A 44,649-nucleotide genomic window follows, 5' to 3' on the forward strand; every position below is an offset into this window, starting at 1 on the left:
ATCACGCCCTTTGCCGTGCACGATCAGCAGATTGCGTAAACCGTGTTTATTCGCCTGCAGGATGAAGCTAAACAGCGCCTGACGGCAGGTTTCGACCGGTTGACGCAGCAAATTAAGGCTGGCTTCGGGGGGATATTTGCCTAAGCGAAGCTTGTCCAGCACCCCTTGCTGGACGCCATCCACCTTATACTCCAGCGGCGTGGTCAGCGGAATAATGTCCAGATAGCCACGCGTTAGAAAATTTTCCTGTTTATCACCTTCATGGGGTGCACGCGGAGCTTTCGGCGATGGCGCGCGTAACCATTGGGTGTTAGCGCAATTCTTGAGGGGTGTGACATCACCCATGGCGTCGCGGAAAAGGTCTTCATCATCAAGGTTCATGGTGTTTCCTCTCGCCTGGTGTTTACCTAAGCGTCCATTTCGACGCTAAAGCAAAAGAGTAGCAAAGGATGATTAGCAATACATCTGTCACTTTTTGCGCTCCAACAGGAACTGAATAGCTGTAAATATGGCAACTAAACGTTCCAGATCAAAAAAGCCATGTCGTTTAAAGCGGCGCAAACCCGGGAATACCCAGCATTGATGTGGTTTTAAGGGCATTTACTGCTCGGATGAGTTCCCTTCGCGAAGAAAAATGTTAAAATTGACCGCAGTCAATAATCATCGAGCGTAACTATATGATCCCGGAAAAACGCAGCATACGACGTATTCAGTCTGGCGGTTGTGCCATCCATTGCCAGGATTGCAGTATCAGCCAATTGTGTATTCCCTTCACGCTGAACGAGCACGAACTGGATCAGCTGGATAATATTATTGAGCGCAAAAAGCCGATTCAGAAAGGCCAGACGCTGTTCAAAGCCGGTGATGAATTGAAATCCCTTTACGCTATTCGTTCCGGTTCCATCAAAAGCTATACCATTACTGAACAAGGTGATGAGCAAATTACTGGCTTCCATCTGGCAGGCGATTTGGTGGGTTTTGACGCGATTGTTGGCGCCAAACATCCTAGCTTCGCACAAGCGCTGGAAACCTCGATGGTGTGTGAAATCCCCTTCGAAACCCTTGACGATCTCTCAGGTAAAATGCCCGCCCTGCGTCAGCAAATGATGCGTTTGATGAGCGGCGAGATTAAAGGCGATCAGGATATGATTTTGCTGCTGTCGAAGAAGAATGCCGAAGAGCGCCTGGCGGCTTTTGTCTGGAACCTGTCGCGCCGTTTCGGCCAGCGCGGTTTCTCGCAGCGCGAATTCCGTCTGACCATGACGCGTGGCGACATTGGTAACTACCTGGGACTAACCGTAGAAACCATTAGCCGTCTGCTCGGTCGCTTCCAGAAAAGTGGCATGCTTGCCGTTAAAGGCAAATATATCACCATTGAGAACCACGCTTTACTGGCAGAACTCGCTGGCCAGACTGAACAAGCCGCGTAGTTCTGTGCCGGGTCAGTAAAAGTTATTTTATTGATCCGGCAACAACTTTTCCGCTTCTGCCCTACGTAAACTTAGGCTATCTTTAATCCAACTTGCTTTGGTTTAGGAGATCGGCTTATGTCCCGGTACCAAAATATTCTGGTGGCGATTGACGCCCAACAGGATGACCAGCCCGCGCTGCGTCGTGCGGTTTATCTTAATCAGCGTATCGGCGGAAAAATCAAAGCTTTCCTGCCTATTTACGACTTCTCCTACGAAATGACTACGTTACTGTCACCCGATGAGCGATCCAACATGCGCAAAGGGGTAATTAGTCAACGTACCGAGTGGATTCGCCAACAGGCCCAGGCTTATCTGGAAGCTGGCGTTGAGATCGAAATCAAAGTGGTATGGCATAACCGCCCTTACGAAGCCATCATCCAGGAGATTCTGGCGCATCAGCATGATTTAGTGCTGAAAATGGCGCACCAACACGATCGTCTGGAGGCGGTGATATTCACCCCAACCGATTGGCATCTGTTGCGTAAATGCCCATGTCCGGTATGGATGGTGAAAGATCAGGCCTGGCCTGAAGGGGGCAAAGCGGTGGTGGCGGTTAACCTGGCCAGCGAAGAGCCGCATCATGATGAGCTGAATCAAAAGTTGATTCGTGAAACGACGCTGCTCGCTGAGATGGTAAATCACACTGAGGTACATTTAGTCGGCGCCTACCCTATTACGCCAATCAATATTGCTATTGAACTGCCTGACTTTGATCCTAGCGTTTATAACGATGCGATTCGTGGCCAGCATCTGGTGGCGATGAAAGCGCTGCGCCAGAAATTCTCGATCAGTGAAGAGTTTACGCATGTGGCAAAAGGTTTGCCCGAGGAAGTGATTCCAGATATCGCTTCGCATCTGGATGCCGGAATTGTGGTGCTGGGTACCATTGGCCGCACCGGATTGTCTGCGGCATTCCTGGGCAACACGGCGGAACAGGTGATCGATCATTTGCGCTGTGATTTGCTGGCAATCAAACCGGACGATTTTAAATCGCCGATTGATTACGATGACGAAGAAGATGAAGACGATTAAATAAAAAAGGACGGCACGCATTGGCCGTCCTTGCTCCTTGCATCCAGGGCGGTGAATCACTTCACCGCCCTGCTTGTTTATAGCGCGCGCAGAATACCTTCCACACTCGCTTTCGCATCGCCAAACAGCATCTGGGTATTGTCTTTGAAGAACAGCGGATTCTGTACGCCGGCGTATCCGGTGCTCATCGAACGTTTAAACACAATCACGTTCTGCGCTTTCCACACTTCGAGAACGGGCATACCGGCGATTGGACTCCGCGGATCTTCCAGCGCAGCCGGATTGACGGTGTCATTAGCACCGATAACCAACACGGTATCGGTATCGCTGAAGTCATCGTTAATTTCGTCCATCTCCAGCACCACATCGTAAGGCACCTTGGCTTCCGCCAGCAGCACGTTCATGTGACCCGGCAAACGACCGGCAACCGGGTGAATGCCAAAGCGAACCTTGATGCCGCGCGCGCGCAGTTTCTCGGTAATCTCAGCAACCGGATATTGTGCCTGCGCCACCGCCATGCCATAACCCGGCGTGATCACCACGGAAGACGAGGCTTTCAGCAGTTCGGCGGTCTCTTCAGCGGTGATCTCACGATGTTCACCCACCTCCTCGCTTTCACCACCCACGCTAACGTCGGTACCAAAGCCACCGGCGATAACGCTGATAAACGAGCGGTTCATTGCTTTACACATAATATAAGAGAGGATGGCACCGGAGGAACCTACTAAGGCACCGGTCACGATCAGCAAGTCATTGCTGAGCATGAAACCTGCCGCCGCAGCCGCCCAACCGGAATATGAGTTCAGCATCGAGACCACGACCGGCATATCGGCGCCGCCAATTGATGCCACCAGATGCCAGCCAAACACCAGTGCAATCATCGTCATCAGCAACAGCGCAAACACTTGTGCGCCAGTGCTATCGGTCTGCACGAACCACAGCATCAGCAGGAAAGAGACCACCAGCGCAGCAAGGTTCATTTTATGACGATGTGGCAACATCAGCGCAGAAGAGGAAATTTTTCCACGCAGCTTGCCAAATGCCACCAGCGAGCCGGTAAAGGTCACTGCACCAATGAAGATACCCAGGAACACTTCGGTCAGATGGATGTTTTCCATCACCGGTGCCAGGCCTGGAGCATGATCGATGTAGCTGTTAAAGCCCACCAACACCGCCGCCAAACCCACGAAGCTGTGCAAAATCGCCACCAGCTCAGGCATTTCAGTCATTTCGACTTTCTTCGCCAAACGCAGGCCAATCGCACCGCCAATCACCATTGCCAGTAAAATCCAGGCAACGTTACCGGTGTTTGGACCAAAAATGGTGGCGAGCAGCGCAATCGCCATCCCGCTCATACCGAAAATATTACCCTGCTTAGAGGTCTCGTGTTTCGAGAGACCCGCAAGGCTGCAAATAAACAGAATTGCGGCAACAATATATGCTGCAGTAACTAATCCGCCAGACATGTTGCTACCCCTTAATTCTTACGAAACATTTTCAGCATGCGCTGGGTGACGGTGAAACCACCGAAAATATTGATGCTGGCGATCAGCACGGCAATAAACGAGAGAATCGTTACCCAACCGCCATGGCCCATCTGCAATACCGCGCCCACCACAATAATGCCGGAAATGGCGTTAGTGACGGCCATCAACGGCGTATGCAAGGCATGACTCACGTTCCACACCACGTAGTAACCCACCACGCACGAGAGCGCGAAGACGGTAAAGTGTGATAAGAAGTCAGCCGGTGCAACATTCGCCAGGCAGGCAAACAGCACTAATGCCAGCGCCAGCAGCAGATATTTACGCCACGGCGAAACCGGTTTGGCTTCAGCCTTAGGCAAAGGTTGCGCTGCGGGTTGTGCTTTTGGCGCCGCCGAAACCTGAATCGGCGGTGCTGGCCAGGTCACTTCACCATCACGAATCACCGTGACACCGCGCACCACCACATCGTCGAAATCAACGGTGATTTCACCATTTTTATCTTTGCACAACAGTTTAACTAGGTTGACAAGGTTGGTGCCGTACAGCTGAGAAGATTGTGTTGGCAGGCGGCTTGGCAGATCGGTGTAACCGATAATTTTCACGCCATTGCTGGTCAGCGTAACCTGATCGGCAACCGTCAATTCACAGTTGCCGCCGGTTTGCGCCGCCAGATCAACGATGACACTGCCCGGCTTCATACTGGCAACCATTTCTGCGGTGATTAACTTGGGTGCCGGGCGGCCAGGGATGAGCGCGGTGGTGACAATAATGTCGACTTCTTTCGCCTGTGCCGCAAACAGTTCCATCTCCGCTTTAATAAAGGCTTCAGACATCACTTTGGCATAGCCATCGCCGCTGCCGGCTTCCTCTTCGAAGTCCAGCTCAAGGAACTCGGCGCCCATACTTTGCACCTGTTCTTTCACTTCCGGACGTGTATCGAAAGCGCGCACAATGGCGCCCAAGCTGCCCGCGGCGCCGATTGCGGCAAGACCCGCCACGCCCGCACCGATGATCATCACTTTCGCAGGTGGAACTTTACCGGCAGCGGTGATTTGACCGGTGAAGAAGCGGCCGAATTCATGAGCTGCTTCAACGATGGCGCGATAACCCGCGATATTCGCCATTGAGCTCAGCGCATCAAGCGCCTGTGCACGTGAGATACGCGGCACCGAATCCATTGCCATCACGGTAACGTTACGCGCAGCCAGTTTCTCCAGCAGCGCAGGGTTTTGCGCCGGCCAGATAAAGCTCACCAGCGTGCTGCCGGCGCGCGTTAGTTCGATCTCTTGATCGTCAGGCGCATTCACTTTTAATACGATATCTGACTGCCATACATCAGCGCCGTTAGTCACAGTGGCGCCAGCAGCAATAAAGCTTTCATCATCGAAACTGGCGCGCAGCCCGGCGTTCTGTTCAACGGTTACGCTGAATCCCAGCTTGATCAGTTGCTCAACGGTCTTCGGCGTGGCGGCCACGCGCGACTCATTGGCTAACCGTTCTTTGGGTATCCCAATTAACATACTGTTTCCTTTCAACAATTAAAGGATGAGGTTCTATAAGTGGCAAATGCTCAAAAGTCGAAACGGTGTTTCAGCTTCTTATGAGCAAAATGCACAATGTAACAAAGTCTTTATAACCTACTGAAAATATGAAGAGTGATCTACAGCGATAACGCGCACTTATGACATTCACACAAATATTCAGACGCAAAGATTGAATGCTATGTATTGCCACTGCATTTAGGGCGTATTAAAAAATATTCTGCTACGCAAAATCGTGTCATGTCGAATTAAGTATTTTTAAAAACCTTTAATTAACAATGCGTTAACTATTATGGCACTAAGTGTTACCAGATTAAGTGGTTAACTGTGCAAAAAAAAGCCTTAGCACAAGCCAATGACAGCCCGGAGAATAATCCGCAATTATTGTCAATCCTATGCGCTTAAATTGGCTGAGACAGGCCGATTATTACATGCAATAATCAGCGGCTAATCTGTTATACATCAAGAGTCCAGCACGTTTTCGTACTCATTTTGCGTAAGGCGAAGGATCATTTTTATGAAGCTGAAGAACACCATTCTGGCGTCAACCTTGTTATCACTGCTGGCAGCAAATGCTTTTGCTGCTAAAGAGTTAACGCCAGAGCAAGCGGCCGCGTTGAAACCATTCGAACGTATTAATATCAGCGGCCGTTTCAATGCCATTGGCGATGCGACTGATGCCATCTCTAAACAAGCCGATGCCAAAGGCGCTGACTCTTTCTATGTGCAAGGTATCAATGACAGTAACGGCAATGGCGGTAACTGGCGCGTAACGGCTGATCTCTATAAAGCCAATGCCCCGAAAGCGGATGACTCAACCAAATATCGCAGCTTCTCAGGCGTGAAAGAGCTGCCGAAAGCAGAAGCCTATCGCCTTGAGCCATACGATACCGTATCGGTCAATGGATTCTTCTCTAGCCAGCCGGATGTCAACGAGGCAATTGGTAAAGCGGCGAAAAATAAGGGCGCGGCCTCGTTCTTTATTGTGCGTCAGGTTGATGCCAACAATGGCGGCAATCAGTATGTAACCGCTTATGTGTACAAAGCCGATGCGCCAGAGCGTAAGGTGCAAAACACCTCAGACTCCATCCCTGCTGATTCAGAAGCCGGTAAAGCAGCGCTGGCCGCCGGTGGCACCGCAGCGACGAAAGTGGCCATCCCAGGAGTCGCCTCTTCTGAGACGCCAAGCCGCAATGTGGGGCGTTTCTTCGAAACACAAAGCTCCACTGGCGAACGTTACACCGTGAAAACTGCGGACGGCCGCAGCGTGCAGGAAGTGAATGCGATTACCGCTGCTCAAATGCAACCGTTCGACACCATCACCTTCTCCGATCACTTCGGTACACCAACCGAAATCTCCGAAGCGGTTGGCAAGCGTGCAGTGGCGAAAGGTGCCAAGTACTACCACATTACGCGCCAATGGCAGAACCAGAGTGGCGGCAACCTGACCGTTACGGCCGATCTGTTCAAATAAATTCCCCTCAGGGCGGTATTCGCCGCCCTTCTCAATTGATTGCATAATCTGTGCGCAGATTTGCATAGTCTTGCATTGCCTTCCCTGTTCGCACTCCGTAAAATCTGCCGCCTTGTTTTAGGTGATTCCGTTTTAAAGTTGGCAAATCGCCACCTGAGACACCAAAGGAATCGTCACCACCCAGCATACTATGCTGCTTAGGATGGGCGTTTTGGATAAAAAATTAGGTCTTAGCGCGCTCACTGCGTTAGTGCTCAGCTCCATGCTCGGCGCGGGTGTTTTCAGCCTGCCGCAAAATATGGCAGCGGTCGCCGGTCCGGCCGCGCTGCTGATCGGCTGGCTTATCACCGGCGTGGGGATTATTTTCCTCTCGCTCGCCATGCTATTACTCACGCGACTGAAACCGGAGTTGGATGGCGGCATCTTTACCTACGCGCGCGCGGGGTTTGGTGAGCTGATGGGATTTTGCTCGGCGTGGGGATATTGGCTGTGTGCGGTGATTGCTAACGTCTCCTATCTGGTGATTGTCTTCTCCGCTCTGAGCTTCTTCACCGATACACCCGGACACGTGGTGTTTGGTGATGGTAATACCTGGCAGGCGATGCTCGGTGCATCGGTGCTGTTGTGGCTGGTGCATTGCCTGGTGTTGCGCGGCGTCCAAACTGCGGCCAGCATTAATCTACTGGCAACGTTAGGTAAGCTGGTACCGCTGCTGCTATTTGTAGTGCTGGCGCTGTTGGCGTTCAATTACGATCGCTTCCGCTTTGATTTTCGCGGCGTTGAGCTGGGGCAACCTCTGTGGCAGCAGGTGAAGCAAACCATGCTGATCACCTTGTGGGTGTTTATTGGTGTCGAAGGTGCGGTGGTGGTTTCTGCTCGCGCACGTAACAAACAGGATGTTGGGCGCGCCACGCTGATGGCGGTGCTGGCGGCGCTGCTGGTTTATCTGCTGGTGACGTTGCTGTCGTTGGGCGTCATTCCGCGCGCCGAGCTGGCGCAGATGCGCAACCCTTCCATGGCCGGCTTAATGAAACACCTGTTGGGACATTGGGGCGATGCGGTGATTGCGGTCGGTTTGATCATCTCCGTTTGTGGCGCTTATCTCAGCTGGACGATTATGGCCGCTGAAGTACCGTTCCTGGCGGCACAGCAAGGCGCATTTCCACGCAGCATTGCACGGCAGAACCGTCACAACTCACCTGCTGCATCGTTATGGCTCACCAATGGCAGCGTGCAGGTGTGTCTGATTTTGATCGCCGTGACCGGCGCGGATTACAACACGCTGCTGACCATCGCCTCGGAAATGATTTTAGTGCCCTATCTGTTGGTCGGTTTGTATCTGATTAAGGTGGTACGCGGTCAGAACAAACCCTGGGCGATGTTCACCGGCATTGGCGCTAGCGCTTACGGTATTTGGCTTCTGTATGCATCCGGTCCACTGCATTTATTGCTTTCGGTGGTGCTCTATGCGCCAGGTTTGTTGCTGTTTCTGTATGCACGACGCGGCGGCCGTGGCGAAAACCTATTGTCACAGCTGGAACGCATCGCGATTGTGTTGTTGATTGCTGCATCACTGCCCGCGCTGTGGCAGTTGACGAATTAGTGCGGCTGGACCGGAATGGAAACGCACAGCAGGTCATCCTGCTGTGTCAGATTAAGCGGCTTGTGGTATTCCTGATGAATAGCGTCAAGCTGCTCAGCTGACAACGGATAAGGCAGCTGAATATCGAAGCGACTGATGTGCTGTTGCTCGGCCAGGGTGATCAAACGCGCGATGTTAATCTCATCGCTGACCTGAGTTGAAATGATTTGTAATGCTAATTCTTTCAGGTGATCGTCGCTGGCCGGAAGGTTATGCGCTGATTTACGTGTCACCATGCCAAAAATGGGCATCACGCCGTAAATGGCATCGACAAAACTCCAGCGTTTTTTACAGGAAGCGGAGAGAAAATCACTGTAATTGAAGCAGATGCGATCACTGTATCCGGCTGAAGCCAGCTCTTTATCAGACACCCTCGCACTCCTCCTGTTTTTCGTTACGGTTCCGAACCTTGCGCGACAACGCGCCGCTAATAATGGCACATTTCACGGTATACATACCAGTAAGGCAGGGATATTTCGTGCGGTAGCGTAGAGCTCAGGACCAGGAAAAGCTATGCTGCTGACATTCTCACCCGTCTCAGTGAATTATGAATAAAATCGTCTATGTGGAAGATGAGCCAGAAGTTGGCGAATTGATCGCCGCTTACCTTGGCCGCCACGATATTGAAGTGATTGTTGAAACGCGCGGTGACCGCGCCGAAGCCACCATTGCCACCCACGATCCCGATTTAGTGATGCTGGACATCATGTTGCCTGGCAAAGATGGCATGACCTTATGCCGCGATCTGCGCGCCAGCTGGCAAGGCCCAATTGTGCTGCTGACTTCGCTCGATAGCGACATGAACCATATTTTGTCGCTGGAGATGGGCGCTAACGATTACATTCTCAAAACCACGCCACCCGCCGTATTACTGGCGCGCCTGCGGTTGCACCTGCGCCAGGCGCATGTTGGCCAGCCTGAAGTGACGCCTGCTATTCAAAGTTCGCAGCGCGTCCTGCGTTTTGGTTCGCTGACCATCGATTCGCTTAATCGCCAGGTCATCTTATTTGAAGAGAATATTGTGCTCTCAACCGCCGATTTCGATCTGCTGTGGGAACTGGCCAATCACGCTGGGCAGATTCTCAACCGCGATGCGCTGCTGAAAACGCTGCGTGGCGTGACCTACGATGGCATGGACCGCAGTATTGATGTGGCAATTTCTCGCCTGCGTAAAAAACTGTACGACAGCGCTACCGAGCCGTTCCGCATTAAAACCATCCGTAATAAAGGCTATCTGTTCGCACCACAGGCCTGGGATACCCGCTCCGCATGAGAAAGCTCTTCATTCAGTTCTATTTGCTGCTGTTCGTCTGTTTTCTGGTGATGACGCTGCTGGTCGGTCTGGTGTACAAATTCACCGCCGAACGCGCGGGTCGCCAGTCGATGAACGATTTGATGGCCAGTTCACTATTTTTAATGCGCAGCGAACTGCGCGAGATCCCGCCCCGCGACTGGAGTAAAACCATTCGCAGCCTCGATCTCGATCTGTCATTTGACCTGAATATCGAACCCATGAGCAAATATCAGCTGGATGAAGCAGACATGAAACGCCTGCGCGCCGGGGAAATTGTGGCGATCGACGATCAGTACACTTTTTTGCAGCACATCCCGCGTAGCCATTACGTTCTCTCAGTTGGCCCTATTCCCTATCTTTTCTACCTGCACCAGATGCGAATTCTGGATATTGCGCTGCTGGCATTTATTGGCATGTCGCTGGCGCTGCCGGTATTTATCTGGCTGCGTCCGCACTGGCAAGAGATGCAGCGCCTTGAGAAAGCCGCGCAGCGTTTTGGCCGTGGCGAGCTGGACGTACGCACCCATTTTGAAAGTACCTCCAGCCTGCACAGCCTTGGCGTGGCCTTCAACCAGATGGCGGAGAACATCAATACGCTGGTGGCCAGCAAGAAACAGTTAATCGATGGCATCGCGCACGAGTTGCGCACCCCGCTGGTGCGCCTGCGTTATCGGCTGGAGATGAGCGATAATCTGACCGCAGCGGAATCCGCCGCGCTGAACCGCGATGTCGGGCAGTTGGAGAGTTTGATAGAGGAGTTGCTGACCTACGCGCGCCTCGATCGCCCCCGCGTCGATCTTCATCTGCAAACCTTTGATCTCGCCCAATGGCTGCGCGTGCATATTGAAGATGTGCAGACCATGAATCCGCAGACACAGATCGCGCTGGATATTCCGCAGCTGGAAAACGTCGGCAGCGCCGATACGCGACTGATGGAGCGCGTGCTGGATAATCTGGTGAACAACGCGCTGCGCTATGCGCAACAGCGATTGCGCGTCAGTTTGTGGTTTGATGGCGCTATCGGCTGTTTGCAGGTGGAAGACGATGGCCCGGGCATTCCGCAGGAGGAACGAGCCCGGGTTTTCGAACCTTTCGTACGTCTGGATCCAAGCCGCGATCGCGCCACCGGCGGTTGCGGTTTAGGCCTGGCGATCGTGCACTCTATCGCGCTGGCTATGCAGGGAAATGTCTCCATCGAGAGCAGCCCGCTAGGCGGTGCCAGCGTTCGCTTTTGCTGGCCGGTTGATCTACCCTTGCGGGACATTGCGCCACGCTTACCGTCATAAGGAGCTTTTTACGTGACTTCAGCTTATCAAGAACTTAGCCGCACTTTTCAGCGTCTTTCCCGCTTTGGCCATTTAGGCGCCATTGCCGGTGTCGATATGCAAACCACCATGCCGCCAGGCGGCAGCCAGGCCCGCGGTGAAGCGATGGCCGAGCTTAGCGTGTTCATGCACGAAGTGCTGACCGATAAACGTCTCGGCGGGCTGTTTGCTGCGGCGCAACAGGAATCACTGAATGATGTCGAGCAGGTTAACCTGAGCGAGATGCAGCGGGCATGGCAGCAGGCAACGTTGCTGCCTGCATCGCTGGTGGAAGCCAAATCGCTGGCCGGTTCGCGTTGCGAGCATGCATGGCGTCAGCAGCGTCCGGCTAACGACTGGCAGGGTTTCTCGGCCAATCTGAAAGAAGTGGTGAAGCTGAGCCGTGAAGAGGCGCAGCTGCGAGCCGACGCGCTCGGCGTTTCGCGCTATGACGCGCTGCTGGATGTGTTTGAACCGGGCATGACCAGCGCCCAGCTGGATCAAACCTTTGGTGATCTGAAAAGTTGGTTGCCAGACCTGTTGCAGAAAGCGGTAGTGAAGCAACAACAATCGCCCATTGCACAACCCGTTGGGCCATTCGCGATTGAATCGCAAAAGCAGCTGGGCCTGAGCGTGATGAAGACGCTGGGCTTCGATTTTAATCACGGTCGACTTGATGTCAGTGCGCACCCATTCTGCGGCGGCGTGCCGGAAGATGTGCGCATCACTACGCGTTATAACGAGAACGACTTCCTCAGCGCCATGATGGGCGTGATCCATGAAACCGGGCACGCGCGCTATGAGCAAAATCTGCCGCAGCAGTGGCGCGGTCAGCCGGTGGCGCAGGCGCGTTCTACCGCCATCCATGAGTCACAAAGTCTGTTTATGGAGATGCAGCTCGGACGCAGCAAAGCCTTTCTGCAGCACATTCATCCGCAGGTTGTGGCGCTGATGGGCGATCAACCAGCGCTCGAGCTGCAAAACTTTATCCGTCAGACGCAGCGCGTGAAGCCAGGCTTTATTCGCGTTGATGCCGATGAGTTGAGCTATCCGGCGCACGTGATTTTGCGTTACGAGATCGAGCGTGCCTTGATCGAAGGCGACATTGAGGTGGAAGACATCCCGGCGCTGTGGGACGAGAAGATGCAGCAATCACTGGGCATTGATACGCGCGGTAATTATCGCGATGGCTGCATGCAGGACATCCACTGGACCGACGGTGCCTTTGGCTATTTCCCAACCTACACGTTGGGCGCGATGTACGCTGCTCAGCTGTTCCAGGCGGTGAAACGTGCGATCCCGCAGGTAGATAGCCTGATTCAGCAAGGCGAGTTGCAGCCGGTGTTTGATTGGTTACAGCAGAACATTTGGCAGCACGGCAGCCGTTTCCCCACCCAGCAGCTGTTGATAAACGCTACTGGCGAAGCGCTGAATCCGCACTATTTCCGTCAGCACCTTGAACAACGCTATCTCTCTGAGTAAACTGCGCGGCGGCCCATGCGGCCGCCCTTTTCACTTCCTTTACGCCGCTTTGTACAATCCGTTACACGCCGATACCAATGCCTCACGGAAAGCCTGAATTGTTTTTCATATAGTGTTTTCACCGGCCCCGCAGTGGGCTACACATGAAAAAATAGTTCGAGGATTTTGCAATGAAAAAATTATTTGCACTGGTGATCGCCGCTGCTATGGGTATGTCTTCTGTTGCTTTCGCTGCTGAGACTACAGCTGCTCCTGCAACGCCAGCAACGCCAGCAACGACTGCTGCTCCAGCGAAACACAAAGCAGTACATCATAAGAAACCTGCTGCTCAGAAAGCGCAGGCTGCTAAGAAGCACAAGAAAGTAGAGAAGAAAGCGCCAGCTGCACAGAAAGCTCAGGCCGCTAAAAAGCATCACAAAAAAGCAACCAAACCAGCTGCACAGAAAGCCCAGGCTGCTAAAAAGCACCACAAAAAAGCAACCAAGCCAGCTGCGCAGAAAGCCCAGGCTGCTAAAAAGCATCACAAAGCAACCAAGCCAGCTGCACAGAAAGCGCAGGCTGCTAAAAAGCACCACAAAGTAACTAAGCCAGCTGCACAGAAAGCGCAGGCTGCTAAAAAGCATCACAAAGTGAAAAAAGCGGCTAAATAAGGTTTACCTTTAGCGCCAACACCGCATTAATGATTGAAAACACCCGGTTAAGCCGGGTGTTTATTTACTGGAGTAGCGAAAAATGGTGCGTCGCTATCGCTTCGAAATTATTCTGATTGTGATGATCCTCTGTGGCATAGTTGCAGCCAGCTTTTTTATCTAGTCGTTGTAGCGTGCTGATTACTCCAATATTTCTCCCTTTTTTACCGCTCACCGACTATAGTTATCGCTCAAGCGTGATGACAACAACTTCTACTTATTCTCGCCATTGAGAGAACTATGCGCCTGGCTATCCTGTTACTTGTTGGTCTTTTCAGTTTTAACCTCGCAGCACATGCCGATGATGAAGATGGGCCTAGCCCGGAAGACATCAAAACCTTGTTCTTTGGCAAAGATCACCGCCAGGCGATTAGCGACGTGAGTGCTGCGCCCTGGGATGCCATCGGTCAGTTAGAGACCGAAAGCGGTAACCTCTGTACTGCCACCCTGATTTCTGCCCACCTGGCGTTAACGGCCGGGCACTGTTTGCTGGCACCGCCGGGGAAGTTTGATAAGCCGGTAGCGCTGCGTTTTATGGCCAGCGCAAAAGGCTGGCGTTACGAGATTCATGATATTGATGCGCGCGTAGAGCCCTCTTTAGCGCGCAGATTGCAGGCTGACGGCGAAGGCTGGATCGTGCCGCCGGGTGCTGCACCTTACGATTACGGGCTGGTTATTTTGCATAACCCGCCGTCCGGCATTGTGCCGATTCCGCTGTTTGAAGGTTCCCGTGGCGATTTGACGGCTGCACTGAAAACCACCGAGCGCAAAGTGACGCAAGCGGGATATCCGGCCGATCATCTGGATACGCTCTATTCGCACAGTGATTGTTTAGTTACCGGCTGGGCACAGCGTGCGGTGTTATCGCACCAGTGCGATACCTTGCCAGGCGACAGCGGTTCGCCGCTGCTGTTGAAAAATGGCGATGAGTGGCAGTTAATTGCGGTGCAGAGTTCGGCGCCCGCACCGGCAGATCGTTACCGCGCCGATAACCGCGCCATTGCGGTGCCGTCGTTTAAGGATAAGCTGGAAGAGTTGGCACAGTAATGTGCGGTCTTTGTAACGTGCGTCTCAGTCGAAAAAGGCGGGCATTGCGTAAAGACGGCGTGAATACATCCCTGTAGCCTCGACCGCCGGTTACTCGCCTCGTCCCTGAGGCTCGCCCACTTCGTGGGCCAACGCTATGCGTTGTTCAAAAACGCTACCGGCGTTTTTGTCCCTGCGGCGGACGCTCTAATCCACTGCCCACCTTTCTCTCGTTAATGTGATATTGATGCCCGCTTTCGTAGGGTCGCCATTCATGGCGACCTCCTAACATGCGAATCGCTTAACTCAGCTGCTCCATCGCTTGCAGAATGCGCTTATCCGAAATCGGATAAGGCGTACCCAATTGCTGCGCAAAATAGCTAATCCGTAGCTCCTCCAGCATCCAGCGAATCGCCAGCACTTCCGCATCATCCTGCCGCTGCGGTGGCAATTTATTACGCCATGTCTGCCATGCCTGCTCAACCGCCTGCACTTTCAGCATGCGCGCGCGGTCGCTGTGCGGATCCACCGGCAGTTTCTCCAGCCGGCGCTCAATACCCTGCAGATAACGTAGCGTATCGCCCAAATGCGACCAGCCGTTGCCGGTAACAAACCCGCGATACACCAGGCCATTCATTTGCGCTTTAATATCGCCTAATGCCAGCGCCAGCGACATATCCACGCGTCCTTTCAAGAACTTGTTGATATTGAACACGCACGTCAGGATCTGTTCGACCTGTTTGGCGATAGTGACAACGGTTTCATTCAAATCGGCACGCACTTTGTCGCGCAGCTGTTCGAAGTTCTCCTGCTGCCACGCCGGACCGCCCGCGTCTGCCATCAGCTTATCCACGCCGCAGGCGATGCAGTCATCGATCAGCTCCAGCACTTTGCCGTACGGATTGAAGTACAACCCAAGCTTGGCTTTGTTTGGCAGCTTCTCGTGCAGATACTTGGTCGGCGACGGGATGTTCAGCAGCAGCAGACGACGCTGGCCGCGCCACATCATTTTCTGCTGCTCGGCTTCGCTATCAAACAGACGAATCGCCACGCTGTCTTTTTCATCGACCAGCGCAGGCCAGGCTTTAACCTGATAGCTGCCGCGTTTTTGCTCGTAGCTTTGTGGCAAGTCGCCAAAGCTCCAGATGTGCAACCCGCTCTGCTCCAGACCATCATCCGCCACTTTTGACAACGTTTCCTGCACCTTGCCCTTCAACAACAGCTTGAGCTGGTGCAGGTTTTTGCCTTCCTGCAGTTTACGATTGTGCTCATCGACTACGCGGAAAGTCATTTTCAGATGATCGGGCACCTGATCCCACTGCCAGGCTTCCCGGTCAATGGTGACGCCGGTCATGCGGCGGAACTCACGCTCCAGTGCATCCAGCAGCGGTTGTTCCATGGCAGTGACGCGACCAAGAAACGCTTCGGCGTAATTAGGTGCAGGCACCAGATTACGGCGTACCGGCTTCGGCAGCGATTTGATCAGCGCGATAACCAGTTCGCGGCGCACGCCCGGAATCTGCCACTCAAAACCGGTTTCTTCAATTTGGTTGAGCAGCGGCAGCGGAATGTGCACCGTCACGCCATCGGCATCCGCGCCCGGTTCAAACTGATAGCTCAGTTTGAGTTTCAGGTTGCCCTGATGCCAGAAGTTAGGGTAATCGAGCTGGCTGACTTTATCGGCGCCATCTTTGATCAGCATTTGCTTATTAAAGCTCAGCAGATCGGGATTCTCTTTGCTGGCCTGTTTCCACCAGCTATCGAAATGGCGCGCCGACACCACGTCGCTGCCAATGCGGCGATCGTAGAACGCGAATAGCGTTTCGTCATCGACCAGAATGTCGCGGCGGCGCGATTTGTGTTCCAGATCTTCGATTTCGCTGCGTAGCTTCAGGTTATTACGGAAAAACGCGTGACGCGTCTGCCAATCACCTTCCACCAGCGCATGACGAATAAACAGCTCACGGCTCAGCTGTGGGTCGATGCGGCTGTAGTTAACTTTACGCGCCTGCACGATCGCCAGGCCGTAAAGCGTCACTTTTTCCGTCGCCATCACCGCGCCCTGCGCTTTTTCCCAGTGCGGTTCACTGTAGCTGCGCTTGATCAGATGCTGCGCCAGCGGCTCAATCCATTCCGGATCGATACGCGCGGCAACGCGGCCCCACAAGCGGCTGGTTTCGACCAGTTCGGCCACCATGGTCCACTTTGGCGGCTTCTTAAACAGGCCGGAACCGGGGAAGATCGAGAAGCGCGCGTTGCGAGCGCCGGTGAACTCCTGCTTCTCATTGTCCTTCTGCCCAATGTGTGACAGCAAGCCGGTAAGCAGCGCGCAGTGTACTTCGCGGTACGGCGCCGGTTCGCTATTGACCGGCATGCCTTGCTCTCGGACTACCTGGCGCAGTTGGGTATAGATATCCTGCCATTCGCGCACACGCAAATAGTTGAGGAAGTCAGTTTTACACTGGCGGCGGAAGTGATTGCTGGAGAGCGCTTTTTGCTGATCCTGCAGATAATTCCACAGGTTAACGAACGCAAGGAAATCGGACTCTTTATCGGCAAAGCGCCGATGTTTTTCATCAGAAGCCTGCTGTTTGTCCGACGGACGCTCGCGCGGATCCTGAATCGACAGCGCGGCGGTGATGATCATCGCTTCCCGCACGCAGCCAAACTTTTGTGCTTCCAGCACCATACGCGCCATACGCGGATCGACCGGTAGCTGGGCCAGCTGGCGGCCTGAGGGTGTCAGCTTATAGGTTTCATCTTCACTCAGCGTAATGGCGCCCAGCTCTTCCAGCAGGCGCACGCCATCCTGAATATTACGTTTATCGGGCGCTTCGACGAACGGGAAAGCGGCAATGTCACCCAGCCCCAGCGCCGTCATCTGTAAAATCACCGATGCGAGATTGGTACGCAGAATTTCCGGATCGGTAAATTCCGGGCGGCTAAGGAAATCGTCTTCTGAATAGAGACGAATACAGATCCCTTCGGAAACGCGGCCGCAGCGCCCTTTACGCTGATTAGCGGAGGCTTGAGATATCGGCTCAATCGGCAAGCGCTGCACTTTAGTGCGGAAGCTGTAACGGCTAATGCGCGCGGTGCCGGGATCGATAACGTACTTGATGCCAGGCACCGTCAGCGAGGTTTCCGCGACGTTGGTGGCCAGCACGATGCGGCGTCCGCTGTGCGACTGGAATACGCGGTTTTGCTCGGCATTCGACAGGCGCGCATACAGCGGCAGAATCTCGGTGTGTGCAATATCACGCTTCATCAGCGCATCGGCGGTATCGCGAATTTCGCGTTCGCCGCTCATAAAGATCAGAATATCGCCGCGGCTCTCCTGCCCAAGCTCATCCACCGCATCGAAAATCGCCTGTAGCTGATCGCGATCGGTATCGTCGGCGTCTTCCACCATCGGACGATAACGGACTTCCACCGGATAAGTCCGGCCAGAAACTTCAATCACCGGCGCATTATGGAAGTGACGCGAGAAACGCTGCGGATCGATGGTCGCCGAGGTGATGATCACCTTTAAATCGGGACGACGCGGCAGCAGTTCGCGCAGATAGCCGAGCAGGAAATCGATGTTCAGACTGCGTTCGTGCGCTTCATCGATAATGATGGTGTCGTACTGCAATAGCAGGCGATCCTGCTGGATCTCAGCCAGCAAAATACCGTCAGTCATCAGCTTAACCTGAGTGGTTTCGCTGACCTGATCGTTAAAGCGCACCTTGTAGCCGATGGTGCCACCGAGCGAGGTTTCCAGCTCATCGGCGATGCGGTTCGCTACGGTGCGCGCCGCCAGACGACGCGGCTGAGTGTGGCCAATCAGGCCTTTGACGCCGCGCCCCAGCGCCAGACAGATTTTTGGCAACTGGGTGGTTTTACCCGATCCGGTTTCACCCGCCACAATCACCACCTGATGCTCACGGATGGCATCGGCAATGTCCTGCTGCTTCTGACTTACCGGCAGGCTTTCTGGGAAGGTAATGCGCGGAGTCGCCGCCTTACGCTGCGCAAGGCGCTGTTCGGCCGCGACAAATTCCGGTTCCAGTTCAGCCACAATCTCCTGCTGCTTAACCGGATTTTTCACCTTTGCCGCGCCCAGCAAACGTCGGCGCAGGCGTTGACCATCGCGCAGCGTCAGATTATCGAGCCGCGTCCAAAGGGAGGCTAAAGGGGAAGGTGCGGATGATGACATAGCGATGCGTTACCTATTGTTGCAGCAAACCGGAGACTTTCCCGGCGGATTCAAGCAATTAATGGTCGCCATCATAGCACAATTTGGAACGCCTGCCTGAGCGGGACGTGCGAGCTTGTTCAATAATTTCGAACATAGATCTCGAAATATTGCGCTTTTACCTCGCGGGCTAACTCCGTACAGTGTAAAGCATTGAGCGGTAAGCCAACCGCGTAACGCACAGGAAAATACCATGAGCAAAGTTTTAGTTCTGAAATCAAGCATCCTCGCTGGATACTCTCAGTCAAATCAACTGGCTGACTTCTACGCTGAAGAAGCACGCGCCAAAGGTGACTCAGTGACAGTGCGTGATTTAGCGGCTCAGCCGATTCCAGTCCTGGATGGTGAGCTGGTTGGCGCGCTGCGTCCTTCAGACGCCCCGCTGTCTCCGCGTCAGCAGGAAGCGCTCTCGTTATCTGACGAACTGATTGCTGAACTGCAAGCCCATGACACCGTGGTTATTGCGGCGCCAATGTACAACTTCAACATCCCAACCCAGCTGAAAAACTACTTTGACCTGATTGCCCGCGCTGGCGTGACCTTCCGTTACACCGAAGCAGGCCCAGAAGGCCTGGTGACCGGCAAGCGTGCGGTAATCCTCTCCAGCCGTGGCGGCATCCACAAAGATACGGCCAGCGATCTGCTGACGCCATACGTGAAACTGTTCCTCGGCTTTATCGGTATCACTGACGTGAACTTCGTGTTCGCGGAAGGCATCGCTTATGGTCCTGAAGTGGCCACCAAAGCGGCTAACGATGCCAAAGACGCCATCAAACAAATTGTTGCTGCGTAATCATTTTTGAACGTGATGAATGCCCAGCCATAAAGGGTATGATGCCATCTCTTGCCGGGCCTGAGCGCCCGGCTTTTTTATGCGCGCTATTTACGCAGCCACTGCCCATTGATACCGCGCACATACTCGCCGCTGCCGGCGCGATTCACCAGTTTCTCACCGGCGATGCGCGCCACTTCGCTGGCGGTTAGATTATTTTGCTGCGCCACGCGCTGATACTGCTCCATTCGGCCGGCGTTAATACGCTTAACCAGTTCGATCGTTACGTCATCCTGCTGGCGCGCCGCGACATAGCCGCTCAGCGTTTCGCCTACGCGCCCCTGCTGACGCGCCTCATCGAGCGTCAACGCCCACGCTGATGGCACCAACAGCAGCGCTACAACGAGCGCGATTGCCTTGCGTTTCATCATGCATCTCCTCAAAACAGGCCGCTCTGGTTCTTCAGCAGCGCTTCCACATCTTTATCCACCTTGATGTGAATCTCATGCTCAATTTTCACGTTCATATTGATGGTGATGGGCTCTTTCGGTGCCGCCACCTCAATACGCGGCACGCAGCCGCTCAATGGCAGCCAGGCTGCCAGCACCAGTAATGCCCTGAGGCTCATGGTTGGGGATCCTTTTTCGAGGGTAAGGTGGCATTTTGCTCCACCCAGGATTGCAAATTATCGCCAAAGCGCAGGCTGCGCCACAGCTGGAACAGATTCTCTTGATGTCGATAGTTCAGATTGACGGTTTGTCGACGGTTACTGAACTGGCTGACGCCTTTCACTTCCGATTGCATGATCAAGTTGCCGAAGTTATCCAGATCAAGCGTGGCCCACGAACGCGAAATCTCCATATAGCGCAGCCAATCCATCGCCGCGCCGGCGGCAACATTGTTGCTGACAATGGCATCCGCCATATCTTTATCCAGGCGGAACGTCAGCGGCCCACTGTTAGCGACCCAACCCTTTTCAATCAACCATTGGGGATTATTCACCCACAGCGGTAGCTCACCGTTAACTTTACCGGACATGGCAAACTGTTTGGGCTTAATCGCGGTGACCAGCTTGCTGAGGTTGATCTCTTTCAGCGAGACGCGCGCGGCCTGATGCTGCGGCATACGCAGCTCGGGCATGCTGACGTGTCCGCCCAGCAAATCGAGATTGACATTACTTAGGGTTAACGGCTGGCGCTCCTGCCACGGATAGTGGCCTTGCAAATCAGCGGTGATATTTTGCAGCGAGAACTGGTTTTTCACTTCAGCGATGCGCAGTGATACTGGGCCGCGACGTCCAAGTTGCCATTGATGGTCTTTCAGGCGAAACGGCAGCGAGAAATCGATACCGTTGATTTCACTGTCCGGCATCCACAGGCTGCCGTTTTTCACCGTCCAGTGACCACCGGCCTCAAAACCCTGAACGCTGGCGGCCGAGAACGCCACCTGCGCGCGTAATTCACCCGACTGAATGCGCATTTTCAGATCGCTACTGAGCAGCGGCTGGAACACCGTCAGCGACTGCGCCGGCCACCAGGCTTCGCCGCGCAATCGTTCGCCATCCCAGCGGCCATGCACGCGCACCGGTCCGATATCTTCCGCCGTCAGCTGACCACGCCACAGGAAATGGCTGGGATCGCTGCCTTTGGCTTCAAAATTGAGTTCTGAAGGTGGCAGCCAGCCGCCGTAGCTAAATTGGGTTTGGCCAGATTTCAGCGTGAAGCCGCCGTTAAACGCGGGCTGTTGCGGATCACGTTGCCAGCGTACCGGCGCGGAGAGCATCAGACGCGGTTTTGCGACTTGCACCATGCCATAGGCCAGCTGATCGAAACCGGTATTCAGCGTATCGAGGCTGATCAAGGTGTCCTGCCAGCTGCCGGTGCCTTTCACATCCCATTTGGCCGCCAGTGGCGCGATGGCACCCTCGCCCCAATAGCGCCAGTTCCAGATACCGCTATCCGGCCAGAAATCCGTGGCGCGCCCATCGAGATGCAGGGTGAAACGGCCAAAGTTCGGATCGTGCGCTTTGAGTATCGCCTGCAGGCGACCGTTTATGCCGCGCGAAGCCAGCGTCACACTCGCCAGCGGCCAGCGTGCTTCATCCACTTCCAGCGTTGAAAGTAAGCGGCCACGCAACCGCAGCAGCGCACCCTGCTTCAGGCTGAGCTGTGGATCGGTTAATACCCCGTGCAACAAGCCCGGCATGCTGCCGAACAGTTGCAGATCGGCGAATTTACTCTCGCCGGTTAGCTGGAACGGCAAAGCGCTATCGATCATGCTGAGTTTGCCCGGCCCAACGCTCAGTACCAGATTGCCTTTGCCGCCGCGCCCTTGCGTCAGCAAATTGAATCGTCCGCTGACCAGAGTGTTTTCCAGACCTTGCTGCCAGTTTTCCAGCGTGAGCGCCAGACCGCCTGAAAGCGGCTGATCGGCCTGTGGCCAGCGCCATTGCCCCTGCGTGATGCGTATTTCCTGCTCATCGACCTGCCACGGCAGTTGCAGCAGCGGCAGTTCATCTCCCTGCTGATTCACGGTTAACGTACCCTGCTGCTGTTGCCAGTTGAGGGTCAGCGTCAGCGGCTGTGGCCACTGCGCCACGTTAAGGTCTGCGCTGAGTTCACCCGCTACCGGCAAGCCGTTGGCAAAAGTTGGCAAAGTCACATCGCCGTGCAGATTGAGCGGTTTAGGCAATAAAGGATGACTGAGTTGCAGCTGACTAATGTGCATCTGTTGGCCCTGCAAACGGGCCTCAAGATTGAGATTGTCGCCTTGGTAACGCAGCCGCTGAACCTCTTGATCTAAGGTAAGATCGAATCGACCAGCATATTGCTGCCACGGCAGAACAGTGATTTTTTGCAAATGCACATCGGCGCCGGGCAGCATCTTCTGCCAGTCGGCCAGGCTACGTGGTGCACCGCTTGCGGCGCTTTGCGGCAGTGATTGCAGGCAATCACTGTTGAGCTGTACGTCAGCGGCGCTAAGCTGCCAACGTTTCTGCTGCCAGCCGAGCGCGGCATCGTGGACGTTCGCCAGTTCGCAATCACCGGCCAGATAGCGCACCGCCGGGAAATGCAGGGCACCCTGCTGCCAGCGCGGCGTGCCGTTGAGCTCAACGCGGGTATTTTCCGGCAGCCAGATACCGGCCAGACGCGGCAACCATTGCGTGAGCGTCAGCAGCAATCCCAATAGCAGCAGTATCAGCGCCAGTAGCGCAGCAAGTGTTCGGCGGAGACCACGCGGCATGGTAGCTAACTATCCCTTTAAATAAGTCCTAAATAATTCGAATGACAGTAAGGCGGCAAGTGGGTGAATCACCAGAAGCTTACTGCAGTAAGAGATTGGGGTGAGTACACGCCACCAAGGCTCCTGACGTTCGAATTATGACGGATTTAATGATGGCATGTTATATCTCACAAATGAAGGCGTTAGCTGCTTAGTCTGGCTGAAGAACAGCAAAATGCCGCGAAAAACGTTATCCTGTGAGGATACCGACGTTGCATTTTTCAGGAGCGAAACAATGAAAGTTGCGGTTTACAGCACCAAGCATTACGACCAGAAATACCTCGAACACGTCAATGCCAGCTTTGGATTTGAGCTGCAGTTTTTTGACTTCCTGCTCACGCCCGCCACGGCGAAAAATGCCGCTGGCTGCGATGCGGTGTGCATTTTCGTAAACGATGATGCCAGCAAAGAGGTGCTGGAAGAGTTAGCGGCGTTGGGTGTTAAGCACATCGCGCTGCGCTGCGCCGGTTTTAATAATGTCGATCTGGCTGCGGCGAAAGTACTGGGCTTAAACGTGGTGCGGGTACCGGCTTATTCACCGGAAGCGGTGGCCGAGCATGCGGTTGGTCTGATGATGACGTTGAATCGTCGCATTCACCGCGCCTATCAACGTACGCGTGACGCCAACTTTTCACTGGATGGCTTAACCGGCTTCAACATGCACAACAAAACCGCAGGCATCGTTGGCACCGGCAAAATCGGCGTGGCCACGATGCGTATCCTGAAGGGATTTGGCATGCGCTTACTGGCGTTCGATCCTTATCCAAGCCAGGCCGCGCTGGAACTGGGTGCGGAATACGTCGATTTGAAAACGCTGTTTGCTGAAGCCGATGTGATTACGCTGCACTGCCCGCTGACGCCGGAAAACCATCATCTGCTGAATGCCCAGGCGTTTAGCCAAATGAAAGACGGCGTGATGATCATCAACACCAGCCGCGGCGGATTAATCGACTCGCAGGCGGCTATTGATGCGCTCAAGCAACAAAAGATTGGTTCATTGGGTATGGATGTGTATGAAAACGAACGCGACCTGTTCTTTGAAGACAAATCAAATGACGTGATTCAGGACGATGTGTTCCGCCGCCTGTCCGCCTGTCACAACGTACTGTTTACCGGCCATCAGGCATTTCTGACTGCCGAAGCGCTAACGGCGATTTCAGAAACCACACTCGGCAATTTGCAGCAGCTGGAACGGGGTGAAATCAGCCCGAATCTGGTCACCGCGTAATTATCCTGCGCCTGCCTTAGCGGGCGCAGCTTCCACCCATCAGCGCCTGTTCGTCACAACGACGACCATTGGCCAACTGACACATGCCTATGCGTGAACCATCTAACTGACGTGAAAACGCCAGCGAGCCCCCGGCATTACTGCAATTCACTTCAGCCATAGATGACATCACAACGCGCGGTGATACGTGTGCGGCAGTGGCTTGTTGCGGCGGTTCGTTATCACTATTGCTGCTGCAGGCAGAAAGTAACAATGTGGCTCCGGCCAGCAGAAAAAGTGCGGCTTTCATCGATGGGGCTCCGGGGATTGAGCGAAAAAGTCGCACCAGCATATGTCAGGCGTGGCAAGGGATCGAGGGGAGACACAGCTTTTTACAAAATTTTCTTCCATGCTTTGCAAGCAGAATTATCCTGATTGGGATATTTCCACCCTTTTCTCGCTGCCACTTACCCAATTATCAATAACTAAGGAGAGAACAATGTTGACGGATATGCTAATCCGTATTGCTTTAGCCGGAATTCTCGGCGGTCTGATTGGCCTGGAACGCCAGCTACGCGCTAAAGAAGCCGGTCTGCGCACCCACATTTTGGTCGGCATCGGCAGCGCCATGTTTATGCTGGTGTCGAAATACGGCTTCGCCGATATGTTAGTGAGCGATCATGTGGCGCTCGATCCCAGCCGTATTGCAGCGCAGGTCGTCAGCGGCATGGGCTTCCTCGGCGCGGGTACCATCATTATTCAAAAACAGGTAGTGAAAGGCCTTACTACAGCCGCTGGCTTATGGGTGACGGCGGCAATTGGATTGGTGATCGGTAGCGGCATGTACGAAATCGGCATTTATGGCACCGTGCTGGCGCTGGTAGTGCTGGAAACCTTTCGTCGCATTAGCCACTGGCTGATTGGCCGTCATCATACATTGCTAGTGCATCTCAAACCCAAAAGCGTGCCGATTGTCTTACTGGTGCTACAGCGCGAGAACGTGCGTTACGGGCATATCGCCGTCGTTAATCGTGACGAGGAGAATGGCTTGTGCGAATTAAGCGTTGAGGTGACATTGTCACGGCGCACGCCGATGCACAATATTTACGACAAGGTGATGGAAATCAAAGGCGTTCAATCGCTGGAGATGATGTAAAAATCATCAATTTTAGAGGCTTGTGCGCTGGCATCCCGCTTGCACACTGATGAGAAAGTCACATCATGGTGCTTTGCTAAACTGAACTGATAACCCCGTAAATTTTGCGGGTTTCTCAGCGTAGCAAAGGACGATTTATGATTACCGTCGACGGTAACGGTGCGGTGGCGTCGGTCGCCTTCCGCACCAGCGAAGTAATTGCTATTTACCCCATCACGCCCAGTTCAACGATGGCTGAACTGGCAGATAGCTGGTCAGGTGAAGGCCGCCGTAATATCTGGGGCGACGTGCCGCGTGTGATTGAGATGCAGTCGGAAGGTGGCGCGATTGCCACCGTGCATGGTGCGCTGCAAACCGGTGCGCTCTCAACCACCTTTACGTCGTCGCAGGGATTGTTATTGATGATCCCCACGCTCTACAAACTGGCCGGGCAATTGACGCCGTTTGTGCTGCACGTAGCGGCGCGTACCGTGGCGACCCACGCGCTGTCGATTTTTGGCGATCACTCCGATGTGATGGCGGTGCGCCAAACCGGCTGCGCCCAACTCTGTGCATCCAGCGTGCAGGAAGCGCAGGATTTTGCCTTAATCGCGCAAATCGCTTCACTGAATAGCCGTATTCCCTTTATTCACTTCTTCGATGGCTTCCGCACCTCGCACGAGATCAACAAGATTGTACCGATCAGCGATGAAACCTTGCAGGCGCTGATGCCTGGCGAAGCAATTACCGCTCATCGTGCCCGTGCGCTCACGCCGGATCGTCCGACCATTCGCGGAACCTCCGCCAATCCTGATACCTATTTCCAGTCTCGCGAAGCCACCAACCGCTGGTACGACGATTGCACCCGACACGTTGAAGCAGCGATGACAGCCTTTGGCGAAACTACCGGACGCTGCTATCAGTCGTTTGAGTTTTACGGCCATCCGCAGGCCGAACGCGTGATCATTATGATGGGATCCGGCTGTGGCACCGCTGAAGAAGCGATTGATGAGATGCAACAGCGTGGCGAAAAAGTGGGATTGGTAAAAGTACGCTTGTATCGCCCATTCTCGGCAACGCATTTGTTGCAGATGATTCCTGTAAGCGCACAGCGCATTGCGGTGCTTGATCGCACCAAAGAGCCGGGCGCGCTAGGGGAACCGCTGTTCCTGGATGTGATAACTGCGTTAGCTGAAGCCTACAGTCGCGGCGAGCGGACATCGCTGCCGAAAGTGATTGGTGGTCGCTATGGTTTGTCGTCGAAAGAGTTCGCGCCCGATGCGGTATTGGCAGTGTTTCGCGCGCTGCAGCGCGATCTGCCACCGGCACGCTTTACCGTGGGGATTTACGACGATGTCACCCACCTTTCACTGCCGATGGAAGCCAACATCGTGCCCAACCGCGCGCGGCTGGAAGCGCTGTTTTACGGTTTGGGCAGCGACGGTAGCGTTAGCGCCAGCAAAAACAATCTGAAGATTATCGGCAACGCTACGCCGTGGCACGTGCAGGGCTATTTCGTCTACGATTCGAAAAAAGCCGGCGGGCTGACGGTTTCCCATCTGCGCGTCAGCGAACATCCGATCCAGTCCGCCTATTTGATTCAGCAGGCAGACTTCATCGATTGTCACCAACTGCAGTTTATCGATAAATATTCAATGCTCGATCAGCTTAAGCCAGGCGGGATTTTCCTGCTCAATACGCCTTACGCTGCTGATGAAGTGTGGGCGCGTTTGCCGCAGGAAGTGCAGAGTCAGCTGAACGACAAGCAGGCACGCTTGTTTGTGATTAACGCGGCGCGCATCGCGCGTGAATGTCAACTAGGCGCGCGCATTAACACCGTTATGCAGATGGCCTTTTTCCAGCTGACGCAGATTCTGCCGGGCGATAGCGCGCTGACTGAACTACAAAACGCGATTGCGCTCAGCTACAGCAGCAAAGGCGAAGCGCTGGTGCAGCGTAACTGGCAGGCGCTGGCGATGGCGCAACAGGCACTGCAGGCGGTAGCGCTGCAGCCGGTTGACAATCGCAGCCCCCACCGCCCGCCGGTGGTAGCGGACAGCGCACCGGATTTCGTCAAAACCGTCACCGCGGCGATGTTAGCCGGTCTCGGCGACAAATTACCGGTCTCGGCGCTGCCGCCCGACGGCACCTGGCCCGTTGGCACCACGCAGTGGGAAAAGCGCAATATTGCCGAAGCGGTGCCCATCTGGCAGCCCGATCTCTGTACGCAGTGCAACCATTGTGTCGCAGCTTGTCCGCATTCGGCCATTCGCGCCAAAGTTGTCGCCCCAGAAGCCTTGGTAGATGCGCCTGCTACGCTGGCCTCACTGGATGTGAAATCACGCGATATGCGTGGGCAGAAGTATCTCTTGCAGGTGGCACCGGAAGATTGCACCGGCTGTAATCTGTGCGTGGAAGTGTGCCCGGCCAGCGACCGTCAGCATCCGGAAATCAAAGCCATCAATATGCAATCGCGGCTGGAACATGTTGAAACTGAGAAAGCCAACTATGCGGCCTTCCTCGCGCTGCCGGAGATCACCGCTGAACAGCTGGAACGTATTGATATCCGTACTTCGCAGCTGATTACGCCGCTGTTTGAATATTCTGGCGCCTGTTCTGGCTGCGGCGAAACGCCGTATATCAAGTTACTGACGCAGCTGTACGGCGATCGCTTATTAATTGCTAATGCCACCGGTTGCTCTTCGATTTATGGCGGCAATTTGCCTTCGACGCCTTATACCACCAACGCGGATGGGCGCGGTCCGGCGTGGGCGAACTCGCTGTTTGAAGATAACGCCGAGTTTGGTTTGGGGTTCCGCTTGAGTGTCGATCTGCAAAAACAGCGCGCGCTGCGCTTGCTCGAGCAGTGCGCGCCACTTCTGCCCACCGGATTAGTAGACGAACTTAAAAGTGACAATGTCACCATAACACAGCGACGTGAGCAGATAGCCCAACTGCGCGCCCTGCTTGCCGCTTCGTCACAGTCTGAAGCGGAAGCCTTAACTGAGGCTGCTGATGCGTAAGTGGAGAAATCCGTCTGGCTGATTGGTGGCGATGGCTGGGCTTACGATATCGGCTACGGCGGCCTCGATCACGTGATGAGCCTGAGCGAAAACGTCAATGTGCTGGTGCTGGATACGCAGTGCTACTCCAACACCGGCGGTCAGGCATCAAAAGCGACACCGCTTGGTGCGGTGACCAAGTTTGGTGAGCAAGGTAAACGCAAGGCACGGAAAGATCTCGGCATGTCTACGCTGCTGTACGGCCATGTGTACGTGGCGCAGATCTCTCTCGGCGCGCAGCTCAACCAAACGGTAAAAGCCATTCAGGAAGCGGAAGCCTGGCCAGGTCCGTCGCTGGTCATCGCATACAGCCCGTGTGAAGAGCATGGCTACGACTTGGCCTACAGCCACGAGCAGATGCGCCTGCTCACCACCAGCGGTTTCTGGCCACTGTATCGCTTCGACCCGCGCCGGGCGGAGCAAGGTAAAGCTGCGCTGGCGCTGGATTCGCGTCCACCGACTTCAGAACTGGAACAGGCATTAATGAACGAACAGCGCTTCCGCCAGTTACAAACCCAGCGCCCCGAAGAGGCCTCGCAGCTGTGGCAGGATGCGACAGAAGCCGCCAATCAGCGTTATCAACGCCTGGCGGAATTGGCAGGAAAAAGCGAGAGAAGTGACTAAATGAACAAGCCCGGCAACAGAGGCCGGGCTTTTTGCGGGTTCAACAGGACATAAGATTTACCAGTGCATTGCTCTCTGCGCATAAAAGAGATCACTTGAGGCTAGCATTCGCGCCCGCAATCCGTACCATACGCAGTCATGTTTATAGGGTTTATTGCCGTTGAAGATTGCTTCAGCCGCTAACGGCCCTCGCCTTCACTCTCAAGCGTGAAAATAATGTCAGAAAATCAAGAAGTAACAAAGAAAGAACAGTACAACCTCAACAAGCTGCAGAAGCGTTTGCGTCGCAACGTGGGTGAAGCCATTGCCGACTTCAATATGATTGAAGAAGGCGATCGCATCATGGTTTGTCTGTCTGGCGGTAAAGACAGCTACACCATGCTGGAAATCCTGCGCAATTTGCAGCAGAGCGCGCCGGTGAACTTCTCGCTGGTGGCGGTGAATCTCGACCAGAAACAGCCTGGCTTCCCCGAGCATATTCTGCCGGCCTATCTGGATGAGCTGGGCGTTGAGTACCACATCGTTAACGAAGACACCTATTCCATCGTTAAAGATAAAATCCCCGAAGGCAAAACCACCTGTTCGCTCTGTTCACGCCTGCGCCGCGGCATTCTGTATCGCACTGCGAGCGAACTGGGATGTACCAAAATCGCCCTTGGACACCATCGTGATGACATCCTCCAGACGATGTTCCTGAACATGTTTTATGGCGGAAAAATGAAAGGCATGCCGCCGAAACTGATGAGCGATGATGGCAAACATATCGTGATCCGTCCGCTGGCTTATTGCCGCGAGAAAGACATCATTCGTTTTGCCGAAGCGCGTCAGTTCCCAATCATCCCCTGCAACCTGTGTGGTTCGCAGCCGAACCTGCAGCGTCAGGTGGTGGCTGATATGCTGCGTGACTGGGATAAACGCTATCCTGGCCGCATCGAAACCATGTTCACCGCGATGCAAAATGTGGTGCCATCACACATGGCGGACATAAATCTGTTTGATTTCAAAGGTATTAAACACGGTGATGCGGTCGTCGACGGCGGCGATTTGGCCTTCGACCGTGAAAGCCTGCCGGTGCAGCCTGCGGGCTGGCAGCCAGAAGAGGAAGATGCGCCTAATCTCAGCGTGCGCCTTGATGTGCTGGAAATTAAATAATCGTCATTGATGTAACGAAAGGCGCGTCGCTTTGGCTACGCGCCTTTTTTATTAGCGGTGCGGTGGCGGATCTTGAATCGGTGGAAATTCGGGGTCGTAAGGCGGCTGTGCGGGTGGAATCGGTTGCGGTTGTGGAATCGGTTCAGGAATTGGCGGTGGATCGGTAGGAATCGGTTCGCTGGCAGTAATCGGTTGCATGCCCTTCTCCTTGTTGCTGAATGTCCTGTAAGCATAGGAAAGGATGCGCGAGCAAGCCAAGCGGGCAAAAAAAAGCCGGCGGATAGGCCGGCGTCGTACGAATCAAATGTGCTATGCAGTAATTCAAAAAAGGAAGTAAGACAATATGGAGCGCAACGCCCATCGCTTGACGTTGCATTCACCTGCGGGAAAGAGTTTGCCCCGATTGACCTGGCGGGATATTGATATCGATCAGGTTTACTCCGCTTTTCTGCCCTACAACCATTTACGCCGTTTCAGCCATATCGCCACGCCCGCCACCATCACCAAAAGCAGCACGCAGAACGCGGTAAAGCCAAGCGCCCAGTTACCACCGGGAATGCCACCTAAATTGACGCCAAATAGCCCAGTGAGAAACGTAGCGGGCAGGAAAATCATCGCCATCAGCGACATGGTGTACGTGCGGCGATTCATTGACTCCGCGAGAATCGAAGCGACTTCATCCGCCAGAATTGAGGTACGCGCTACGCCTGCGTTGAGATCGTCGAGTCCGCGGCCCAATCGGTCCGCGACTTCTTGCATACGACGGCGATCGTCATCGTTCATCCACGCCATTTTTTCGATAGCCAGCCGCGCGTAGACATCACGTTGCGGTGCCATATAGCGGCGCATCACAATCAGTTGCTTGCGCAGCAGCGCAAGGTCTCCGCGCGCCGGCACTTCCTGGTTCATCAGCGCATCTTCCAGCTCGATAATTTTATCGTGCATCTCTTCGATAAATTCGCTGGCGTGATCGGTCAACGCATCACACACATCAACCAGCCAACTGCCACCATCAACCGGTCCATTGCCGTTTTGCAGATCGGTCAGTACCGCGTCAATTGCATACACTTTGCGGCGGCGCGTCGACACAATCAGCTTGTCGTTGATAAACACGCGCATCGCCACCAGTTGATCGGGGCGTGAATCGGCGTTGTGGTTCACGCTGCGCAGCACAATCATAAAGCCATCGCCAAGGCGCGTAACGCGAGGCCGCATGCTGTCGCCGGCCAGCGCATCGCGCACGGAATCGGGAATCAGCGGCGTGTTTTGCAGCCATTCCGCACTTTGCCGTTGAGTGTAATTGAGGTGTAACCAGCAGGGACGTTCGCAGTTGATCACGTCTTTATCGTCGATGGGGATCATGCCACCGGTGCCATCAAGCTGACAGGACACAATGGCATCGGATACTTGTAGTGCTTTACCTTCAATGACGTTCACGAACTCGCCTCGCTATCAAAATCAATACGATACAGTCTAGCGTGGCGCAGACCAGTTGCAATCATCAGGCTGTGAGCAAAGATGACAGGCGATCATCCTGATCGCCCGATGGGTAGGGTTGACGTTAATGCCGACCGGGCGATTTAGTGCTTCTCAATCCACATTTCGCGGCTGTAAGCCACGTCTTCCGGATTAGTGATCGGATACCCTTTCACCCACGGCTTGATCAGGCGTCCGTTAGTATATTGGTAGATCGGCGCGATCGGGGCCTGATCGGCAATAATCTGTTCGGCTTTGTTGTAATCGGTGTTACGCGCCGCGACGCTGGTTTCGGTGCTGGCTTTGGTGATCACCGCATCATAATCGGCACTGCGGAAGCGCGCGATATTACCGCTATGGCTGGAGGTTAGCAGGCTGAGGAAAGTAGACGGTTCGTTGTAATCGCCAACCCATGAAGCGCGGATCACATCAAAACTGCCGCTGTTACGACTGTCGATATAGGTTTTCCACTCCTGATTTTGTAAGGTGACATCAACGCCGAGATTCTTCTTCCACATTGACGCCACCGCGATAGCGATTTTCTGATGGCTCTCTGACGTGTTGTACAACAACGTCAGGTGCAATGGCTTGCCCGGCCCATAACCCGCGGCGGTCAGCAGGGCTTTGGCCTGCGCATTCAGTTCCTGCTGGCTATGCTGCTGCAGATAGCTTTTCAGCGGCGTAAAGCCAGCGGTGACATCTGGCGTGAAATGCCAGGCCGGTTTTTCACCGGTGCCCAATACTTTCTCCGCGATGATGCGGCGATCGATGCTCCACGACAGCGCCTTACGCACGCGCACATCAGCGGTCGGCCCTTTCTCGGTGTTAAACGCGTAGTAATAGGTACCGAGCTGATCCGGCGTATAAACCTGGCCTGGCAACTCTTTTTTTAGCAGCGCGTACATGTTTTTCGGGAAGGATTCGGTGATATCGATATCGTTAGCGCGATAACGTTTGGTCGCGCTGGACTCTTCGTTGATGGGAATAAAAGTGACCTTGGTCAGCACTGAAGCTTTGTCATCCCAATAATGGCTGTTACGTACCAGCACAATTTTTTCATTCACCACCCGATCTTGCAGTTGATAGGCGCCGTTGCCAACCAGCTTGCCGGGAGAAGTCCAGCTATCTCCCTCTTTTTCAATCACTTTTTTCGGTACTGGATACATTGCTGCATTAGCGACCATACTTGGGAACCATGGCACAGGACGTGACAGCGTCACCTTAAGCTGAGTGGCGTCTATTGCGGATACGCCGAGCTTATCGGCGCCCATCTGCCCTTTGGTGATCGCATCAGCATTCTCAATGCCGCTCAGCGCGGCAAACCAGGCAAACGGAGAACTGTTTTTTGGATCAACTAAACGCTGCCAGCTATAGACAAAATCCTGCGCGGTCACCGGTTCGCCATTTGACCAGCGCGCGTCTTTGCGCAGGGTAAAGACCCACGTTTTGTTATCGCTGCTGCTCCAGCTCTGCGCGACGCCGGGCACGATTTTGCCATGCGCATCCTGATTGGTTAGCCCTTCGAACAGATCGCGCATCACCTGAATTTCCGGCAGGCCGACTGCCTTCATAGGATCGAGCGAAGCGGGTTCATCTTTAATATGCCGAACAATTTCCTGCGTGCTGGCCAATTGGGCGCCCGACGAAACGTTGGCGGCGAATGCGGGTGAGACTGCGCTGGTTACGATTAAGGCCGACAGCGTCATGCGAAACGTTAGATTCATCACCACTCCTTTACGCGAAAAAATGGCGACTGCTAAACAAAGGGTGTCGCCAGTAACTTTCGGCACTTTATCGCAAATTGCTGATTGATATATAGCTATTTCCCCACGCGCTGTTTACCGTTATGTTGAGGCTGGATTATCGGTCACATTTTTTACTTTGAGCGCCAGTAAGCTTTGGCTGCGTTTGGAAGCATCTCAATGAGGAACGTCATGTCGTCATACCATCCACGTCCGCTACGCGGCAAACTGGACGCTGTCTGGCAGCAATACGGGCAATCGGTGCTGGGCGCCCCGCTGCTGTGGTTCCCTGCACCCGCGGCGGATGCAGAAAGCGGCCTCATCATTGCCGGCACACACGGTGATGAGAATGCCGCTATTGCCACCTTATCCGGCGCGATGCGCACTTTGCCCGATGCTCTGCGTCGTCATCACGTCATTCTGGCTGTGAATCCAGATGGCTGTCAGCTGGGGCTGCGCGCTAACGCTAACGGTGTCGATCTCAATCGTAATTTCCCCGCTGCTAACTGGCAGAGCGGCGATACGGTTTATCGCTGGAACAGCGAAGCCGATGAGCGTGATGTGGTGCTATCAACCGGTAGCAGCCCTTCGTCAGAACCTGAAACCCGCGCGCTATGTCAGCTGATTCACCAAATAAAGCCGCATTGGGTGGTTTCCTGGCATGAGCCGCTGGCTTGTATCGACGATCCACATCACAGTGATTTAGCGCAGTGGCTGGCGCAGCAAACGGCGCTGCCGGTCGTCAGCAGCGTGGGTTATGCTACGCCAGGCTCGTTTGGTAGCTGGTGCGATGATCTCGGCCTGTTATGCATTACCGCCGAGATGCCGCCGATTTCGGTGGATGAAGCCACCGAGGTTTATCTGGAAGCGATGATCAATCTGCTGCGCTGGCAGCCCGCGGTTTGAGTACGCCGTGAGAGAAATGCAGCGACGGTTCAACATCAGCAGCTAGCCAGGTTGGACCGTCGAGATCGGCAAATTTCGCCCGGGTTGTCAGCGGCAACGCCGCGCGAATCGCCCGCGAAGTACATAGCATGCAGCCGAGCATAATGGCAAAACCCTGCTGCTGCGCCGCATCCGCTAACGCTAGCGCTTCAGTTAAGCCGCCCGTTTTATCCAGTTTGATATTCACCATTTCATAGCGCCCTTGAAGCTGGGTCAGGCTTTCACGCGTATGACAGCTCTCATCTGCACAGATCGGTAGCGGATGAATAAAGTTGCCCAGCGCGGCATCCTGCGCCGCCGGAAGTGGCTGCTCAAGCATCGCCACGTCGAGATCGGCCAGCAATTGACAACGCGCCGCCAGTCCTTCGGCATGCCAGGATTCATTGGCATCAACGATCAGCGTGGCCTGCGGCACCGCGCTGCGAATGGCCACCAGACGTTCGCTGATCAGATGGTCATCCATTTTAATCTTCAACAAGCGCGCGCCATGCTGCCATAGCGCCTGTGCACTGCTGGCCATCGCATCTGGCGTGTCGATACTGATGGTATGTGCGGTGACGATTTCATCAGCCAACGCGACATCGCACAAATCCACCAGGCTTTTCCCCTGCTGCTGGCGCGCTAAATCCCACAATGCACAGTCGATGGCATTGCGCGCCGCACCGGCCGGTAATGCCTGCTGCAACGCTTCACGCGTCATACCATCCTGCAGCGCGCTCAGCTGCGAAGCAATTTGTTGCAGCACCGACTCTTCGCTTTCACCGTAGCGCGCGTAAGGTGTCGCTTCACCCACACCTTTCACGCCATCCTGCTCAATTTCCACTACCACGACATGCGCTTCGGTGCGACTGCCTCGTGAAATAACAAACGGCGAATGCAACGGCCAGGCTTCCGGATAACTCTTTACTGTTCTCATTATTTCTCCTTAGAACCGCAACATAATTGCGAGCCGGCTCGATTATCGCCAGGAAAGGCGCTCGTAAACCCTTAAAAATTATGTCATAAATTAGCGCTATATCTAATCTGACGCTGCTAAAGTCAGACTTCCACCGTCGTTAAAAAAGGAAATCGTATGTCTCAGAATGTTCACTTCCAGGGCAATCCGGTGCCAGTTGCAGGTCACTTCCCGCAAGTTGGCGAGCAGGCTAAACCGTTCAGCCTTGTCGCTAAAGATCTTGGTGACGTATCCCTTTCTAAGTATGCAGGCAAACGCAAAGTTCTGAACATTTTCCCAAGCATTGATACTGGCGTATGCGCGGCCTCGGTGCGCAAGTTCAACGAGCGTTCAGGTGAAGCGGACAATACCGTGGTGCTGTGTATCTCTTCGGATCTGCCTTTTGCCCAGTCACGCTTCTGCGGCGCTGAGAACGTGAGCAACGTCATCACGCTCTCTTCACTGCGCGGTGCTGAATTCAAGGAAGATTATGGCGTGGCGATTGCGGATGGCCCGTTGAAAGGCCTGACTGCACGTGCTGTGGTGGTGCTGGATGAAAACGATAAAGTGATTTACAGCGAACTGGTGAACGAAATCACCGAAGAGCCTAACTACGATGCGGCGCTGGCTGCACTGAAGTAAATGGCTGCCAAAATAACAACGCCGCCTTAAAAAGGCGGCGTTTATTTGAGGCGCATAGGTTTAAATCAGTAACTCTATGCGTTATTCACTCTCGCTTCGTTTCTGCCCCAGGCCATACTCACGCAACTTATTGGCAATCGCGGTATGCGATACGCCAAGACGCTTCGCCAGCTTGCGCGTGCTGGGGTAAGAGAGATACAAACGGGTCAACACCGAACGTTCAAAACGGCTGGTGATATCGTCCAGCGACCCCTCCATCGCCTCTTCTCCCAACGACACATCAAGTGCCTGCTCAGGCAGCACGATATCTTGCGGCCCTAATTCGTATCCTTCCAGCTGCGTCAGCGCGCGGTACAGCGCATTTTTCAGCTGACGCACATTGCCCGGCCAGTTATAACGTGTGAGGAACGGCGTTAGCTGCGATGACAGGCGCGGACGTGGCAATCCTTGCTCATCAGCAAAGCGGGCGACGAACATTTCGGTCAGCGGCAAAATATCCAGCGGACGTTCGCGTAGCGGTGGTAGATTTAGCGTCAGCACGTTCAGCCGATAGAACAGATCCTCACGAAACTCACCGCGTTGCACCAGCTCAATCAGGTTCTTCTGCGTGGCACAAATGACACGCACATCGACGTGAACTTCATGCTCCTCACCCACGCGACGGAAAGTCCCGTCATTGAGGAAGCGCAGCAGTTTGGTCTGCATACGCGGCGACATTTCGCCAATCTCATCCAGCAGCACCGAGCCGCCGTTGGCCTGTTCAAAGAAACCTTTCTTGCCTTCCAGCGCGTTGGGATAAGCGCCCGCCGCGTGACCAAATAGCTCGCTCTCAGCCACATCATCTGGCAACGAGGCGCAGTTCAGCGCCAGGAACGGCTTTTTGCCGCGTGCGCTGCGTAAATGACAGGCACGTGCCAGCATATCTTTACCGGTGCCGGTATCGCCGACGATCAGCAGCGGCGCATCGTGCATCGCGAGCTTACGCGCCTGATCGATTACCTGACGCATTTTTGGCGTGACGGCGACGATGTGATCGAATTCAGATTCGTCGGTGACGGTCAGGTTCTGCAACTGACGGCCCATGCGCGCCGTCGATTTCAGCGTAATCATCGCCCCGACGGGCAGATCGCTCTGTCCCTCTTCTTCCGCCAGATAAATTGGCCGCGCCTCCATCAGAAAATCACGCCCCTGAATCACCACGTGCTGCGCCTGGGCGTCAACCCGCTCGTTTTCCAGCCAGCGCTGAAAATTGAAACCGGTGATTAAGGTTGCGACGTTTTGATTACGCAGTTTTTGTTCATCGAGGGTAAACAGATTTTGTGCTGCCGGGTTAGCCAGCTCGACCTTGCATTTCAGATCGATAGACAACACCGGTTCCGGCATCGCCACCAGCAGCGCGCTCAGCGCACGATGCTCACGTTCAGATGGCATAAACGAAACGGTACGAACGTCTGTCACGCCAGGTGTACGGCGAATTTCTGCCATCAGGTTGCTGAAAGGTTCAAATTCCAGCGCGGTAAAATTGAGGTAAATGCGGCCGAGTGGCGCAATTTCGATGCCGCGCAGATCAATATTGCGGGCAACCAGCAGGTCGAGCAACTCGCGCGCCAGACCGATTCGGTCCTGGCAGAAAACTTCCAAACGCATTGCGATGAGCCTTAGTCAGGTTTTGATTTTAGTGATAATACGCTAACTTGCAGCGCCTCAGAAGAGGCCTGTCAGGAAAAGTTGACAGCCAGAGGCAGGTGACAGGAAGAAGTGTAGCGGAGCGACCAACAAAAATCCCGCCGAATATAGGTTGAGACACAGATAATTTTACCTTTCACGCCATCCATAGCGTGAAAGGTAAGCAAGGAGTGATTATTTAGCAGCCTGCCCTGCTTTATCCCCACTTTTTACCAGGGATTCTTTCAGCTGACCGATTAATTCGCGACGGAAATCGCCGAGACGCGGCTTATCCTCTTCCAGCCACGGCAAGGGCCGACACAACTCCATCGCCTTAATGCCCAGCCGCGCGGTCAGTAAACCGGCACCAATCCCTTGCGCAGCACGGGTGGAGAGACGCGCGGCGAGATCCTGCGACATCCAATCCATGCCCACTTCGCGCACCAGTTCCGATGCGCCGGCAAACGCCATATTCAGCAGCACTAAACGGAACAGGCGAATACGGCTGAAGTAGCCGAGCTCAATGCCATAAATTGCTGCGATGCGATTCACCAGCCGCAGATTGCGCCAGGCGATAAACGCCATATCCACCAGCGCCAGCGGGCTGACGGCGATCATCAGCGTAGATTCTGCAGCATGACGGCTGATTTCACGCCGCGCCTGACGATCCAGCACCGGCTGCACCAGCTGAGCATATAACGTGACGATTTCGCGATCGTTATGCGTTTCATGCAGCGCCGCGTGCCAGCGTTGCAGCGCCGGATGTGCCTGATCCAGCTGTGCCTGCTGCGCCAGCTTTTCACAAAATGCGCGGCCTTTCCCCACGCCGTGGCTGTGCAACAGTTCGCGGCCAATATCGCGCTCCTCGGCACGCTGGCGCAGACGATACAAGCGACGCCATTCGCCAATCAGCGCACCAGCACCGGCCGCAACAATTAAGGTACCGGCCACACCGGTGCCCAGCGTAAACCAGTCGCGCACTATCCAGGCGTCGTGCAGCGTTTGCGCACCCTGCGCCACCACGCTAACCGCGAAAATAGCGAGGCCAACGCCAACCATCTTGCGCCACAGGCTGCGTTTAGGGCGCAGCGCGGCTTCCACCACTTTTTCGCCTTCGCCCTCTTTCAGCGGCTCGGCTTCTGCGGTGACAAGAAACGCATGGTCCGTTTCCGCACTAAAGGTTTGCGCCGCGCGCAGCGGTTTTTCCGCATCCACCGTCAGCGGACGGGCAAAATCAATGCGTCCTTTTAAAGGTGTTTCGTCGCTCATCGCAATTTATCTCCCAGTAAAAATTCCAGCGCGGCATCTATGCGAATGTGTGGCAGCGGGCGGTCAACATCCAGCTGCCGCGGCCGGAACTGTTCAAACTGAAATCCCTGCTGCTGCCAGAAGCTGTGCCCCGGCAAGCGCGGCGGTACTTCGCCGGGATAAAAAGTCAGCGCTTCATCATCGGCCAGCCGATTGCCGCGCAGCGCAGGCAGCTTTTCACCCCGATGATCAACCAGCCCGCTTTCGGTAGCTTGTACCGACGCTAAGCCGAGGCAATCCATATTAATGCCTTCAAACGCCGCGTTCTGCCATGCGTCCTGCACCAGCTGCTGCAGCAGAGAGACCATATTGGCGTGTTGATCGGAGGTAACGTGATCGGCTTTGGTGGCGGCAAACAGCAACTTGTCGATGACCGGCGAAAACAGGCGGCGAAACAGCGTGCGCTGACCGTAATGAAAACTCTGCATTAGCTGGGTCAGCGCCAGGCGCATATCGTTGAACGCCTGCGGTCCGCTGTTGAGCGGCTGTAGGCAATCGACCAGCACGATTTGGCGATCAAAATGCAGGAAGTGATTCTTATAGAAACCTTTCACCACGTGCTGGCAATAGTAGTTAAAGCGCTGCTGCAGCATAGCAAAGTTGCTGCCGGCAGGGGCTTGCGCCAGTTTGCTGACCTGCATCTCTTCAACCTGCGGCCACGGGAAGAACTGCAGCGCGGGCGCACCCGCCATATCGCCCGGCAGCACAAAGCGGCCCGGCTGAATAAAGTGCAACCCTTCGGTTTTGCATTGATGCAGGTAATCGGTCCAGGCGGCGGCGATTGCGGCGAGACGATTCTCATCGGCGGGTGCAAAGGGATCGAGATCGGCACACAAGTTGCGCCATTGCGCAGACCAGGTGGCGCGATCGCCCTGCAATAAGCCAACCATCTGCCGTGACCAGCTGAGATAATCCTGCGCCAGCATTGGCAGATCCAGCAGCCATTCGCCGGGATAATCGACAATTTCGAGATAGAGCGTGGCGGTATCTTTGAAGTGGCGCAGCAGCGATTCATCCGGGCGATAGCGCAGCGCCAGGCGCATTTCGCTCACGCCGCGGGTGGGCGTCGGCCACATCGGCGGTGTGCCATAAAGCTGAGCCAGACCTTCATCGTAGGTGAAACGCGGCGTACCGAGTTCGCGCTGCGGTACGCGTTTCACCCCAAGCAGGCGTTCTTCGCGCACCACGGAAAACAGCGGCAAACGCGCGCCGCTGTGCACATTGAGCAGTTGGTTAACCAGCGAGGTGATAAACGCGGTTTTACCGCTGCGGCTTAAGCCGGTAACGGCCAGGCGCAGATGGCGGTCAACACCGCGGTTCATCAGCGCCAGCAATTCATTTTGCAGTCTTTTCATCGTTCTCCCTGATGAATCGTGCTGACAAGCGTTTAAACGCTTTGCTCAGCAACGGTTCCAGGGCGGCCGCCAGCAACAGGCGCAGCGGACGGCGCGCCACCGATTTCACAGCCCAGCCAGCGATACCGCCGGGCCCGTAAGTTACTGCACTAATGATGATAAATTTCCCCGCCGACATCAACGCAGGTGTCGCGCGACGGCGCAGAGCAGTAAAACGTTGAGTTTGCATAGAGCCTCTTACCTTAATGTAGAAGAAGCGAGCCCATTAGCGGGCTCGGGGATAAAAATCAGATTTGGCGGAAGCGGCTACGCACGCTAAATGTTTCCGAGGTGACATAGCGTTCAATCTCACGCACGTTACGTTCGTCGCTGTGTAGCGTGGCTTCCAGCTCGTCGAGCAGTTCCCGTGCGCTCGGCGTGCGTTCACCCGCGGCATCGGCGGGCTTCTCATCCAGCACAAAACCGAGAATAAAATAGGCAACGATGGTGAACATAAATAAGCCAAGGAATAGCGACAGCACCACAATCACCCGCAGTAAGCGTACCGGAATGTCGAGATATTCTGCCACGCCGGCACAGACGCCGCGCACTTTGCCCTGTTGTGGGATGCGCCACAATTTACGTCCATTCATCATGGCTGCCTCCAGTTCGGATGCTCGGCATCCAAAATGGCTTCCAGCGCTTCGACACGCTCACGCATGCGGCGCGCATCCTGCGTAATTTGTTGTAAACGCTGCAAATCGCTCGACGACAAATCGGCGCCGCCGTTGCGCTTGTTGCTGTAATGCAGCCATAACCAGATCGGCGCCACAAAAAGCACGAAGATGGTTAAAGGTATGGCTAGAAAAAGTGCGCTCATTAATTCGACTCTCCTTAATCATTGACACCATTTTAACTCGGGCCTGCTACCAGACCCGTGGCGATCACTCAGGGCGATTCATTTTGGCTTTCAGCGCGGCCAGCTGCTGGCTGATTTCATCATCGGCTTTCAGTTCAGCGAACTCCTGATCCAGACCTTTCGGCTTACCAAAGCGCTGACTTTCCGCTTCGGCTTCCATGTGATCGATACGACGTTCGAAGGATTCAAAACGCGCCATCGCATCATCAATCTTGCCGCTGTCGAGCTGACGACGCACATCGCGTGAAGAGGATGCGGCCTGATGACGCAAGGTTAATGCCTGCTGACGCGCCCGCGTTTCAGTGAGTTTTTTCTCCAGCTCACCAATCTCGCCTTTCATGCGTTCCAGTGTCTCTTCAACTTGCGTCGATTCCTGCTGCAGGGCCGCGATTAAATCGGTCAGCTTCTGCTTTTCAATTAAGGCCGCGCGCGCTAAATCTTCTTTACCTTTATTAATCGCCAGTTCGGCTTTTTCCTGCCACTCGGCCTGCTGAATTTCAGCCTGCTCCATGCGGCGTGCCAGCTGTTTCTTTTCCGCCAGCGCACGGGCAGAGGTAGAGCGCACTTCTACCAGCGTGTCTTCCATTTCCTGAATCATCAGGCGTACCAGTTTCTGCGGATCTTCGGCGCGTTCCAGCAGAGAGTTGATGTTAGCGTTCACGATGTCGGCGAAACGAGAAAAAATACCCATAATGATGTTCCTCAAATTTTGTATGTAGGTGCGCGAGGCGCCCTTCACTAATACAATTCGCGTGCCAACTTTTAATGTGCTGATTTTACGGGCTTTGTTTATTTTACATCCGCTACCGCATCCCTTAAGGTAGTGAAAATGATTAATCAGTGGCGAATTTCATCATGGCAAATAATTCAGACAATCTGTTAGGCGAGTCCAACAACTTTCTTGAGGTGCTGGAGCAGGTATCGCGTTTGGCGCCGCTGGAGAAGCCGGTGCTGGTGGTTGGTGAACGCGGCACGGGTAAAGAATTGATCGCCAGCCGTCTGCACTACCTGTCAAACCGTTGGGAAGGCCCGTTTGTTTCCCTCAACTGCGCCGCGCTGAATGAAAACCTGCTCGACTCTGAACTCTTCGGCCATGAAGCTGGCGCCTTTACCGGCGCGCAAAAACGTCATCTGGGGCGCTTTGAGCGTGCCGATGGTGGCACGCTGTTTCTTGATGAACTGGCCACTGCGCCGATGCTGGTACAGGAAAAACTGTTGCGCGTGATTGAGTATGGGCAGCTAGAGCGCGTCGGCGGCAATCAATCGTTGCAGGTGAACGTGCGATTAGTCTGCGCCACTAACGAAGACCTGCCGATGCTGGCCGCCGCCGGCAAGTTCCGCGCCGACCTGCTCGATCGCCTCGCCTTCGATGTGGTGCAGCTGCCGCCGCTACGTGAGCGGCGCAGTGATATTCTGGTGATGGCCAATCATTTCGCTATCCAGATGTGCCGCGAGCTGGGCTTGCCGCTGTTTCCTGGCTTCAGCGATCGTGCGCAGCTGACGCTGCTGAATCACAGCTGGCCGGGTAACGTGCGTGAATTGAAGAATGTGGTCGAGCGTTCGGTTTATCGTCATCATAGTGCCGAAGACGAACTGGACAACATCATCATTAATCCCTTCGCACCGCGCAATCCGCCACCCGACACCCTCACTGAACCCGCAACCAGCACCCTACCTTCCCTGCCGCTGGATATACGCCAATGGCAAAACCAGCAGGAGCGAGAGTTAGTTGAGGCAAGCTTACAGCAGGCCAAATACAACCAGCGCCGTGCTGCTGAGCTATTACGCGTTACTTACCATCAGCTGCGCGCCATGATGAAAAAACATGGTATTCAGGCGCGCGACGAGGATTAGTCAGGTCGCCATAAATGGCGTAATGCCGATCAGTTAAGCGCTGAGCGACTTTCGTTCGCCATCGGCTGAGGCAGTTTCATCTACGCCGTGCGGCGACCGAGAAGAGGGCGTCTGGCTGAACTGAACCCCGGATCCTGGACTTATTATCCAGAATCCGGAGATTTAAAAATGAAGCATCCTTTTTCTGTCAGGCTTGCAGCCGTCACAGAGTATCTGTCCGGTAAATCCACTCTTGCCGAAACAGCGCTTCAGTTCAATGTTGGGCAAACACCGCTAAGACGCTGGGTACGTGCTCTCAAGCATCAGGGAGAGGAAGGACTGGTCCCCCGGCGTCCGCGTATTTATCCTCCTGAATTCAGGTTAAGCGTTGTTCGTTATGTTCTTGATAATCGATGCAGCAGCGCGGATGCTGCAGCACACTTTGGTATTCCTAATGAGACAGTGATCCAGAACTGGTTGCGTAAATACCGGGCGGGAGGCAGTGTGGCACTTACTCCATCCAGAACCGGCCCTGCCATGATGAAAAAGAGTGCTCCTGACGACAAACCCCTTACCGAAATGACGCACAAAGAGCTGCTCAAAGAGCTTGAGTACCTGCGGGCAGAGAACGCTGTTCTAAAAAAGTTGAAAGCCCTGAGAGAAGAAAAGGCGCTCGGGGCTCAGCAGAAAAAACAAAAATAGTGTGCTCATTACTGCCTGAACATAGGCTTGCCAGCCTGCTACGGGCTATCGGTCTGCCCCGCAGCTCGTACTACTACCATGTCTCAAAAGACGCTACTGAAACCGACCGGTATGCCGCTGTCATACCGGTGATGACTGCACTTCACAGAAAGCATTCCGCCCGTTACGGCTATCGGCGTATGACGATAATGCTCAGACGAGAAGGCTTCACGCTGAATCACAAAACGGTACGAAAACTCATGAAGCAACATGGGCTGACATGCCAGATTCGCCGCAGAAAATACCGCTCGTGGATGAATGATGGCAACAAATCTTCAGCCAATCTGCTTTCCCGCCACTTTGAGGCAGAAAGAAGTGGTATGAAATGGTGTACTGATGTCACTGAGTTCAGGGCTGGAGGGGAAACGCTGTATCTTTCGGTCGTTCAGGATCTGTTCAACAGGGAAATAGTGGCCTGGGAAATGTCGACAAGGCCAGCCCTTAGTCTGACGTGTAAAATGCTGGAGAAAGCGTTGAAAACAGGCCTCCAGAAAGAGGGGATAATGCTGCACAGCGACCAGGGTTGGCAGTATCGAACGCCGATGTGGCGTTCCATGCTGGCAGAAGGTCAGGTATTGCAGAGCATGTCTCGCAAAGGCAACTGTCTGGATAATGCAGTGATGGAAAACTTCTTCAGCCACCTTAAAGTGGAAATGTATCATCGTAAAAAGTATGAGTCTGTTAATGCACTGAAGCGGGATATAGACAGGTATATCCGGTATTACAACTGTGAACGCATTAATCTTAGGATGGGAATGAGCCCGGCAGAATACCGGGCAATGAAAGAAAACCAGTAAAAGGTGTCCAGGTTTTGGGGTTCAGTTCATGGCCACGCCCTCTTCACTCCCGGGCCCTGCGCCAGCCCATCCCGCCGCTACGCGGTGCCTTCACTCAATCGCGATTCCTGACGGACCGGCGGCGATTCGCTCCTGCTCAGCGCCGCCTCTCGCCGCATCCCTGCGGCTCGCCCTGGAATCCCTCACTCGCTCAGCGGGTTGGGATGTCGCCTCAACCCCCACGCTGCAGCATCAAGGCGTTTTTCTAAATCACCATCGCTATCAACGCCTGTAGATACCGTCTTGCCAGTTACCTGGCAAGACATATTTTGGTATCGAACGGACGGCCTGATTTCAGCACACCATAAGCCAGCTGGAGCAGCTTCTTCATCGCCGCGCATACCACGACTTTTCCCGTTT

Annotated in this window: 38 protein-coding genes and 1 pseudogene (1 of these 39 cut by a window edge); 19 read left to right on the plus strand and 20 right to left on the minus strand. The window is 54.5% G+C overall.

Annotated elements, in window-relative coordinates:
- On the minus strand, positions 1 to 381 hold the 5' portion of the coding sequence (smrA, locus tag WH298_RS19655) for a DNA endonuclease SmrA (protein WP_180823654.1). The gene continues 186 nt to the left of window position 1, outside the view; the window shows 381 of its 567 coding nt (coding positions 1-381); the start codon lies at positions 379 to 381; its stop codon lies off the left edge, out of view.
- 296 nt (positions 382 to 677) lie between these two features.
- Between smrA and WH298_RS19660 the strand changes: the two genes are divergently transcribed.
- Together WH298_RS19660 and uspE are read left to right on the plus strand one after the other, a co-directional pair.
- Entirely contained in the window at positions 678 to 1,430 is a 753-nt protein-coding gene (locus WH298_RS19660) for an FNR family transcription factor (protein WP_007887976.1), read from the plus strand.
- A gap of 117 nt (positions 1,431 to 1,547) precedes the next feature.
- The gene (gene uspE / locus WH298_RS19665) at positions 1,548 to 2,504 is read left to right on the plus strand and encodes a universal stress protein UspE (protein ID WP_007887979.1); all 957 of its coding nucleotides are present in this window, start codon (positions 1,548 to 1,550) and stop codon (positions 2,502 to 2,504) included.
- A gap of 77 nt (positions 2,505 to 2,581) precedes the next feature.
- On the opposite strand, the gene pntB is transcribed toward uspE, so the two are convergent.
- Both pntB and pntA read right to left on the minus strand, forming a co-directional pair.
- On the minus strand, positions 2,582 to 3,970 hold the full coding sequence (gene pntB, locus WH298_RS19670; protein WP_049852224.1) for a Re/Si-specific NAD(P)(+) transhydrogenase subunit beta: 1,389 nt from the start codon (positions 3,968 to 3,970) through the stop codon (positions 2,582 to 2,584).
- Between the two features lie 11 nt (positions 3,971 to 3,981).
- The gene (gene pntA / locus WH298_RS19675; RefSeq protein ID WP_180823655.1) at positions 3,982 to 5,511 is read right to left on the minus strand and encodes a Re/Si-specific NAD(P)(+) transhydrogenase subunit alpha; all 1,530 of its coding nucleotides are present in this window, start codon (positions 5,509 to 5,511) and stop codon (positions 3,982 to 3,984) included.
- A gap of 538 nt (positions 5,512 to 6,049) precedes the next feature.
- On the opposite strand from pntA, the gene ydgH reads away from it, so the two are divergent.
- Both ydgH and WH298_RS19685 read left to right on the plus strand, forming a co-directional pair.
- Positions 6,050 to 7,006 (plus strand): DUF1471 family protein YdgH, encoded by a 957-nt coding sequence (gene ydgH / locus WH298_RS19680; protein WP_007887988.1) that lies wholly within the window; start codon positions 6,050 to 6,052, stop codon positions 7,004 to 7,006.
- A 211-nt stretch (positions 7,007 to 7,217) separates the two neighbouring features.
- Positions 7,218 to 8,609 (plus strand): amino acid permease, encoded by a 1,392-nt coding sequence (locus WH298_RS19685; RefSeq protein WP_180823656.1) that lies wholly within the window; start codon positions 7,218 to 7,220, stop codon positions 8,607 to 8,609.
- Here the strand turns inward: WH298_RS19685 and WH298_RS19690 are convergent.
- Positions 8,606 to 9,019 carry a hypothetical protein gene (locus WH298_RS19690; RefSeq protein WP_007887990.1) on the minus strand — a complete coding sequence of 138 codons (414 nt, stop codon included), beginning with the start codon at positions 9,017 to 9,019 and terminating at the stop codon, positions 8,606 to 8,608. The genes WH298_RS19685 and WH298_RS19690 overlap by 4 nt on opposite strands.
- A gap of 176 nt (positions 9,020 to 9,195) precedes the next feature.
- On the opposite strand from WH298_RS19690, the gene rstA reads away from it, so the two are divergent.
- From rstA to WH298_RS19715, 6 genes are all read left to right on the plus strand, one after another.
- A complete protein-coding gene (gene rstA / locus WH298_RS19695) occupies positions 9,196 to 9,921 on the plus strand; it encodes a two-component system response regulator RstA (RefSeq protein WP_007887991.1) in 726 nt (241 codons plus the stop codon).
- A complete protein-coding gene (gene rstB, locus WH298_RS19700) occupies positions 9,918 to 11,228 on the plus strand; it encodes a two-component system sensor histidine kinase RstB (protein ID WP_007887993.1) in 1,311 nt (436 codons plus the stop codon). The genes rstA and rstB overlap by 4 nt, the downstream gene beginning before the upstream one ends.
- 12 nt (positions 11,229 to 11,240) lie before the next feature.
- The gene (locus WH298_RS19705; protein ID WP_007887996.1) at positions 11,241 to 12,728 is read left to right on the plus strand and encodes a carboxypeptidase M32; all 1,488 of its coding nucleotides are present in this window, start codon (positions 11,241 to 11,243) and stop codon (positions 12,726 to 12,728) included.
- Between the two features lie 170 nt (positions 12,729 to 12,898).
- Positions 12,899 to 13,378 carry an acid resistance repetitive basic protein Asr gene (gene asr / locus WH298_RS19710; RefSeq protein ID WP_180823657.1) on the plus strand — a complete coding sequence of 160 codons (480 nt, stop codon included), beginning with the start codon at positions 12,899 to 12,901 and terminating at the stop codon, positions 13,376 to 13,378.
- Between the two features lie 82 nt (positions 13,379 to 13,460).
- A complete protein-coding gene (gene ydgU / locus WH298_RS23730) occupies positions 13,461 to 13,541 on the plus strand; it encodes a small membrane protein YdgU (RefSeq protein WP_455843913.1) in 81 nt (26 codons plus the stop codon).
- Positions 13,542 to 13,657: 116 nt separating this feature from the next.
- Complete coding sequence (locus WH298_RS19715; protein ID WP_007888006.1) at positions 13,658 to 14,464, plus strand: trypsin-like serine peptidase; 807 nt, start codon at positions 13,658 to 13,660, stop codon at positions 14,462 to 14,464.
- A gap of 280 nt (positions 14,465 to 14,744) precedes the next feature.
- Here the strand turns inward: WH298_RS19715 and hrpA are convergent, their stop codons facing one another.
- Positions 14,745 to 18,641, minus strand: coding sequence for an ATP-dependent RNA helicase HrpA (hrpA, locus tag WH298_RS19720; protein WP_180823658.1), 3,897 nt, complete (start codon positions 18,639 to 18,641; stop codon positions 14,745 to 14,747).
- Between the two features lie 232 nt (positions 18,642 to 18,873).
- Here hrpA and azoR point away from each other — a divergent pair, with 232 nt between their 5' ends.
- Positions 18,874 to 19,473, plus strand: coding sequence for an FMN-dependent NADH-azoreductase (azoR, locus tag WH298_RS19725; RefSeq protein ID WP_049852219.1), 600 nt, complete (start codon positions 18,874 to 18,876; stop codon positions 19,471 to 19,473).
- An 86-nt stretch (positions 19,474 to 19,559) separates the two neighbouring features.
- Here the strand turns inward: azoR and WH298_RS19730 are convergent, their stop codons facing one another.
- The 3 genes from WH298_RS19730 to WH298_RS19740 are packed head-to-tail and all read right to left on the minus strand — an operon-like array spanning position 19,560 to position 22,695.
- Entirely contained in the window at positions 19,560 to 19,880 is a 321-nt protein-coding gene (locus WH298_RS19730) for a YdbL family probable chaperone protein (protein WP_180823659.1), read from the minus strand.
- Positions 19,881 to 19,891: 11 nt separating this feature from the next.
- Complete coding sequence (locus WH298_RS19735; RefSeq protein WP_007888015.1) at positions 19,892 to 20,080, minus strand: YnbE family lipoprotein; 189 nt, start codon at positions 20,078 to 20,080, stop codon at positions 19,892 to 19,894.
- On the minus strand, positions 20,077 to 22,695 hold the full coding sequence (locus WH298_RS19740) for a YdbH family protein (RefSeq protein WP_180823660.1): 2,619 nt from the start codon (positions 22,693 to 22,695) through the stop codon (positions 20,077 to 20,079). Before WH298_RS19740 ends, WH298_RS19735 begins: the two co-directional genes overlap by 4 nt.
- A 274-nt stretch (positions 22,696 to 22,969) precedes the next feature.
- On the opposite strand from WH298_RS19740, the gene WH298_RS19745 reads away from it, so the two are divergent.
- Positions 22,970 to 23,962 (plus strand): 2-hydroxyacid dehydrogenase, encoded by a 993-nt coding sequence (locus WH298_RS19745; RefSeq protein ID WP_180823661.1) that lies wholly within the window; start codon positions 22,970 to 22,972, stop codon positions 23,960 to 23,962.
- A 16-nt stretch (positions 23,963 to 23,978) separates the two neighbouring features.
- Here WH298_RS19745 and WH298_RS19750 read toward each other — a convergent pair whose 3' ends face one another.
- A complete protein-coding gene (locus WH298_RS19750; RefSeq protein WP_007888020.1) occupies positions 23,979 to 24,251 on the minus strand; it encodes a putative hemolysin in 273 nt (90 codons plus the stop codon).
- A 189-nt stretch (positions 24,252 to 24,440) separates the two neighbouring features.
- On the opposite strand from WH298_RS19750, the gene WH298_RS19755 reads away from it, so the two are divergent.
- The 3 genes and pseudogenes from WH298_RS19755 (at position 24,441) to ttcA (ending at position 29,914) form a co-directional block, all read left to right on the plus strand.
- The gene (locus tag WH298_RS19755) at positions 24,441 to 25,097 is read left to right on the plus strand and encodes an MgtC/SapB family protein (protein WP_007888022.1); all 657 of its coding nucleotides are present in this window, start codon (positions 24,441 to 24,443) and stop codon (positions 25,095 to 25,097) included.
- A gap of 137 nt (positions 25,098 to 25,234) precedes the next feature.
- Positions 25,235 to 28,762 (plus strand): annotated as a pseudogene (gene nifJ, locus WH298_RS19760) (pyruvate:ferredoxin (flavodoxin) oxidoreductase).
- A gap of 216 nt (positions 28,763 to 28,978) precedes the next feature.
- Entirely contained in the window at positions 28,979 to 29,914 is a 936-nt protein-coding gene (gene ttcA, locus WH298_RS19765) for a tRNA 2-thiocytidine(32) synthetase TtcA (RefSeq protein WP_007888027.1), read from the plus strand.
- 51 nt (positions 29,915 to 29,965) lie between these two features.
- Here the strand turns inward: ttcA and WH298_RS19770 are convergent, their stop codons facing one another.
- The 3 genes from WH298_RS19770 to WH298_RS19780 all read right to left on the minus strand — a co-directional run bounded on the left by WH298_RS19770 (position 29,966) and on the right by WH298_RS19780 (position 33,114).
- Complete coding sequence (locus tag WH298_RS19770) at positions 29,966 to 30,112, minus strand: hypothetical protein (protein ID WP_007888028.1); 147 nt, start codon at positions 30,110 to 30,112, stop codon at positions 29,966 to 29,968.
- 255 nt (positions 30,113 to 30,367) lie between these two features.
- On the minus strand, positions 30,368 to 31,351 hold the full coding sequence (zntB, locus tag WH298_RS19775) for a zinc transporter ZntB (protein WP_007888030.1): 984 nt from the start codon (positions 31,349 to 31,351) through the stop codon (positions 30,368 to 30,370).
- 143 nt (positions 31,352 to 31,494) lie between these two features.
- Positions 31,495 to 33,114, minus strand: a complete 1,620-nt coding sequence (locus tag WH298_RS19780; RefSeq protein WP_180823662.1) for a peptide ABC transporter substrate-binding protein — start codon at positions 33,112 to 33,114, stop codon at positions 31,495 to 31,497.
- Positions 33,115 to 33,324: 210 nt separating this feature from the next.
- On the opposite strand from WH298_RS19780, the gene mpaA reads away from it, so the two are divergent.
- Positions 33,325 to 34,038: a murein tripeptide amidase MpaA gene (gene mpaA / locus WH298_RS19785; protein WP_007888036.1), complete on the plus strand. Its 714-nt coding sequence runs from the start codon at positions 33,325 to 33,327 to the stop codon at positions 34,036 to 34,038.
- Here mpaA and ycjG read toward each other — a convergent pair.
- On the minus strand, positions 34,007 to 34,993 hold the full coding sequence (gene ycjG, locus WH298_RS19790) for an L-Ala-D/L-Glu epimerase (RefSeq protein WP_180823663.1): 987 nt from the start codon (positions 34,991 to 34,993) through the stop codon (positions 34,007 to 34,009). The two genes, mpaA and ycjG, sit on opposite strands and share 32 nt — an antisense overlap.
- 156 nt (positions 34,994 to 35,149) lie before the next feature.
- Between ycjG and tpx the strand changes: the two genes are divergently transcribed.
- Positions 35,150 to 35,653, plus strand: a complete 504-nt coding sequence (gene tpx / locus WH298_RS19795) for a thiol peroxidase (RefSeq protein ID WP_007888056.1) — start codon at positions 35,150 to 35,152, stop codon at positions 35,651 to 35,653.
- A gap of 81 nt (positions 35,654 to 35,734) precedes the next feature.
- Here tpx and tyrR read toward each other — a convergent pair whose 3' ends face one another.
- The 7 genes from tyrR to pspA form a co-directional block, all read right to left on the minus strand.
- Entirely contained in the window at positions 35,735 to 37,300 is a 1,566-nt protein-coding gene (gene tyrR, locus WH298_RS19800; protein WP_049852211.1) for a transcriptional regulator TyrR, read from the minus strand.
- A gap of 213 nt (positions 37,301 to 37,513) precedes the next feature.
- Positions 37,514 to 38,587 (minus strand): YcjF family protein, encoded by a 1,074-nt coding sequence (locus WH298_RS19805; protein WP_180823664.1) that lies wholly within the window; start codon positions 38,585 to 38,587, stop codon positions 37,514 to 37,516.
- Complete coding sequence (locus WH298_RS19810) at positions 38,584 to 39,981, minus strand: YcjX family GTP-binding protein (protein WP_180823665.1); 1,398 nt, start codon at positions 39,979 to 39,981, stop codon at positions 38,584 to 38,586. Before WH298_RS19810 ends, WH298_RS19805 begins: the two co-directional genes overlap by 4 nt.
- Positions 39,962 to 40,210 carry a phage shock protein PspD gene (pspD, locus tag WH298_RS19815; RefSeq protein WP_007888070.1) on the minus strand — a complete coding sequence of 83 codons (249 nt, stop codon included), beginning with the start codon at positions 40,208 to 40,210 and terminating at the stop codon, positions 39,962 to 39,964. Before pspD ends, WH298_RS19810 begins: the two co-directional genes overlap by 20 nt.
- Positions 40,211 to 40,268: 58 nt before the next feature.
- Positions 40,269 to 40,616, minus strand: a complete 348-nt coding sequence (gene pspC / locus WH298_RS19820) for an envelope stress response membrane protein PspC (protein ID WP_007888072.1) — start codon at positions 40,614 to 40,616, stop codon at positions 40,269 to 40,271.
- Entirely contained in the window at positions 40,613 to 40,840 is a 228-nt protein-coding gene (gene pspB / locus WH298_RS19825) for an envelope stress response membrane protein PspB (RefSeq protein ID WP_007888081.1), read from the minus strand. Before pspB ends, pspC begins: the two co-directional genes overlap by 4 nt.
- A gap of 64 nt (positions 40,841 to 40,904) precedes the next feature.
- Entirely contained in the window at positions 40,905 to 41,570 is a 666-nt protein-coding gene (pspA, locus tag WH298_RS19830; RefSeq protein WP_180823666.1) for a phage shock protein PspA, read from the minus strand.
- A 164-nt stretch (positions 41,571 to 41,734) separates the two neighbouring features.
- Between pspA and pspF the strand changes: the two genes are divergently transcribed.
- Together pspF and WH298_RS19840 are read left to right on the plus strand one after the other, a co-directional pair.
- Complete coding sequence (pspF, locus tag WH298_RS19835) at positions 41,735 to 42,733, plus strand: phage shock protein operon transcriptional activator (RefSeq protein WP_180823667.1); 999 nt, start codon at positions 41,735 to 41,737, stop codon at positions 42,731 to 42,733.
- A gap of 168 nt (positions 42,734 to 42,901) precedes the next feature.
- Positions 42,902 to 44,250, plus strand: a protein-coding gene (locus WH298_RS19840; protein WP_180822258.1) for an IS3 family transposase whose coding sequence is annotated in 2 segments (ribosomal slippage) — positions 42,902 to 43,358 and positions 43,358 to 44,250 — 1,350 coding nt in all. Because the reading frame shifts where the segments join, the coding sequence is not laid out codon by codon here.
- Positions 44,251 to 44,649: the final 399 nt, after the last annotated feature.

The organism is Pantoea nemavictus (assembly GCF_037479095.1).
GTDB lineage: Bacteria > Pseudomonadota > Gammaproteobacteria > Enterobacterales > Enterobacteriaceae > Pantoea > Pantoea nemavictus.

Bases quoted from the DNA above. Each gene is read 5' to 3' on its own strand.
- pspB (WP_007888081.1), bottom strand. From the start codon at position 40,840: ATGAGCGCACTTTTTCTAGCCATACCTTTAACCATCTTCGTGCTTTTT.
- WH298_RS19660 (WP_007887976.1), top strand. From the start codon at position 678: ATGATCCCGGAAAAACGCAGCATACGACGTATTCAGTCTGGCGGTTGT.
- rstA (WP_007887991.1), top strand. From the start codon at position 9,196: ATGAATAAAATCGTCTATGTGGAAGATGAGCCAGAAGTTGGCGAATTG.
- WH298_RS19770 (WP_007888028.1), bottom strand. From the start codon at position 30,112: ATGCAACCGATTACTGCCAGCGAACCGATTCCTACCGATCCACCGCCA.
- ttcA (WP_007888027.1), top strand. From the start codon at position 28,979: ATGTCAGAAAATCAAGAAGTAACAAAGAAAGAACAGTACAACCTCAAC.
- WH298_RS19745 (WP_180823661.1), top strand. From the start codon at position 22,970: ATGAAAGTTGCGGTTTACAGCACCAAGCATTACGACCAGAAATACCTC.
- tyrR (WP_049852211.1), bottom strand. From the start codon at position 37,300: ATGCGTTTGGAAGTTTTCTGCCAGGACCGAATCGGTCTGGCGCGCGAG.
- ydgU (WP_455843913.1), top strand. From the start codon at position 13,461: ATGGTGCGTCGCTATCGCTTCGAAATTATTCTGATTGTGATGATCCTC.
- hrpA (WP_180823658.1), bottom strand. From the start codon at position 18,641: ATGTCATCATCCGCACCTTCCCCTTTAGCCTCCCTTTGGACGCGGCTC.
- WH298_RS19755 (WP_007888022.1), top strand. From the start codon at position 24,441: ATGTTGACGGATATGCTAATCCGTATTGCTTTAGCCGGAATTCTCGGC.
- WH298_RS19740 (WP_180823660.1), bottom strand. From the start codon at position 22,695: ATGCCGCGTGGTCTCCGCCGAACACTTGCTGCGCTACTGGCGCTGATA.
- pspC (WP_007888072.1), bottom strand. From the start codon at position 40,616: ATGATGAATGGACGTAAATTGTGGCGCATCCCACAACAGGGCAAAGTG.
- WH298_RS19810 (WP_180823665.1), bottom strand. From the start codon at position 39,981: ATGAAAAGACTGCAAAATGAATTGCTGGCGCTGATGAACCGCGGTGTT.
- WH298_RS19780 (WP_180823662.1), bottom strand. From the start codon at position 33,114: ATGAATCTAACGTTTCGCATGACGCTGTCGGCCTTAATCGTAACCAGC.
- WH298_RS19735 (WP_007888015.1), bottom strand. From the start codon at position 20,080: ATGAGCCTCAGGGCATTACTGGTGCTGGCAGCCTGGCTGCCATTGAGC.
- mpaA (WP_007888036.1), top strand. From the start codon at position 33,325: ATGTCGTCATACCATCCACGTCCGCTACGCGGCAAACTGGACGCTGTC.
- WH298_RS19750 (WP_007888020.1), bottom strand. From the start codon at position 24,251: ATGAAAGCCGCACTTTTTCTGCTGGCCGGAGCCACATTGTTACTTTCT.
- pspF (WP_180823667.1), top strand. From the start codon at position 41,735: ATGGCAAATAATTCAGACAATCTGTTAGGCGAGTCCAACAACTTTCTT.
- pntB (WP_049852224.1), bottom strand. From the start codon at position 3,970: ATGTCTGGCGGATTAGTTACTGCAGCATATATTGTTGCCGCAATTCTG.
- ydgH (WP_007887988.1), top strand. From the start codon at position 6,050: ATGAAGCTGAAGAACACCATTCTGGCGTCAACCTTGTTATCACTGCTG.
- pntA (WP_180823655.1), bottom strand. From the start codon at position 5,511: ATGTTAATTGGGATACCCAAAGAACGGTTAGCCAATGAGTCGCGCGTG.
- rstB (WP_007887993.1), top strand. From the start codon at position 9,918: ATGAGAAAGCTCTTCATTCAGTTCTATTTGCTGCTGTTCGTCTGTTTT.
- asr (WP_180823657.1), top strand. From the start codon at position 12,899: ATGAAAAAATTATTTGCACTGGTGATCGCCGCTGCTATGGGTATGTCT.
- WH298_RS19805 (WP_180823664.1), bottom strand. From the start codon at position 38,587: ATGAGCGACGAAACACCTTTAAAAGGACGCATTGATTTTGCCCGTCCG.
- WH298_RS19715 (WP_007888006.1), top strand. From the start codon at position 13,658: ATGCGCCTGGCTATCCTGTTACTTGTTGGTCTTTTCAGTTTTAACCTC.
- WH298_RS19730 (WP_180823659.1), bottom strand. From the start codon at position 19,880: ATGAAACGCAAGGCAATCGCGCTCGTTGTAGCGCTGCTGTTGGTGCCA.
- azoR (WP_049852219.1), top strand. From the start codon at position 18,874: ATGAGCAAAGTTTTAGTTCTGAAATCAAGCATCCTCGCTGGATACTCT.
- uspE (WP_007887979.1), top strand. From the start codon at position 1,548: ATGTCCCGGTACCAAAATATTCTGGTGGCGATTGACGCCCAACAGGAT.
- ycjG (WP_180823663.1), bottom strand. From the start codon at position 34,993: ATGAGAACAGTAAAGAGTTATCCGGAAGCCTGGCCGTTGCATTCGCCG.
- pspD (WP_007888070.1), bottom strand. From the start codon at position 40,210: ATGCAAACTCAACGTTTTACTGCTCTGCGCCGTCGCGCGACACCTGCG.
- tpx (WP_007888056.1), top strand. From the start codon at position 35,150: ATGTCTCAGAATGTTCACTTCCAGGGCAATCCGGTGCCAGTTGCAGGT.
- pspA (WP_180823666.1), bottom strand. From the start codon at position 41,570: ATGGGTATTTTTTCTCGTTTCGCCGACATCGTGAACGCTAACATCAAC.